The sequence below is a fragment of the Streptomyces sp. NPDC057697 genome (genome assembly GCF_042799335.1).
GTDB lineage: Bacteria > Actinomycetota > Actinomycetes > Streptomycetales > Streptomycetaceae > Streptomyces.
In genome coordinates, this window is record NZ_JBHVJA010000025.1 from 1 (window position 1) to 45,316 (window position 45,316).

Here is a 45,316-nt window from a genome sequence, read left to right on the forward strand (position 1 = left end):
GCCCCGGATTCTGAGGCACCGGGGCCGCCCGGCCGGTCGCCGGCCGCGGGAGCGGTCAGCCGGTGCGCGCCCAGGGCGCCCGGCGGGCCGCGCGCAGCGCCCTCCTGCGGCGCAGCCCGGTCAACCGGTCCGTGTAGACCGTGCCTTCGAGGTGGTCGCACTCGTGCTGGAGGCACCGCGCGAAGAAGCCCGTGCCGGTGACCCGGACCGGTTCGCCGTCGACGGTGAGGCCCTCGACGACGGCCCGGTCGAACCTCGGGGTGCCCGCTTCGAGGCCGGGCAGCGAGAGACAGCCCTCCGGACCGCGTACGGTGATGCCGTCGGCCTCGACGAGCCTCGGGTTGACGAGATGGCCGAGGTGGCGGACGTCCTCGTCGTCCGGGCAGTCGTAGACGAACACCCGCAGCGGAACGCCGATCTGGTTGGCCGCGAGGCCGACACCCTCGGCCGCGTACATGGTGGCGTACATGTCCTCGACGAGCCGGGCGAGCGAGGGCCCGAAGTCGGTGACGGGTTCGCAGCTGCCGTGCAGCACCGGATCGCCGAGCAGGCTCATGGCGCGAATCAGTCCGGAACTGCCGGGGATCGGGCGGTTTCGCATGGCCGCAATCGTACGTTCCACGCGACCTCCACCTTCCCGGCGGTGCCAGGGTGCGGCCGCCGCGCCGGACATCGATAGGCTGGGCGTGGACCGATGCAAGGAGGATCTAGGACGATGGCAGGCAACACGGAGCCGCTGTCGCCGCGGGCCAAGCTGGCCGTGACGGCGGGCAAGGCCGCGGCGGCGGTGTCACGCGCCGCAGGGCGCGGCAGCGGATCGGTGATCGGCGGCCGGGTGGCGCTCAAGCTCGACCCCGACCTGCTGGGGCGGCTGGCGCAGCACCTGGACGTGATCCTCGTGTCGGCGACGAACGGCAAGACGACGACGACCCGGCTGATCGCCGAGGCGCTGCGGGCCGCGGGCCCGGTGGTGTCGAACGCGCTCGGCGCCAACATGCCGGCGGGCATCACCTCGGCGCTGGCGGGCGGTTCGGACGCGCAGTACGGCGTGATCGAGGTCGACGAGAAGTACCTCGCCGGGGTCGCGCGCGACACGACGCCCAAGGTGATCGCGCTGCTCAACCTCTCCCGCGACCAGCTGGACCGCGCGGCGGAGACCCGGATGCTGGCGGAGAAGTGGCGTGAGGGGCTGTCCGGCTCGAAGGCCGTGATCGTCGCGAACGCCGACGACCCGCTGATCGTCTGGGCCGCTTCCTCCTCCCCCAATGTGGTGTGGGTCGCGGCCGGACAGGCGTGGAAGGACGACGCCTGGTCCTGCCCCGCCTGCGGCGGTGTGATGCAGCGCCCCGGCGACGACTGGTTCTGCGGCGAGTGCGGATTCCGCAGGCCCGCCCCCAGCTGGGTCCTGCACGGCGACTACGTCCTGGACCCGCACGGTTCGGCGTGGCCGATCCACCTCCAGCTGCCCGGCCGCGCCAACAAGGCCAACGCCACCAGCTCCGCCGCCGTGGCCGCCGTCTTCGGGGTGCCGCCGCAGGTCGCGCTGGAGCGGATGTACCAGGTGCAGGCCGTCGCGGGCCGCTACGACGTGGTCTCCTTCCTCGGCCGTGAGATGCGGCTGCTGCTGGCGAAGAACCCCGCGGGCTGGCTGGAGACGTTCTCCCTGATCGACCCGCCGCCCACGCCGGTGATCCTCTCCGTCAACGCCCGCGGCGCCGACGGCACGGACACCTCCTGGCTGTGGGACGTGGACTACACCCAGCTCGCCGGCCACCCGATCTTCGTGCTCGGCGACCGCAAGCTGGACCTGGCGGTCCGCCTCGAAGTGGCCGGACTCGACTTCCGGGTCTGCGAGAACCTCGACGAGGCCGTGCAGCAGTCCCCGCCCGGCCGCATCGAGGTCATCGCCAACTACACCGCCTTCCAGGATCTGCGCCGTCGTGTCGGCAACTGACCCCGGGCCCGGCCACCTCCGGAGAGGACGAAGCATGAGCAACAACGGTCTGCGTCTGGTCTGGGTCTACCCCGACCTCCTCAGCACCTACGGCGACCAGGGCAACGCGCTGGTGGTGGAGCGCCGGGCCCGGCAGCGCGGTCTCGACGTGCAGCGCGTCGACGTGCGCAGCGACCAGCCGATCCCGACGTCCGGCGACATCTATCTGATCGGCGGCGGCGAGGACCGGCCGCAGCGGCTGGCCGCGGAGCGGCTGCGCCGCGACGGCGGGCTCAGCCGGGCCGCGTCGAACGGCGCGATCATCTTCTCGGTCTGCGCCGGCTACCAGATCCTCGGCCATGAGTTCATCAACGACCTCGGCGAGCGCGAGCCCGGCCTCGGGCTGCTCGACGTGGTCTCCACCCGTGGCGAGGGGGCCCGGTGCGTCGGTGACGTCCTGGCCGACATCGACCCCCAGCTCGGCCTGCCGCCGCTGACCGGTTTCGAGAACCACCAGGGCGTCACCCATCTCGGACCGACGGCACGGCCGTTCGCCCGGGTGCAGTTCGGCCGGGGCAACGGCACGGGCGACGGCACCGAGGGCGCGTACAACGACACCGTCTTCGGTACGTACATGCACGGCCCGGTGATGGCGCGCAACCCGCACATCGCGGACCTGCTGCTGAAGCTGGCCCTCGATGTGAACGCGCTGCCGCCGACGGACGACCGCTGGTACGAGGCGCTGCGCGCCGAGCGCATCGCCGCGGCCACGCAGCCCGCCTGACGGGACGCCCGGCATCCGGCGATCAGATGCCCCCGCGTTCGCTCCTCTGAGCGGAGTCCAGCAGGCGGACGCCCGGTTCGGTCCCGCCACCCTGCGCCGGTAGGGTGGCGGGGATCCAACCGGACGACGTGGTCCGGTCGTCGGCCCACGTTGCAAAGGTTTCCCGGGCAATGCGAATTGGTGTGCTCACCTCCGGCGGCGACTGCCCCGGCCTCAACGCCGTCATCCGTTCCGTCGTGCACCGGGCGGTGGTCGACCACGGCGACGAGGTCATCGGCTTCCACGACGGGTGGAAGGGTCTCCTGGAGTGCGACTACCGCAAGCTCGACCTCGACGCGGTCGGCGGCATCCTCGCCCGGGGCGGTACGATCCTCGGCTCCTCCCGGGTCCAGCCCGCCCATCTGCGCGGCGGGGTGGAACAGGCCAGGGGCCATGTCGCGGATCTCGGTCTCGACGCGATCATCCCGATCGGCGGCGAGGGCACGCTGAAGGCGGCCAATCTGCTCTCCGAGGCGGGTCTGCCGATCGTCGGCGTACCGAAGACCATCGACAACGACATCGCCTCCACGGACGTGACCTTCGGTTTCGACACCGCCGTCGGTGTCGCGACGGAGGCGCTCGACCGGCTGAAGACGACCGCCGAGTCGCACCAGCGGGTGCTGATCGTCGAGGTCATGGGCCGTCACACCGGCTGGATCGCCCTGCACTCGGGCATGGCGGCCGGTGCGCACGCCATCGTCGTGCCGGAGCGCCCGTTCGACATCGACGAGCTGACCGAGGTGGTCGGGCAGCGCTTCTCGGCCGGCAAGAAGTTCGCCATCGTGGTGGTGGCCGAGGGCGCCAAGCCCCGCGAGGGCTCCTCCATGGAGATCGAGCAGGGCACCAAGGACATCTACGGGCACGAGCGGTTCGCCGGCCTGGCCACGCGGCTCTCCAGCGAGCTGGAGCGGCGCCTCGGCAAGGAGGCCCGCCCGGTGATCCTCGGCCATGTGCAGCGCGGCGGCACGCCGACCGCGTACGACCGGGTGCTCGCCACCCGTTTCGGCTGGCACGCGGTGGAGGCCGCGCATCGCGGTGAGTTCGGCATGATGACGGCGCTGCGCGGCACGGACATCGTGATGGTCCCGCTGGGGCGGGCCGTGGAGACCCTGAAGACCGTTCCGGCCGAGCGGTACGCCGAGGCCGAGTGCGTGCTCTGAGCGACACCCCGTCCGACGAACCGCCCCCGGTCGCAGCTGCGACCGGGGGCGGTTCTAGTCTGGTCGGGACAACCGGCACGAAACGGGGACGTCCCCAGCAGGAGTGAACAGATGGATCACAGCGGGCACGGCATGGACATGGACCTGCCGCCGTTCACGCTGGGACGTGGGCTCCAATTCTCCGCGGACCCGTTCTTCCTCATCGGCTGCGTCCTCGCCATCGGCCTGTACGCGTACGCCGTGCTGAGGCTGCGCAGACGCGGGGACGGCTGGCCGCCCGGCCGGATCGTGTTCTTCGTCGTCGGGGTGCTGAGCATCGCCCTGGTGATGTGCACCAAGCTCAACGACTACGGCATGGTCATGTTCAGCGTGCACATGGTGCAGCACATGGTGATCAGCATGCTGTCGCCGATCCTGCTGCTGCTGGGTGCTCCGGTGACCCTGGCGCTGCGTGCGCTGCCGGTCGCGGGCCGTGGCCGCACCGGTCCGCGTGAGCTGCTGCTCAAGCTGCTGCACAGCCGGTACATGAAGATCATCACCCATCCGGTCTTCACGATCCCGCTCTTCATCGCCAGCCTGTACGGGCTGTACTTCACCCCGCTCTTCGACTTCCTGATGGGCTCGAAGACCGGTCACATCGCGATGATGGTGCACTTCCTCGCGGTCGGCCTGGTGTTCTTCTGGCCGATCATGGGCGTCGACCCGGGGCCGCACCGGCCCGGCTATGTGATGCGGATGCTGGAGCTGTTCGCCGGGATGCCGTTCCACGCCTTCTTCGGTATCGCGCTGATGATGGCGACGACGCCGATAGTGGGGACGTACCAGCACCCGCCGGCCTCGCTGGGCATCGACGCGCTGAGCGACCAGGGCTGGGCGGGCGGCATCGCCTGGGCCTTCAGCGAGATTCCGTCGGTGCTGGTGCTGATCGCGCTGGTCTTCCAGTGGTACCGCTCCGAGCAGCGGACGGCGAAGCGCTCCGACCGCGCGGCCGACCGGGACGGTGACCAGGAGTTGCAGGCGTACAACGCCTATCTCGCCTCATTGCAGGCGCGCGGGCAGTAGCGGTGGAGCCGCCTCAGGGGTGACGATGGCACCCACGGCCGCACGGCCGGTGAGGAGGGTGCGGGCATGTCCGGATCCACGAAGACCATGGGAGTGCTCACGCTGGCGGCCCTGGTCGTGGTCACCGCGTACACGGTGGCACTGGGGAGCAGCGGCTGGCTCTGGTTCGGCTGGGTGGTGCTCGGCCTGATCACCCTGGGGATGGCGGCGACGCGCCAGTCCTGAGCACCGGCCCCCGCCGGACTTCCGGCCGGGAAAGCGAACGCGGCCGAAGCCCCCTCCGTCCGTCGACGGAGGGGGCTTCGGCCGTTCCACGCCGATTCAACTCTTGACAGGTGCGCGTCACTACGCCACCTTGGGAGCGCTCCCACAGTCAAGAGTCGCACACAGGGACGGTCGTGCGTCCGGCTGCCGGAGCGTTCCTGAAGGCCGGGTTCCGCCATGGCGGAGCCCGTTCCGCACCATGCGCACTCCGCTCATCGCCCGGTACTTCCCCCCACCACGCCGCACCGGTGGTCACCCCCCACGCAGGGGGCCCGGTGCGGGGCAGCGCACCCCGAGCCGCTGCCCCGGCACACCACATCCCGAGGCCCATGGACCGACCGCCCACGGGCACCCGAGAACACCTGGAGCCGCAATGAGAAGGACAGGCACCACTTCGCGCGGGACACGCCGAAGGCTCGCCGCGCTCTGCGCCCTCGCACTGGGCGCGGCACTGACCGTCGCCGTTCCCACACCGGCGTCGGCAGCCGCCCGGGTCGACAATCCCTACGCGGGCGCCACCCCCTACGTGAACCCCGACTGGTCCGCCAGGGCCGCCGCCGAACCGGGCGGCGGAACCATCGCCGACGAGCCCTCGTTCGTCTGGATGGACCGCATCGCGGCCATCGCGGGCACGGCGGACGCACGCGGGCTGCGCGCCCATCTCGACACGGCACTGGCGCAGGGGGCCGACCTGTTCCAGGTGGTCGTCTACGACCTGCCGGGACGCGACTGCGCCGCGCTGGCCTCCAACGGCGAGCTCGGAGCCACGGAGATCGACCGGTACAAGCACGAGTACATCGACCCCATCGCCGCCATCCTCGCCGACCCGGCCTACTCCGGGCTGCGCATCGTCACCCTCATCGAGCCGGACTCGCTGCCGAACCTGGTGACCAACGCCGGCGGCTCGGACGGCTCCACCGATGCCTGCGCGACCATGAAGGCGAACGGCAATTACGAGAAGGGCGTCGGCTACGCCCTGCACACCCTGGGCGCGATTCCCAACGTCTACAACTACGTCGATGCCGCACACCACGGCTGGCTCGGCTGGGACTCCAATTTCGTGCCGGCGGCGCAGGAGTTCAAGAAGGCCGCGACCACGGAGGGAGCGACGGTCTCCGACGTCCACGGTTTCATCGTCAACACGGCCAACTATTCGGCCCTGAAGGAGCCCTACGTAAGGATCACGGACACGGTGAACGGCACGACGGTGCGCCAGTCCAAGTGGGTGGACTGGAACTACTACGTCGACGAGCTGTCGTTCGCCCAGGCGCTGCGCACCGAACTGGTGAGCCAGGGCTTCGCCCCGGACCTCGGCATGCTGATCGACACCGCGCGCAACGGCTGGGGCGGCTCGGCCCGGCCCACCGGCGCGGGGCCGCTGACCGGGGTGGACGCCTATGTCGACGGCGGCCGGGTGGACCGGCGCATCCATGCCGGCAACTGGTGCAACCAGAGCGGCGCGGGGATCGGCGAACGGCCGACCGCCGCTCCCGAGCCCGGCATCGATGCGTACGTCTGGGCCAAGCCGCCGGGCGAGTCGGACGGCAACAGCCAGCCCGTCGACAACGACGAGGGCAAGGGCTTCGACCGGATGTGCGACCCGACGTACACCGGGAACGGCCGCAACGGCTACAACCCGTCCGGGGCCCTGCCGGGCGCCCCGCTCGCCGGTCACTGGTTCTCGGCGCAGTTCCAGGAGCTGGTGCGCAACGCCTACCCGCCACTGAACGGCGGGAGCGCCTGACCCCCGCGCACCGCTCTCCGGTCGGTGGTGACACGCCCGGACACGGATCGCCCCCTGTCGCTCCCGCGGCAGGGGGCGGCGCGCGTTTGCTCAGGCCCGCTGGAGCCCCGGGTGACCCGCCTCGGTCACATAGGAGGTCCGGGTCGAGACGGGCGCGCCGGGGTTGGTGACGTAGGGGAGGACCCGGAAGTCGGCTCGGCACCGCTCCCGGGTCAGTGAACAGCGTACGTAGCCGCGCTGGAAGTTGGTGAACTCGATGTGGTCGTTGGCGGCGAGCAGCTTGGCGCCGGAGGGGTCCAGGTCCATTCCGTCCTTGGTGGTGGAGATGGACGAGCCGACGAACTCGACGCCGAGCGTCGGCGATCCCGGGTCGTCGAAGTCCTGCTTGAGGTTGGCGGCGAGGTGGCGGTGCATGTCTCCGGTGAGGACGACGGGGTTGCTCACGCTGCGGTCGGTGAGCTCCTTGAACAGCCGTCGGCGGGCGTCCACGTAGCCGTCCCAGAAGTCCATCACGAAGGCCTGGCCGGGGCCCGGGTCGGTGTCGACCTGGGTCACGGGGATCTGCTGGGAGATCATGTTCCACGTCGTGTCGGAGCGCCCCAGGCCGCGGTACAGCCACTGCTCCTGCTCGGGCCCGAGGATGGTGCGACCGCGCGTCAGCCGTTCGTCGCAGCCGCTCCTGGTGCCGTCGCCGCAGGGCTGGTCGTCGCGGAAGAGGCGGGTGTCGAGGATGTGGAAGGTGGCCATCCGCCCATAGCGCAGCCGGCGGTACATCCGGGCCTGGAAACCGTGCGGCTTGTTCGGCAGCCGCAGCGGCAGGTGTTCGTAGTACGCCTGGAAGGCGGCCGCCGCGCGTGCGCGGAAGACGGCCGGGTCCTGGTCGGGTTCGTCGTCCGCCTTGGACTTGTCCCCCGCCCAGTTGTCCTCGACCTCGTGGTCGTCCCAGACCAGGGCGAACGGGTGGGCCTGGTGGGCGGCGATCAGGTCGGGGTCGAAGCGGTGGAGGGCGTGGCGGTTGCGGTACTGGACGAGGTTCATCGGCTCGGGCCGCAGTTCTGCCGCGACGGGAACGTTGCGTACGCCGCCCATGGCGTCGATGGCGTTCTCGTAGATGTAGTCGCCGAGGTGCAGGACCAGGTCGACGTCCTCCTCCGCGAGGTGCCGGTAGGCGGTGTAGAAGCCCTCGAACCACGCCTGGCAGGAGACGAAGGCGAAGTCGAGCTCCTTGGGCCGGCTGGTCGGCGGGGGTGCGGTGCGGGTCCGGCCGACGGGGCTCTGCACGCCGCCGGCCCGGAAGCGGTAGTAGTAGTGCCGGCCGGGCTGGAGCCCGGAGACCTCGACATGGACGGAGTGGGCGAGTTCGGGGACCGCGCGGGTGCGTCCCCGGCGTACGACGGAGCGGAAGCGGTCGTCGCGGGCCACCTCCCACTGCACGTCGACGGCGTACGGCGGCATGCCGCCGCCTCCGTCGGGCGCGAGGGGCTGCGGGGCCAGTCGGGTCCACAGCACGACCCCGTCCGGCCACGGGTCGCCGGACGCCACCCCCAGGGTGAACGGGTTCTCGCGGAAGGGCGCGTCACCCCAGGCCCTGCCCGCCGACAGTCCGGCCGCGGCCAGGGCCATCCCGGCCGTCCCGCCGAGCATCAACCGTCTTCCGAACACTCCAGTACCACCTGACCCACTGTTCATTTGCATGAAACTCGTCCCTTCGTCGAACGGAATTCCGTCCGGTACGAGGTGGGATCGGCGCGTGATTTCACGCCCGTCCATGTGGTAATCACAGCGTGAATATCACAGGGGAATCATGGGCCACAAGACTGCCCATGCATGACCATTTTGCCGTTCACAGGCGCTTAGTTGGGGATACACCGACCATTTTCACCATGGCCGACGACAGACCGGCACCACCCTTGACACCCCCTGGAGCTGCTCATAGTCTCCACGCCACAGAATTAACGTTAGATTTCACATCGGGAAATTCGGTACGACGGAAGGACGTGCTGTGTCCGGTTCCCCGGCAGCGGGTGTACCCGCCCGCCATCCCGCCGAGGGCCGGACGGCGGGCCGTCCTGGCGTCCGGACCCTGCGGCCGTACGCGCTGCGCTGCGAGCACCGCACCACCCCGCTGGGCATCGACGGACCCGCGCCCCGGCTGTCCTGGCGGCTGGCCTCCGGCCTCCGGGGGGACGACCCGGTGGCGTACCGGGTCCGGGTGGCCGAGCACGCCGGGGAGCTGGAGGACGGCGGCCGTCCTCTCTGGGACACCGGCCGGGTCGCCGATCCCGGCGCGACGGCCGTCGACTACGCGGGGCCGCCGCTCCCCGGCCGTACCCGCTTCCACTGGCGGGTCTCGGTGTGGCCGGCCGGACCGGACGCGCCCGCCGAGGCCGACTCCTGGTTCGAGACCGGTTTCACCCGGGCGGAGGAGTGGCGGGCGGTGTGGATCTCCCGGGGCCCGTGCCCGGTCGACGTCATGGACGCCCCCACCGAGGGCGAGTTCGCGCTCGACGACCACGGGCTCGCCCCGTGTCCGCTGCTGCGCCGCTCCTTCACGGCGCCCGCCGGTGCCCGGGGCCGCGTCCATGTCAGCGCACGCGGTCTGTACGAGCTGCGGCTCAACGGCGAGCGGGTCGGTGACGCCGAACTGGCCCCCGGCTGGACCGACTACCGCCGCCGCGTCCAGTACCAGACGTACGACGTCGGCGCCCTGCTGCGGGACGGCGAGAACGTCCTCGCGGCCACCGTCGCCGACGGCTGGTGGAGCGGCTTCGTGGGCTTCGAACCGCGCCGGGCCGGGGCGCACTACGGTTCGTCCCCGCAGTTCCTGGCCGAACTCCACCTGACCGGGCCGGACGGCCGGAGCTCCGTGGTCGCCACCGACGGGACCTGGCGGACCGGGACGGGCGCGATCCGACACGCCGATCTACTGAAGGGCGAATGCCACGATCTGCGGCATGCCGTCGACGGCTGGGAGCTGCCCGGTTTCGACGACTCCGGCTGGCCCGGGGCGCTGGTCGCAGAGACCGATCACCGCCTGCTGGTGGCATCGGCCGACGAACCCGTCCGGGCGATGACCGAGCTGCGGCCGTGCTCGGTCGAACGTGTGCTGCCCGGCACCCATGTCGTCGACTTCGGCCAGAACCTCGCCGGGCGCGTCCGGCTGCGTGTCCGTCGGCTCGCCGCCGGGGCCCGGGTGGTGATCCGGCACGCCGAGGTGCTGGACGGGTCGGGGCGGCTGTACACGGCCAATCTGCGCACCGCCGCCGCGACCGATGTGCTCGTCGGGGACGGCCGCGAGCACATCGTGTTCGAGCCGCGCTTCACGTACCACGGGTTCCGGTACGCGGAGATCACCGGTGTGCCCGAGCTGTCCGGGTCGGACGTCGTCGCCGTGGCGCTGCACAGCGACACCCCGTGGGCCGGGGAGTTCGACTGCTCGGACGCGGAGCTGAGACGGCTCCACGACTGTGTGGCGTGGGGGCAGCGCTCGAACTTCGTCAGCGTGCCCACCGACTGCCCGCAGCGCGACGAGCGGCTCGGCTGGCTGGCCGACGCGCAGGTCTTCCTCCCGACGGCCGCGCTCAACGCGGACGTCGCCGCGTTCTTCACCAAGTGGCTGCGCGACGTGGACGACGCCCGCACTCCGGAGGGCGGATTCACCAACGTCGCCCCGCGTCTCGTGGGCGTGGACGACGAGGGCGCGCCCGGCTGGGCCGACGCGGGAGTGATCATTCCGTGGCATCTGTACCGGGTCTACGACGATCCCCGGTTCCTCGCCCGGTCCCTGGAGGCCATGTGCGCCTGGGTCGATCTGATCCACCGCCACAATCCGGACCTGGTCTGGCGCCACCGGGTCGGCCCGCACTTCTCCGACTGGCTCGCTCCGGGCACCCCCACTCCCCGGGAGGTCGTCGCCACCGCGTACTTCGCGCACAGTGCCCGGCTCACCGCACGGGCCGCTGAGGTCCTGGGGCGAACGGATGCCGGGGAGCGCCACCACCGGCTGGCCGACGACATCCGCCGTACGTTCGCCGAGCGCTTCGTCACCGCCGAGGAGTCCGGGGACGGGCTCTCGGTGCGCATCGCGGGCGACACCCAGACGGGTTATCTCCTCGCGCTCGCCTTCGAACTGCTGCCCGCCGCCCTCGTCGACGCCGCCGCCCGCCGGCTCGCGGCGCTCATCGAGTCGGCCGGGCCCGCCCTGCTCACGGGTTTCCTCGGGGTGGCGCTCGCCGCGCCCGTCCTCGATGCCCATGGCCGTGCCGATCTCGCCCACGCGCTGCTGCTCCGCGACGAGGTGCCGTCGTGGCGGTTCCCGCTGCGGCACGGCGCCACGACCGTCTGGGAGCGCTGGGACGGGTGGACGCCGGGTGCCGGATTCCGGGCACCGTCGATGAACTCGTTCAACCACTACGCGCTCGGCTCGGTCGGCGAGTGGCTCTACCGCGGTGTCGCCGGCCTGGACCAGACGCCGGATTCCACGGGCTACCGGAAGCTGAGGATCCGGCCGCGCCCCGGCGGCCTGCGCCACGCGAGCGCCCGTTACGAGTCGGTCCGCGGCACCGTGACGGTGACCTGGGAGCGGCACGACGGGCGGATCGCGCTGCGGATCCTGGTGCCGCCCGGCGCCACCGCCGAGGTGTACCTGCCGACCACGGACCCCGGTTCGGTCCGTGAGTCGGGGGTGGTGCCGCGCCCGGACGACCCCCACGTCGGGTTCGTCTCGGCCGGCTCCGACCACGTGCTGTACCGGGTGTCCTCGGGCGCCTACCGCTTCACCGCGGCCCATCCCCCGGTGGACGGCCCGGGCCGACGCCCATCGGAACCGGCGGCGAAACCTTCGTTCGCCCGTTCGTACGAGGAGGACACACCATGACGACGGGTTCTCGCTCCCGGCCGGACCGAAGAACACTCGGCCGCCGGGGATTACTCCGGATCGGCGGCGGGGCCGCGGCGCTCGCCGCCCTCTCCCCCGTACTGGCGGCCTGCTCGGGCTCCGGCGGTTCCGGCAAGCTGCGACTCGTCGGCGTCGCCGACCAGCAGAAGCCGGTGGAGGAGCTGGTCGCCCTCTACCGCACATCGCACCCCGACGCGGAGTTCGCCACCTCCTTCGCGCCCACGGACCAGGTGCAGACGGTGCTGCGCACCCAGCTCGCCGGTGGCAACGCCCCGGATGTGCACGTGCTCTACCCCGGCAGCGGCAGCGCCATGTCCATGGTCGAGCTGGCGAAGACCGGGCTGCTCGCCGACCTCAGCGAGCAGCCGTGGACCAAGGAAGTGCCGTCGAACTTCCACCCGGCCTACCGGCACGAAGGAAAAACGTATCTCTACTCGGCCGGCAGCAGTGTCATCGGCGCCATCCACAACAAGAAGGTCTTCGCCGGGGCCGGAGTCGAGCCGCCCAGGACATGGCGGGAACTCCTCGACGTCTGTGCGAAGTTGAAGGCCAGGGGCACCATCCCGATCGCGCTCGGCACCCAGACGCCCTGGGTCACCCAGCTGATCACCTACGCCCTGGTCCCCAACGCCGTCTACGCGAAGAACCCCGGGTTCGACGCCGAGATGGCCTCCGGGAAGGCGCGCTTCCGGGACTCGGGGTGGGCCGACGCGATGGGCAAGTACCAGGAGCTGCAACGCCGGGGCTACTTCAACGAGAACCCCAACGGGACGACGTACGAGCAGCAGACCTCGATGGTCGCGAGCGGCAGGGCGGCGATGGCCGTCCAGGTCTCCGCGGTGCTCGCCAACTTCCGCCAGGCCGCGCGGAACCCGGACGACCTCGGCATGTTCCCGTTCCCCGGCGGCGACGACGCCGCGAACCTGTGGATCCCGGCGGGCATCGTCGTCGGACTCGGGATCTCGGCCCGGTCCAAGAAGCCGGCCGCGGCGAAGGAGTTCCTCGCATTCCTCGGGGAACAGCGGAACGTCGACCGCTGGGCGCGGTCCGTGGCCGCGATCCCGTTCAAGCGCGACGCCACCACGAGGACCGACCCGGCCCTCGACGGCTTCCTGCCCCTCATCGACGACGGCCGGGCCGTCCCCTTCATGGACCAGAGCTGGCCCAACGCCGAGGTGCAGCCCGCCCATTTCGCCGCCGTGCAGGACCTCCTCGCGGGCAAGACGGATGTCGACGGCGCCCTGGGACAGATGGACGAGGCCTACGGGAAGCAGTCGTGACCAGCACCTTCGAGAAGACCGTCCCCGGCCCGGCGGGCAGGGCCGCGGGCGAGCCGGGCACCGGCCGCGCCGGACGGGCCCGGCACCGCGACCACACCGTCCCGCCCCGGCTCTTCGTCGTGCCCGCGCTGATCGTCTACGGCATCGTCGTGCTCTACCCGAGCCTCGCCGGGGTGATGTACGCCTTCACCGACTGGTCCGGCATCGGCGGCTTCTCCTTCACCGGCACGGACAACTTCCGCGCCCTGCTCCACGACAGCCGGGCCCTGGAGTCCGTCGGCAACACCCTGCTCCTCACCCTCGCCGTGGTCGTCGTGCAGAACGGCATCGGCCTGCTGCTCGCGCTCGGCGTCCACACCGGCATCAGGTCGCGGGCGGTGCTGCGGCTGGTGTTCTTCGCACCGGCCGTGGTCAGCCCCGTCATGGTCGCCATCCTCTGGAAGTACGTCTACAACCCGGAGAACGGCGCCGGTCTCAACGGCCTCCTCGGCGCGGTCGGGCTCGGCGGACTGCGCCAGGACTGGCTCGGCAATCCGTCGCTCGCCCTGTGGTCCGTCGCGGCGATGGTCGTGTGGCAGTACGCGGGCTACTCGATGGTGGTCTTCCTGGCCGGGCTCCAGGGGGTGCCCGCCGAACTCCACGAGGCCGCCCGGATCGACGGGGCGGGCTCCTGGCAGCGGTTCCGCTACGTCACCTGGCCGCTCCTGGCCCCGGCGCTGACGATCAATCTGATGCTGTCGACGATCGGCGGCCTCAAGCTCTTCGACCAGGTCTACGCCGCCACCAACGGCGGACCGGGCACCTCCAGCGAGACGCTGTCGACCGTCCTGTACAAGGAGGCGTTCGTCTACGGGAAGTTCGGCTACAGCACCGCCGTGGCCCTGGTCCTCGCGCTGTTCGTGGCCGCGGTCTCGCTGGTACAGCTCCGCTATCTGCGTGCGAGGGAGGTCACCGCGTGACTGCCACAACGGCCCGCGGCCCGGCGGAGAAGAAGCCGGGCCGCACGGGGCGCGGACCGAAGCCGGGGCGCACGAGGCGCGGAACGGACTACGGGCGGTACGCCCTCGAACTGCTCATGCCCGCCGTCGCCGTCGTCTTCCTGTTCCCGGTGTACGCCCTGGTGACGCTGGCACTGAAGGACCCCCGGCAGATCTCCGAATCGCCCCTCTCGCTGCCCTCGCCGCCCACCTTCGCCAACTTCGGCGACGCCTGGTCCTCCGCGTCGCTGGGGCCCGCCCTGCTCAACAGCACGGTCATCACGGCCGTCAGCCTGCTGCTGCTCGTCGTCCTCGGCTCCACGGGGGCCTACTACCTCGCCCGCTGCGCCCGCGGCCTGGGCTACGGGCTGTACATCCTGTTCCTGCTGGGGATCGTGCTGCCGTTCCAGCTCGGCATGATCCCGCTCTACCGGCTCGTCGACGACCTCGGCTGGCTCGGCACGTACCAGGGCATGGTGCTCTTCTACACCGGGATCCAGCTGCCGTTCACGGTCTTCCTGTACACCGGGTTCATCCGCGCCCTGCCGCAGGACTACGCGCAGGCCGCGCTGATCGACGGCTGCGACCACCGGCAGGCGTTCACCCGGATCGTGTTCCCGCTGCTCCGCCCCATCACCGGCACCGTGATCATCCTGAACGCGGTGTTCGTCTGGAACGACTTCTTCACCCCCCTGCTGTATCTGGGCGGATCCGACAAGGAGACCGTGCCGGTCGGCATCTTCGCGTTCGTCGGCCAGTACGTCTCGGACTACGGACTCGTCTTCGCCGGGCTGGTGCTCGCCGCGCTGCCGGTCCTGATCGTCTTCGTGGTGCTCCAGCGCTATGTGATCAAGGGCTTCGCAGGCGGTCTCAAGGGCTGAGGAGCCTCCATGACGCACCCGGCACATCCACTCCTCCCGGCGAGCGTCGCGGCGGTCCTCGCCGCGCCGCCGCGCGCCTTCTCGCCCGTCGCCCTGTGGTGGTGGAGCGGGGAGCGGCTGGACCGGGCCCGGCTGCGGGCGCAGCTGGAGCGCTTCACGCAGGGCGGGGTGCACCAGCTGGTGATCATCGGCCTGGCGCCTTCGGGGCCGCTGTTCGGCTCCGACGCCGACGACCCGCCGTTCTTCTCCGAGGAGTGGTGGGCGCTGCTCGACGAGGTGTGCGACGACGCCCGCGCGCTGGGCGTCGGCCTCTGGTTCTACGATCAGCTCGGCTTCTCCGGCGCCGATCTGCAGGCGCGCCTGGTCGACGAGCGGCCCGCCCACGGGGGCCGCCGGCTCGACCGGACGCGGGCCGTGGTGGATTCCTCGACGAACCGGCCCGGCGAGCTGCGGTGTCCGCCGGACGGCCGGCCGCTCGCGGGCAGCGCCGAACCGCTCGACGGCGACGGCCAAAGCCTCGGCCCCGCGGTCCCGGTTCCGGTGGCCGAAAGGGTCGTCCAAGCGCCCGGTCCCGGCCGCTGGCGACTGACGCTCCATCATCACCGGGCGTCCGGCTTCGACCATCTCGGCGTCGGGGCCTGTGCGGCGCTGCTGGACCGGGTGCACGGGGAGTTCGAGCGCCGGCTCGGCGACCGGCTCGGGTCCGTCGTCGTCGGCTCCTTCCAGGACGAGCTGCCCGCCCTGCCCACCTGGTCCACCGGTTTCGCCGACGCCTTCCGTCGCCTTCGCGGGTACGACATCACCGGGCGGCTCGACGCCCTGTACGAGGACTGCGCCGATCCGGACGTCCACGAGGTGCGCCGCGACTACCACCTCACCCGTGCCGAGCTGGCCGAGGAGGCGTTCTTCCGGCCGCTGGCCGCCTGGCACGAACGACACGGGATGCTCGTCGGCTGCGATCAGCAGGACCCCGCGCGCGCCGGGCACCCGGTCGCGGGCGTGGAGCTGTATGCCGACTACCCGCGGACCCACCGCTGGTTCTCCGCGCCCGGCTCCGACCACCACGGGGACGCCCGCGTCCACTCCTCGCTGGCCCATCTCCACGGCCGCCCCCGGGTCTGGGTCGAGGCCTTCCACTCCACCGGCTGGGGCGGCACGCCGGAGGAGACCTTCGACTGGCTGCTCCCGTGGCTGCGGGCCGGTGCCACGCTCTACAACCCGCACGCCGTCTACTACACGACCAAGGGCGGCTGGTGGGAGTGGGCGCCGCCCGCGACCGACTGGCGCCAGCCGTACTGGCGCCACCACCGCGTCCTCGCCGACGCCGTGACCCGGCTGTGCGCGATTCTGAGCCTCGGCCACCATCTGTGCGACATCGCGGTCCTGCTGCCCACGACCACCGCTCAGGCGGGCGCCGCCCTGGACGGTGTCGGTGACGCGGCGGCCCGTGCCCAGTCGGTGTATCTGGAGCTCGTCGGGGACATGACCTGGTTCCGCACCCGGCCGGGTGTCCTGGACCGGCTCGGCCTGGACGCCGATGTGATCGACGACGCCTCCGTGGCCCGTTCCCGCGTCTCGCGGCTCGACGACGGTGTGCGGCTGCGGGTCGCGGACGAGGCGTACACCACCGTCGTGCTGCCCTCGTGCACCGTCCTGGAACGGGAGACGGCGCGGCGGCTGGTCGCGTTCGCCCGCGCCGGTGGGCGGCTGATCGCGCTGGGCGCGCTTCCCGAGCGGCTGGTCGGCCCCGGTACGGAGACCCCGGCCGGGCTGCGGGCGTGCTTCGCGGACGGCCGGGCCGTGCACCTCCCCTCGACGGACGATCCGGATGGTGTGCTCGCCGCCGCTCTCGCCGGTGCGCAGCCGGTCGTCCGCGCCCCGGTGCCCGCGCTCGCGCGGCGCGTGGACGGCGCCACGGTGGTGTTCCTGACCGCCGGATCCCCCCGGGCGACGCGTGCGGCCGTCGCCGCTCCCGACGAGCGGGGCGCCGCCCTGGGCTGGCTGGACGCCCGCTACGACTTCGACCCCGGCCGCCACGCCCGGCAGGCCCGGGTGCGGGTGCGGGACGTGCGGGGCCCGGCCGTTCTGGTGGACCCGTTCGGCGGCGCTCCCCGGACGCTGCCGGTGCGGCCCGCCGCCGACGACGCGCGGGCCTTCGAGGTCGACGTCCCCTTCGACACGGGACCGGCGGCCGTCCTGGTCTTCCCCGCCCGCGACCGGGGAGCGTCCGCTCCCGCTGCGCGGGGCCCCGCACCGGGCACCACCGTCGTGGAGGTCCCACCGGACGCGGAGTGGGACATGGAGCTGGTGCCGACGCTCGACGACACCTGGGGCGATTTCGCCCGCCCCGCGACCGGTCCGCCGGCCGGCCCGCCCGTCACCGAGTGCCGGACCTTCGGGCACCGGGTGGAGGCGCCCGGTGAGGACGGGGTCCGGGACGGCTGGGCCGCGCCCCGCGGTGCCGGGCCTCCGGCGCGGGCGACGGTGCACGCGACGTTCGGCCCGCGCGCGACCGTGCTCCGCGAGGGGCCCGGCGGGGGCGACGGCCCCTCGGTGCTCGTCTGGTCGCAGACGCTGGGCATCCACAAGGACCCGGTGCATCGCGCGGTGCTGGGGCCGAAGGGCCGTGTGCCGGAGGAGTTCGTGCTCCTCGGCCCCGCCGCCGCCGGAGAAACGGTGCGGCTGCGGGTGGCGACGCACCTCGACGCGCCCTTCGACGGACACCTCGCGATCGGGGCCGCGGCGGCCAAACGGGCCCGGCTCGACGGCGCGGCCGTGCCGCTCGACGACGGGGGCCACCTCGCGCTGGGTCCGGTACGGGCCACGGCCGGAGTCCATCTGCTCGAAGTGGAGCTGACGCCCGATCAGGACCTCGTACTGCGGGCACACCTGGCGCTCGTCCGCGACCCGGGGCGCTACCGGCGCCCGGAGTGGATCCAGGCACCCGCGACGATGGGCACGACGCTGCGGCTGTCCGCGCTCCCCGCCCGTGCCGTCGTCCAGGTGGCCTCCCGGGTGCCGTGCGTGCTGCGGGTGAACGGGAGGGCCGTGGGCAGACAGGGCGGTTTCGACCCGTACGCCGCGCACGCGGTGCCCCGGGTGCGGCGGCACGACGTGGTGGCGGCCCTGCGCGCGGGGGACAACGACATCACCGTCGAGACATCCGGTGACGGCGAGCACGCGGTCCTGGTCGACGGGGTCCTCGACGACGCGCACGGCGGGCGGATCGCGGTGCTGCACAGTGGTGCGCACTGGTGGGCCGAGGGGGCGCGGGGGCGAGGGCCGGTCGGGGTGCGCCGCGAGCCGGTGGGCGATCCCGCCGCGCTGTTCCTGCGCCGCCGCCCCCATCCGCTGCCGGGTGCCGCGTGGCTGGACCCCGGGGCCGACGACGGCGCGGTGGTGCCGGTGCGGTTCGCGGTTCCGGGGAGCAGCGGCGGTGTGGAGTGGCTGTGGTGCGAACTCCCGCCCGGGGCGCTCCGTTTGACGGTTCCGGTGCACGGCGGGGTGACCGTCCATGTGGACGGCTCCGAGTGCCCCGCCACCGTGGGCGCCGCCGACGCTCTGGGGGCGCGCACCGTGACCGCCGTTCTGCCGCCCGCCGTTCGCGGCGGGCCGCGGACCGTGGCGCTGCGGGTCCGCACGCGCCCCGGTCACGAGGGCGGTGCCGCGCTGGCGGGGCCGCTGCGGTGCACGGTGGGCCCGGGTCGGATCCGGCTCGGTGACTGGGAGCGCCGGGGTCTGGCCGAGTACAGCGGAGGGGTGCGGTACGGCCGTGTGGTGGACGTGCCCGCCGGTGCCGCGTCGGGTCCGCTGTGGCTGGACCTCGGACGGGTCCGGGGCACGGCCGAGGTGCGGGTCGGGGGCGCCGGGGCGGGGGTGCGGGTGTGTTCCCCGTACGTGTTCGATCTGACGGGTCTGGTGGTGCCCGGGGCCAATTCCGTGGAGGTCACCGTGTTCGGGACGCTGGCGCCCCGGCTGGACGCGACGAGCCCGACCCCTTTCGTCCTCGCCGGGCAGCGGGTCAGCGGCCTGCTGGGGCCGGTGCGGCTGCGCACCGGGCGGGTGTGACGGACGGGGCGGTGCGGGGACGCGTGCGGGGGCAGCCGCCCCGTCCGGGGCCGGGACGGCTGCCGCCCGGCTGCTATCTGCCGCCCGTCAGCATCGGCAGCAGCAGCGCCGCGGACCAGCTGAAGTTGGGCGAGTTGAGCGGCGCGCCGGTCGTCGGGTCGTAGTTCTCCATGATCGGTCCGTCGCCCGCGAGCCCCGACGCATGGGCGAGGAGCCGGTCCGTCAGGGCGTCCGCGTCCTTGCCGTAGCCGTAACGGCGCAGGCCGCCGAGGGCGTAGTAGGCCTGGTCGAACCAGACGGGGCCGCGCCAGTAGGCCGTCGGCGAGAAGTAGGGGGAGCTCTTCGACACGGTCGGGAAGGGAACGGCCGTGGCGAACTCGGCCGGGTCCGTCAGCTTCCCGCGCACGGCGCGGGCCTGTGCGGCGGACGCCGTGCCCGTCCACAGCGGGACCGCGCCCTCGATGCCGCGGCCGCGGTCCGTGAGCGGGGCTCCGGTGCCGAGCGCGGTGTCGTGGAACCAGCCGTCGGCGGGGTCGTACATCGTCGTGCGGACGGCGGTGGAGGTGGCGGTGGAGCGCCGCTTCCAGTGCTCGGCGTCGGCGCCTCGGCCGAGCGCGCCCGCGATGCGCGCCAGGTAGCCCTGGTCGGCGGCGAGATAGGAGTTCAGGTCCACGGACTCCTGGTCGAGGGAGTAGCCGAGAAGCGTTCCGTCGGCGGCCCTGTTGGCGACGGTGCCGGTGCCGAGGGTGGCGTCGAAGCGGGGCGCGTTGTCCATGCCGCTCTCCCAGGCGGCGGCGAGGCGTCGTTCCTCGGGTGAGTCGTTGGCCGGGTCGACGGTGGCGCCGTACTCGGCGAGGCCGTTGTGGTCGTGATCCCGGTTGCGGTACCACCAGGCCTGGTACGCGGCGAGCTTCGGGTACATCTCGCGCAGGAAGGACCGGTCCCCGGTCTTCGCGTACACCTCCCACACGGCCCAGGCGGCGAGCGGGGGCTTGGAGTTGCGCTCGTTCCAGTTGCCGCCGCCGCGTGCGGGGTCGTTGTAGAAGATGGCGTCGGGGATCATCCCGGCGTCCTGGGGGCGGGTCGTGGAGTCCGGCCGGATCTGCCAGTCGAACATGGCGCGGATCTGTGACTCCGCCAGCTCGGGGGCGAAGCAGGCGGTGCCGACGGCCTGTTTCCAGGTGTCCCAGGCCCAGATGCCCCCGGTGAACCACTTGTAGGAGATCGACGGGGTGATCCCGTCGTGCTTGATCCGCCCGGCCGCGCTGCGCCAGTTGGTGACGAGGGTCTCCAGGGACTTCACGGCCGTGCGCCGCCGGTCGGCGGGTACGCCCCGGGTCACCCCGGCCACGTAGCCGCGCCAGCGCGCGTCGGCGGCGGACACGACGGACGCGGGGCGGGCCAGTACGTCGCGGGCCCTCGCCTTCTCCTTCGCACGCTCGGCGGTGGTGAAGGTGTAGGACTCGGTCCAGTCGAAGCTGTGCGCGCGGCCGGGCGCGAGGGTCACCGGGTCCGTGGCCTCGGTCCGGTAGGTGTCACCGTCCACCGTCGTGCGGACGCGGTCCTTGTGGGTGATCTCGAAACGTTCGGTGCCGTCGGTGAGGTAGTCCCAGGTCTCGCGGACCTTCGCGAAGTCGACGCCGACGCCGGAGCCGGTCGCGGTCAGCGACGGGGCATCGCGCATCGGCCGGTCGACCGGTCGCAGCAGGCTGCCCGTCCAGTCGGCGCCCAGGGTGCGGGGCGACCGGCCGGTGTTGCGGACCTCGGCCCTGACCAGGGCGGTGCGGTCGGTGGCGAAGCGGAGTTCCAGGGTGAGGCGCAGACCGCGGCCGAGGTCGTAGGACTGGCGGAGCAGGCCCGGGAGCGAGGTGAGGCGGGGTGCGCCGCCGCCGGCCAGGTCCAGGGCGCGGCCGTGTTCGGTGAGGCGGATGCGGCTGAAGGACTTGCTGAGCCACCAGGGGTACTCCTGGGCGATGTACAGGGGCCCGGAGAAGCCGCCGTAGCCGTCCTTGTCACCGGCCTCGGGCAGGGCGTACGCGTGCCATGCCCCTTGGTCGGCGAAGACGTTGACGGGGTTGTTGTCCTCGTCGTCGCCGGGTTCCGCGGCGGCGGGGGTGCCGTGCAGGTCGAGGACGTCGGCGTACGCGGGCGGGGGCGCGGGGTGCCCGTGGGCGGTGGCCGTCTGCGGTGCGGCGAGGGCGCCGCCGACCAGGAGGAGCGCGGTCAGTGCGCCCAGCGGACGGTGCCCGGTCAGGTGTCGGTCTCTCCAGCGGGTCATTTCCCGGTCTCTCCAAGGGATTCGGTGGTGATGCGCAGGACTGCGGCGCCGAGCGGGCCGAGGGCGATCCGGTCGCGGACGGCGGTTCCGGTGAGCAGGTCGGTGCCGCCCGCGGCGAAGCGGCCGGTCAGTGGGGTGCTCGTGTCGTGGTCGCTGTGGTTGAGGACGAAGAGGTACGTGCCCCGCGCGCCGGAGCGCACGGTCGCCTCCACGCCCTCCGGGACGTCGAGCACGGGGCGTACGCCCGCCTCCCGCAGCGCCTTGTCGAGCACGGCGGCGATGCCGTCGCCGACGTGGGCGCTCGCGTACCACGCGGTCCCGGTGCCGTACGGGTGCCGGGTGACGGCGGGGCGGCCGGTCAGCTCACCGGCCGCGTACACGTCCACGACCTCGGTGTCCGGGGCCCCGGGCTCGATCCACTCGCTCCACAGGGTGGCCTCGGCCCCGGAGGCCAGGGGCACCGCCGCTCCGTCGGGGACCGGCCAGAACTCGTCGACGCAGACGCCGAGTACGTCGCGCAGCGGTCCCGGCGCGCCGCCGTCGTGGATGTGGTCGTGTTCGTCGACGACACCGCTGAAGGGGCCGCAGACGAGGTGGCCGCCGCCGCGTACATAGGCGGCGATGCGGGCGGCGTCCTCGGACCGCAGCAGGTGGAGACCGGGGGCCAGGACCGCCCGGTAGCCGGTCAGGTCGGCGTGCGGGGGTACGAAGTCGATGGTGACGGCGCGGGCGTGGAGCGCCGCGTACCAGGGGCGCAGGAGTTCGCGCCAGCGCATCCGCGCGGAGGGGTGGTCGTCGCCCTCCAGGGCCCACCAGGAGTCCCAGTCGTGGACGATCGCCACGTCCGCCGGGGTGGTGGCGCCGGTGAGCTCGCCGAGCCGGGCCAGTTCGGCGCCGAAGCGGACGGTCTCGCGCCAGCCCCGGGAGGCGGTGCCGCGGTGCGGGAGCAGTGCGCTGTGGTACTTCTCCGCCCCGGCGCGGGAGGCCCGCCACTGGAAGTACATGATGCCGTCGGCGCCGCGGGCCAGTGCCTGGAGGGACCAGAGGCGTTGCAGGCCGGGCTTCTTGGGGACGTTGACCGGTCGCCAGCTGACGGCGGAGGGCGCCTGTTCGAGCAGCAGCCAGGGACGGCCGCCCTTGAGGGAGCGCATCAGGTCGTAGTTGAGCGCGGCGTTGACATGGGCGCGCGGGTCGGCGGGGTCCGGGTAGGCGTCGTCGGAGACGAGGTCCTCGTGCTCGGCCCACTTCCAGTAGTCGAGCGCCCGGCACATGGACATGAAGTTGGTGGTGGCCGGGGTGCCGGGGCCGAGTTCCCGCAGTGCCTCGCGCTCGGCGCGGTGGCAGTCGAGGAGGGCGTCGGAGCAGAAGCGCCGCCAGTCCAGGAGCTGGGTCGGGTTGACGGGCCCGGGGGCGGTGCGCGGCGGTTCGATCTCCTCGTACGTGCTGTAGCGCTGGGACCAGAAGGCGGTGCCCCAGGCGTGGTTGAGGGCGTCGACCGTGCCGTAGCGGTCGGTGAGCCAGGTGCGGAAGTGGTCGGCGGAGCGGGCGCAGAAGCATTCGGTGACATGGTCGCCGTACTCGTTGTGGATGTGCCACAGCGCGAGGGCCGGGTGGTGTGCGTAGCGCTCGGCGAGGGCGCGGGTGAGCCGGAGCGCGGCGGCGCGGTACTCGGGCGAGGAGGGGCAGTAGTGCTGGCGCGAGCCGAATTCGAGGCGTACCCCGTCGGCGGTGACCGGCAGGATCTCCGGGTGGGCGCGCACCAGCCAGGCGGGGGGTGAGGCGGTCGCGGTGGCGAGGTCGACGGCGATCCCATGGGCGTGCAGCAGATCGAGGAGCCGGTCGAGCCAGTCGAAGTCCCAGGTGTCCGGGCCTGGTTGGAGCTTCACCCAGGAGAAGACGCCGACGGTCACCATGGTGACGCCCGCCTCGCGCATCAGCGCGGCGTCCTCGGCCCAGACGGACTCGGGCCACTGCTCGGGGTTGTAGTCGCCGCCGTAGAGGATGCCCGGGACGCGGGTCAGCCGGTTCATCCCTTCACCGCCCCGCCGAGGAGTCCGGCGACGAACTGCCGCTGGAAGAGCAGGAAGAGGAGCATCAGCGGGAGTGTGGCGAGGAGCGAGCCGAGCATCAGGCCCGAGTAGTCGACGTGGGAGAGCCCCGTGAGGGTGTTGAGCGCGACGGGCACGGTGTATTTGTCCTCGGAGTTCAGCATGAGCAGGGGCCAGATGAAGCTGTTCCACTGCGCCATGAACGTGAAGATGACCAGGGCGCCCAACTGCGGGCGCACACAGGGCAGTACGACCTGGTAGAAGGTGCGCAGCTCGCCGGAGCCGTCGATCCGGGCCGATTCGATCAGTTCGTCGGGGAAGTCGACGAAGCTCTGCCGCATCAGGAGGATGCCGAAGGAGTTCGCCAGGAACGGCAGGACCACCGCCTGGTACGAGTCGATCCAGCCGATGCTCGCCATCATCTGGAACAGCGGCACGAGCAGGACCTGGAACGGGATCATCATGGTGGCGAGCACGGCGCCGAGCAACAGCCCCCGGCCGCGGAAGCGGTACTTGGCGAGGCCGTAGCCGCACATGGCGGAGATCAGCGAGCTGAGCACGGTGTGGACGACGGCGATACCGGCGCTGTTGAGGAGGACCCGCCCGAAGCCGATGGTGTCCTGGAGCCGCACGAGATTGTCGAGCAGCCGGCCGCCGGGCAGGAACGGCGGCGGGGAGCGGAACAGCTCCGAGGTGGAGTGCGTCGCGGCGATCGCCATCCAGAGGAACGGCACCAGGCTGACGAGGGCACCGGCCGCGAGGAGGAGTCGGGTGAGGTACCGGCCGGCGCGCCGGGCCGGGTGGACGCGTACGGGGGCCTGCTGGAGAGCGGTCACCGGCGGCGCTCCCTTCCGAAGGCGACGTACTGGAGGGCGGAGATCGCGGCGATGAGGGCCACGACGACCCAGGCGATGGCGGCGGCGTAGCCGAAGTCGAGCTGCTGGAAGCCGACCTTGTAGAGGTAGACGACCGGGGTGAGGGTGGCGTCGTCGGGGCCGCCGCGAGTGAGGACGTAGTTCTCGTCGAAGAGCTGGAGGGTGCCGATGGTGGAGGTGATCACGCAGAACAGGACGACGGGGCGCAGCTGCGGAAGGATCACGCGCGTGTACGTGGACAGGGTGCCGGAGCCGTCGATCGCGGCCGCCTCGTACTGCTCCTTGCCGATGGACTGGAGTCCGGCGAGCAGGATGACGGCGTTGTACCCGGTCCAGCGCCAGGTCAGGGAGGCGATCAGGGAGACGCGGGCCCAGGTGGGGTTGTTGAGCCAGTCGACCCGGTCGATGCCGACGGCGCCGAGGATCTGGTTGACGAGGCCGCCGTCGGTCTTGAGGAGGACCTGGAAGACGACGGCGTACGCGACGAGCGTGGTGACGGCGGGCAGGAAGTAGACCGCGCGCCAGGTGCCGCGGAAGCGCAGCCAGGACTGGTTGAGCAGCACGGCGAGGACGAGCGCCAGGCCGATCATCACGGGGACCTGGACGACGAGGATGATCCCGGTGTTGAACAGGGACTCCAGGAACGCGGGGTCGCCGGCCATCCGCCGGTACTGGTCGAGTCCGGCCCAGTGGGTGGTTCCGGCGTCCTCGGTGGTGAAGCTCTGCAACAGGCTCGCGCCCAGCGGATAGGCGAAGAAGAGCGCGAAGAGGGCGGCCGCGGGTCCGGCGAAGATCCAGGCGGTGAGGCGCGGGCGTCCGCGGCGTGCCGGGGACGGGGCGCGGGCGGGGGCGACCGGCCGGTCGCGGGTGGTCTGGACGGCCATCGGGCTACTTCACCCTCTCGCGGCCGGTGGCCGCGGCGATCTGCCGCGCGGCCGAGTCCAGGGCGGCGCGCGGGTCCTTGCCGCGCAGCATCACGCCGGTGACGGCGGAGACCATGATGTCGGTGGCCTTCGCGTCGTCCTTGTTGTACTCGACCGGCGGGATGGCGCGGGCGAGCCGGGCGAACACGTCGAGGGCGGCCTGCCCGCCGAAGTACTCCTGCTTCGTGCTCAGATAGGGGTCGTCGAGCGCGGGCAGATAGGCGGGGAAGAGGCCCTCGCGCTTGAGCATGGAGACCTGGTTGGCCGTGCCGGTGAGCAGGAACTCGATGAACGCCCAGCCCAGCCGGGGGTTCTTGCTCTGTGCGGGGACGCAGAGGGTGGAGCCGCCGATGTTCGAGGTCCGGGCGCCGTCGGCGGTGAATCCGGGCAGCGGCACCACACGGAACCTGCCCTTCAGCTCCGGCATCTCGTCGGTGAGCGTGCCCGTCCACCAGGCGGCGGAGGGCGTGGTGGTGACCTTGCCCTCCTTGGTGCCGGTGACGAGCCCGTCCCAGCCCTTCTCGTAGTCGACCAGCCCCTTGTCCTGCAAGGACTTCATCAGGGTGAGGGCCCGCACGGCCTGAGGGGTGTCGACCGCGACGCGGCCGCCCTTGAAGTAGGACTGGCCCTGCTGCTGGAGCAGCATCGGCAGGATCCCGGTGTCGGTGGAGTCCATGATCAGCATCTTGCGGCCGGTGGCCTGTTTGATGCGGACGCCCGCCGCCACGTAGTCGTCCCAGGTCAGCAGGGACGCGGGGTCGACTCCGGCGGCACGGAAGTGGTCCGTGCGGCAGTAGAGGGCGCAGGGGCCGATGTCCCAGGGCAGGGCGAAGACGGCGTGGTCCTCGCCGGTGACGGTGCGCCACGCGGCGCGGTCGAAGTCGCCCCCGTAGCGGCCGCCGAGGCCGGTCAGGTCGTAGAAGCCGCCCGGGAAGTTGCCGAGGTAGCGCGGCATGTGGCTGCCCTCGACCGTGAGGACGTCGGCGAGGCCCGAGCCGCCCCGCAGGCCCACGGTGATCTTGTCGTAGGCGTTGTCGTAGCCGATGTCGACGATGTCGACGGTGGTGCCGGGGTGGTGCTCCTCGAAGGTGCGGGCGAGGCGCTTCATGGCCTTGGCGGCCACGTCCCACGACCAGACGGTGATCTTCCCGCCGACCTTGCCCCCTTCGTCGTCCTTCCCGCCGCCGAGGTCGCGGGCCTGGCCGCCGCCCGCACCGCCCATGGCGCATCCGCCGGCCAGGGACGATGCCGCGGTCGCGAGGCCGGTGGCCAGAACGGTCCGTCGGGTGGGTCCTGTTGACACTCTTGCCTCCTGGAGCCTGAATGCCTAATGCTGTATTCAGAACACTGAATGACGGAGGCTGCCGTCAAGAGGTGTACACCCAAAGACTTTTGCTGCTGTGGTCCACGGCCGGCCCCCGAGCCGGCGCACGCGAAAGGCGCGGCATGACGTCACCCCAGGACTCCGCCCACACCTACACCCATCCCTACATCCCCAACGCCGTCCCCGCCGTGCGGCAGGCGATGCTGGAGGAGATCGGCGCCGCGGGCGTCGAGGACTTCTACGCCGACATCCCGGACGGCATCCGGCTGCACCGCCCCCTCGACCTGCCGGCCCCCTTGCGTTCGGAGGCCGAACTCACCCGGCACATGGAGGGGTTGCTCGGCCGCAACACCTCGACGCGCCAGGTCCTCAGCTTCCTCGGCTCCGGCTGCTACCAGCACCACGTGCCGGCGGTCGTGGACGAGGTGGTCAACCGCAGCGAGTTCCTCACGGCCTACGCGGGCGAGCCCTACGAGGACCACGGCCGCTTCCAGGCGCTGTGGGAGTACCAATCGATGATGGCCGAGCTGCTCGACGTCGAGGTCGTCAACGTCCCGGTGTACGACGGCTTCCAGGCGGCCGGGACCGCCCTGCGGATGGCCGGCCGGATCACCGGCCGCCGCCGGGTGCTCGTCGCCACGGCGATCGACGGCGACAAGCTCTCCCGCATCCGTGACTACGTACGCCCCGACCACGACGTGACGGTGGTCCCGGTCGACCCGGACACCGGCTGCGCCGACCTCGACGCGGTGCGCGGGGCGCTCGCCGCCGGTGACACCGCCGCGGTGTACGCGGACATGCCCTCCGCCCTCGGCATCGTCGACGAGGCGCTCCCCCGCCTCGCCGGACTCGCGCACGAGGCCGGGGCGTTGTACGTGATGGGCTGCAATCCGCTCACGCTCGGGGTGCTCGCGCCGCCCTCCGCGCTCGGTGCCGACATCGCGTGCGGCGACATCCAGCCGCTCGGTCTCCACCAGAGTTTCGGCGGCGGCAACGCGGGCTTCATCGCGACCCGCGACGAGGAGCGGCTGGTCGCCGAGTACCCCTCACGCCTGTTCGGCCTGGTCCCGACGGCCGTCGAGGGCGAGTACGGCTTCGGCGACGTGGCGTACGAACGGACCTCGTTCGCGCTGCGCGAGGAGGGCAAGGAGTGGGTCGGGACGGCCGCCGCGCTGCACGGCATCGGCGCCGGGGTCTACCTCGCGCTGATGGGGCCGCAGGGCATGCGGGAGATCGGTACGACGATCCTCGCGCTCACCGCGTACGCCCGTGAGCGCCTCGCCGAGGTGCCCGGCATCGAGGTCCCGTACGGCGACGCCCTGCACTTCGCCGACTTCACCGTCCGCTGCACCGGCGGCAGGACCGCCGCCGAGATCCGTACCGGTCTCAAGGAACGGGGCATCTTCGGGGGCGTGCCGACCGGCGAGTACGAGGCCACGTACTGCGTCACCGAAGTCCACACCAAGGCCGACATCGACCGGCTCGCCGCGACCCTGGAGGAGATCGTCAAGTGACCGCCCACGCACCCGTGTCCGTCTCCCCCGAGGAGGCGCGCATCGCCGCCAAGCCGCGCCTGCGCCGTTTCCGGCAGGCGTCCTGGGACGAGCAGCTGATCTTCGAGCTCGGTTCGCCGGGCGAGCGCGGCGTCCTGGTCCCGGTGGCGGCCCCGTCCGTCGAAGCCCCCGCGATCCCCGCCGCGCTGCGCCGCGCCGAGCCGCCCGCACTGCCGGAGATGTCCCAGCAGCAGGTCCTGCGGCACTACTTGCGGCTGTCCCAGGAGAACCTCGGCGCCGATCTCAACATCGACGTCGGCCAGGGCACCTGCACCATGAAGTACAGCCCCAAGGTCAACGACCAGTTCGTCCGCGACCCGCGGATCGCGGCGCTGCACCCCCTCCAGGACGCCGACACCGTCCAGGGCGTCCTCGGGATCATCCACAGCCTGGAGCAGCTGCTGAAGGAGATCTCCGGCATGGACCGGGTCTCGCTCCAGCCCGGCGCGGGCTCCGCCGCGATCTACACCAACGTCGCGATGATCCGGGCCCACTTCGCCGCGCGCGGCGAGCTGGAGCAGCGCGACGAGGTCATCACGACGATCTTCTCCCACCCGTCCAACGCGGCCTGCGCGAAGACGGCCGGGTTCAAGGTCATCACCCTGCACCCGGACGCGGACGGCTATCCGGACATCGAGGCGCTCAGGGCGGCGGTCGGCCCGCGCACGGCGGCGCTGCTCATCACCAATCCCGAGGACACGGGCATCTACAACCCGCGCATCGAGGAGTTCGTCCGGATCGTGCACGAGGCGGGCGGCCTCTGCTCGTACGACCAGGCCAACGCGAACGGCATCCTCGGCATCACCCGGGCCCGGGACGCGGGCTTCGACCTGTGCCACTTCAACCTCCACAAGACGTTCTCCACACCGCATGCCTGCGGCGGCCCGGCGGCGGGTGCCTGCGCGGTCACCGAGGAGCTCGCCCCGTATCTGCCGCGCCCCACCGTCGAGCGCGACCCGGAGACGGGCGCGTATCGGCTGGACGACGACCGGCCCGAGTCGGTGGGCAAGATGCGGCCGTTCTACGGCGTGGTGCCGAACCTGGTCCGCGCCTACGCGTGGATCATGTCGCTCGGTGCCGAGGGCCTGCGGGCCGCCGCCGAGACGGCCGTCCTCAACAACAACTACCTGCTCCACAAGGTCCGTCGGATCCCGGGCGTCTCCGTCCCGTACGCGGCGGGGCGACCGCGCGTCGAGCAGGTCCGCTACAGCTGGGAGAAGCTGCACGAGGACACCGGCCTGCACTCCGAGGACATCGGTCTGCGCGCCGCGGACTTCGGCACCCACTACTGGACCAGCCACCATCCCTACGTGGTGCCGGAGCCCATGACGCTGGAGCCGACCGAGTCCTACACCCGCGCCGACCTCGACGAGTACGCCGCGATCCTCGCGGAGATCGCCCGCGAGGCGTACGAGGACCCGGAGACGGTACGCACCGCGCCGCACCGCTCCACCATCCACCGGGTCCGCCCGGAGGCCCTGGACTCCCCCGCGACCTGGGCGGTCTCCTGGCGCGCCTACCGCCGCAAGGTGCTGGGCGGGGCGGACGGCCGGTGACGAGCGTCGGCCTGGTGGTCAACCCGGTCGCCGGGCTCGGCGGCCGGGTGGGCCTGGGCGGCACCGACGGCCCGGACCGGGCCCGCACCGCCCTCGCGCTGGGCGCACGCCCGCTGGCGGGTGCGCGCGCGGCCGCGGCCCTGGGCGAGCTGGCGGCGCGCACGGGCGGCCCGGCCCGGCGCGGGCTCCGCGTCGTCACCGCCGCCGGTGCCCTGGGCGCCGGGGCGGTCGCCGCCGCGGGACTGACGGAACAGGTCGTGTACGCCGCCGCGGCCGGGCGGGACACCTCCGCCGCGGACACGGTCGCCGCGGCGCGCGCCGTGGTCGCCGAGGGCGTGGACCTCCTGCTCTTCGCGGGCGGCGACGGCACCGCGCGGGATCTGCTCGGTGCGCTCGGCGGCACGCCCTGCCCGGTCCTCGGCGTACCGACCGGCGTCAAGATGCACTCGGCCGTCTTCGCCGTGAGCCCGCGCGCGGCCGGCGAGGTCGCGGCGGCGTGGCTGGCCCGCACGGGCGGCGTCCGGCTGCGGGACGCGGAGGTGATGGACCGCGACGAGGACGCCCTCGTCGAAGGGCGCGTCACCTCCCGGCTCTTCGGGTGGCTGCCGGTCCCCGACGTACCGGTGCGGGTGCAGCAGCGCAAGACCGGCAGCGGCGCGGCCGCGCCGGACGCGGTCGCCGGGATCGCGGCCGAGGTGGCCGAGCGGGTCGGTGAGGGGCTGCTCGCGCTCGGTCCCGGGAGCACCACCCGGGCGGTGGCGGCCGTGCTCGGCGCGGACGTCTCGCTCACCGGGGTCGATGTGCTCGCCCTGCGGCCGGGCCGCCCGCCCCGGGTGGTGGCGCGCGACGCCGCGGAGGACGCGCTCCTCGCGCTCGGCCCGGACTGGGTCGCGCTCTCCCCGATCGGCGGCCAGGGCTTCCTCCTGGGCCGCGGCAACCAGCAGATCTCGCCCCGCGTCCTGCGCGCGGCGGGCGGACGCGAGCGTCTGCTCGTGCTCTGTACGGAAACGAAACTGGCCGCGCTCGGCGGCCGTCCCCTCCTCCTCGACACCGGCGACGACGCGCTCGACGCGGAGCTGTCCGGCCACCTTCCCGTCATCACCGGCAGGCGGCGCACCTCGCTGTACCGCCTGGCCGGATGACCCCACGTACCCCCGACACCGGACACAAGGAGCCCAGGATGATCTCCCTCGACGGCAAGCGCGCGATCGTGACCGGCGGCGGAGCCGGCATCGGCCGCGCCACCGCACAGGTCCTCGCCGAGCTCGGCGCCCGCGTGGTGGTCGCCGACATCGACGCGGACGGCGGCGAACGCACCGCGAAGGACACCAGCGGGATCTTCGTGCGCTGCGACGTGTCGCGGCGCGAGGACTGCGAGGCCGTGGTCCGCACGGCGCAGGAGCGGTTCGGCGGCGTCGACGTCCTCTTCAACAACGCCGGCATCATCCGGCGCTCCACGGTCTGCGAGATCACCGAGGACGACTGGGACCTGGTGATGGCGGTGAACATCCGCTCGGTGATGCTGATGAGCCGCCTGGTGATCCCGGGGATGGCGGCCCGGGGCGGCGGCTCGATCGTCAACACCGGCTCCGGATGGGGCATCAGGGGCGGCGGCCGGGCCGTCTCGTACTGCGCGTCGAAGGGGGCCGTCGTCAACATGACCCGTGCCATGGCCATCGACCACGGCCCCGACAACATCCGCGTCAACTGCGTCTGCCCCGGTGACACGGCCACCGGGATGCTCGCCGAGGAGGCCCGGCAGCTCGGCGAGAGTTCCGACGCGTTCTACGCCGACGCCGCCGACCGGCCGCTCGGCCGGATCGGGCAGCCCCGTGACATCGCGCAGACCGTGGCGTTCCTCGCCTCCGACGCGTCGGCGTTCCTGAGCGGGGCGGTCATCCCGGTCGACGGCGCCGGTACCGCGTGACTTTCCGGTAGCGGATAATCGACCGGACCGAAGGGGAGGGCAGCCTCACATGCCAATCGAAAACCGCCCGCTGCGCGAACAGGTCAAGGAGGAACTGATCAAGCGCCTCGGGCGCGGCACGATCGCGACCAACTCGCCGATCAACGAGGGGCAGCTCGCCACCGAGCTCGGTGTCAGCCGTACTCCGCTGCGCGAGGCCCTGATCACGCTGGAGCGCGAGGGCGTCATCACCAGCGAGCGCGGCAAGGGCTTCCGCTTCACACCGCTCAGTGCGCAGGAGTTCCGCGACCTGTCCGCGATCGTCGCGACGCTGGAGGCGCTCGCCCTGGAGTCCAGCGATCCGCAGCACCTGGCGGCGACGGCCCCCCGCCTCCTGGAGGAGGCACGCGCCTTCTCCGCGCCGCAGGCGCCGCACGACGTCATAGAGCGCTACGACGACGCGTGGCACGACCTCCTCCTCTCCGGCTGCACCAATGACCGCCTGATGAAGCTGATCACCTCCCTGAAGGTGACGATGCACCGCTACGAGCGCGTGGCCCTGGGGGACCAGGACATCCTGGAACGTTCCGCGGAGGAGCACGAGCGGATCGCGGAGTGCCTGCAACGCGGCGACCTGGACGCGGCCGTCGCGGCGCTCAAGGAGAACTGGAACAGCGGGATGCACCGGATCCTGGAGCATCTGAGGGACTGACCGCCGGGTGGTGCGGGGCGGCCCGGGGGCTTGACCCGCACCGCCTCCCCGGGGTCCGATCGGGGTCGACCCGCCGCGCGACCCAGGGACCGTGACCGCATGACTCTGCAGATCAGCGCCACCAACCCCGAACACCCCGCCCTCCTGCTCGAACTGCCCTGGCACATCCCCCTGGAGGAGTGGCCCGACGAGTACCTGGTGCCGCTGCCCCGCGGCATCTCCCGGCACGTGGTGCGGTACGCCCGTGCGGGCGAGGAGACCGTGGCCGTCAAGGAGCTCGCCGAGCGTCCCGCGCTGCGCGAGTACGACCTCCTGCGGACGCTCGACCGCCTCGGGATACCGGCCGTCGACCCGCTCGGTGTGGTCACCGGCCGCGCCGAGGCCGACGGATCGCCCCTGGAACCCGTCCTGATCACCCGTCACCTGGGCGGTTCGCTCCCCTATCGGTCGATGTTCGAGACGACCATGCGCCCGGGTACGGTGCACCGCCTCATGGACGCGCTCGCCGTCCTCCTGGTGCGGCTGCATCTGACGGGGTTCGCCTGGGGCGACTGCTCGCTGTCCAACACCCTGTTCCGGCGGGACGCGGGCGCGTTCGCCGCCTATCTGGTGGACGCCGAGACCGGGGAGCTGCACCCGCGGCTGAGCGACGGGCAGCGCGCGTACGACATCGATCTCGCGCGGGTCAACATCAGCGGCGAGATGCTCGACCTGGAGGCGGCCGGCGCGCTGCACCCGTCCATCGACCCGATCGCGTTCGGCCTGGAGATCGAGGAGCGCTACCAGGCGCTGTGGTCGGAGCTGACGCGCACCTCCGTCTACCCGGCGGGCAAGTACCACTACATGGAGCGCCGTATCCGCCGCCTCAACGACCTTGGCTTCGACGTCGCCGAGATGCAGCTGGCGCACGCGGACCACGGGGACACGGTCACATTCGTGCCGAAGGTGGTGGACGCCGGTCACCACCAGCGCCAGCTCCTGCGCCTCACCGGGCTGGACACCGAGGAGAACCAGGCGCGACGGCTCCTGGGCGACCTGGAGACCTGGATGGCCACCCAGGACGACTACGCCCCCGGCGACCGGCACGGCGCCCGCACCGAGGTGCTGGCCCACCGCTGGGTCCGCGAGATCTTCCGTCCCGCCGTGCGCGCGGCGCGCGACCACGTGCCCGCCCGGATGGACGCGGCCGAGCTCTACCACGAACTCCTCGAACACCGCTGGTCGCTGTGCGAGCGGGCCCAGCAGGACATCGGACTCGACGCCGCGGTCGCGGACTACGTGGCGAAGACGGCCGCGCCGGACGACGGCGCCACATAGGCTGCCTCTCCCGGAGCCGTGCTCCGGGGAGCAGGACCGGATCCGGACAAAAGGCCCCAGGAGCCGCCCCGTGTTCTACCAGGTGCTCAAGTACATCGTCATCGGGCCGCTGCTCCGATTGTTCTTCCGCCCCCGGATCGAGGGCCTGGAACATGTCCCGGAGGAGGGCGCGGCGATCGTCGCCGGCAACCATCTGTCGTTCTCCGACCACTTCCTGATGCCCGCGATCCTCAAACGGCGCATCACGTTCCTTGCCAAGGCCGAGTACTTCACGGGGCCGGGGGTGAAGGGACGGCTGACCGCCGCCTTCTTCCGCGGCATCGGACAGATCCCGGTGGACCGGTCGGGGAAGGAGGCGGGGCAGGCAGCGATCCGGGAGGGGCTCAACGTGCTGGCCAGGGGCGAACTGCTGGGCATCTATCCGGAGGGCACCCGCTCGCACGACGGCCGGCTCTACAAGGGCAAGGTGGGCGTGGCCGTCATGGCGATCAGGGCCCAGGTGCCGGTGGTGCCGTGCGCGATGGTGGGTACGTTCGAGATCCAGCCGCCTGGACAGGTCGTCCCGCGCATCAGGCGCGTCACCATCCGCTTCGGTGAGCCGCTGGACTTCTCCCGCTACGCCGGAATGGACAACCAGAAGGCCGCGGTCCGGGCGGTCACCGACGAGATCATGTACGCGATCCTGGGGCTCTCGGGTCAGGAGTACGTCGACGAGTACGCGGCCGCGGCGAAGGCCGCCCGGACCGGGCAGGACGACCGGCCGGGGAAGTTCCCGAAAACGCGACGCCGACGGCGGATCCGCGCTCGGTGAACGCCACCGGCGGGGGCGGCATCCCGGTCCTAGCGTGGCCTCATGAGCAAGGGACACGCATGGGTGCTGGGAGCCACGGGGCAGATCGGACGAGTGGCCGTGCGGTCGCTCGTCGAGGACGGCTGGGAGGTGACGGCCGCCTCGCGCGGCGGCGGCCGGGACGCGCGGTGGGACGAGGGAGTGCGCACCAGGGCCCTGGACCGGGACGCCGAGGGGGCGCTCGCGGCGGCGCTGGGCGACGGCTGCGACGTACTGGTCGACATGGTGGCGTACGGGGCGGAGCACGCCCGTCAGCTGACCGGTCTCGCGGACCGGATCGGTTCGGCGGTGGTCGTCTCCAGCGGCGCGGTGTACGAGGACGACCGGGGCCGCAGCTTCGACACACAGGGCGATCCGGACGGCGCGCCGCGCTATCCGGTGCCGATCCCCGAGTCGCAGCGCACACTGCCGGCCGGTGACGCCACGTACGGGACACGGAAGATCCGGCTGGAGCGGGATCTCCTGGCCGCCGGGGACGCGCTGCCGGTGACGCTGCTGCGGGCCGGTGCGATCCATGGGGAGTACTGCCGCTCGCCGCGCGAGCTGTACTTCGTGAAGCGGCTCCTGGACGGCCGCGACCGGCGGGTGCTCGCGTTCGGCGGGAAGTCCCGCTTCCACCCGGTCCATGCCTCCAACCTGGCCGAGCTGATCCGGCTCGCCGCGCGGCGGCCCGGTTCGCGGGTGCTCAACGCCGGGGATCCGCAGGCGCCCACGGTCGCGGAGATCGGTGCGGCCGTCGACGCCGTGCTCGGCCGCACGACCACGACCGTGCTGCTGTCGGGCGCGCCCGGGGAGGACGGGGTCGGTGGGACGCCCTGGAGCAGCGCCCACCCCATCGTCTACGACATGACGGCCGCCGAGCGCGAGCTCGGGTACCACCCGGTCACGGGCTATGCCGAGTCGCTGCCCGCGACGGTCGAGTGGATCGCGGCGCGGCTGTCCGGACGCCACTGGGCGGAGGCCTTTCCCGCCATGGTGCGGGCGTACGGGAGGAAGCTCTTCGACTACGCGGCGGAGGACGCCTGGCTGGCGGAGTACGACCGCCGGGCGTGAGCCGCGGCCCGGCGGTGCCGGTACCGCCGCGCCCTCGGCCGGTCCGCCCGGCGCCCGTTCGAGGACGCGGCGCGGCGCGCGTGCGCCGGGGGCGACGGCGGTGACCGGCACGGCCGGGTCCGGCGAGGCGAGCGGCAGCCGCTCCGCATGTGCCCGTTGCGCGAACGCCGGTGTCACGCCCGGGATTTGACCGGCAGCGCACCGGCCACCCGGGACCGCGGCACCGCCCCGGCCGCCGGGCGCTCCGGGTGTGGACGCCGATGCGGTCCGCCCCGCACCCGGACGTACCGGGCGCGCCCTTTTCACCGCGGGCCGGGGTGTCCGGCCCTCCCTCCGGGGGACGTCGGTGCGCGGCGCTCAGCTGCCCGGCTCGTGGTGCTCCGGGTGCTGTGCCGCGATCCCGAAGCGCCGTCGTTCGCCGGGAGCGGACACCGAGGAGCCGATCGAGGAGACGGAGCTGATCACCTGCTCCTCGGCGGCCTCCTCGCCCTTCTCCAATCGCTCCAGGTCAGCGGCCGAGACAAGCGCCACCAGCGGCTTGCCATGGCGCGTCACGACCACGCGCTCACCGCCGTAGACGACGCGGTTGATCAGTTCGGCGAGCTCAGCTCGGGCTTGCGTCACCGGAATCTCGTAGGCCATGCTCCCCATCATAACCTTCTGTACGTCCTGTACATTTTTTACAGACGTCGGCACAGAGACCCGTGCAAGAAGTGCGGAGACCCGTGCAGACCCCGCAGGGAGAGGCATCGCCATGCTGTTCCGTCCCGCAGCCCGTCACGTACTGCCCGAGTTCACCGAACGCACGAGCAACGGCACCCGCACCCTCGACCCGTACTCCAAACTGCTCTCCGAACGGATCGTCTTCCTCGGCACCCCGGTCGACGACGCCGCGGCCTCCGATCTGATCGCCCAGTTCATGCACCTGGAGCACGCCGCCCCGGACCGGCCCGTCTCGCTCTACATCAACTCTCCCGGCGGCTCGTTCGGAGCCATGTCCGCGATCTACGACACGATGCAGTACCTCACCTGCGAGGTGGAGACCTTCTGCCTCGGCCAGGCCGGCCCCTGTGCCTCCGCCCTGCTCGCCGCCGGTGCGCCCGGCCGCCGGCACACGCTGCCCGGCGCGAGGGTCGTCGTGCGGCAGCCGGAACTGACGGAACCGCTGCGGGGCCGGCCCTCGGACCTGGAGATCCAGGCACGGGAACTGGAGCGGGTCCGCGCGGTGCTCACCGCCCTGTTGGCCCGTCACACCGGTCGCGACGCGCAGCAGATCGGCGACGACATCGAGCGCGATCTCATTCTCGACGCGGCGGGCGCCAAGGAATACGGCCTGGTGGACCACGTCCTGGAGGGCCGGAACGCCACGATTCCTCCACGTGGCGCGAGGTGAACACCCGATGCAGCCACCACCGGAGTACCCGCCGCTCCCCGCACTGACGCGCGCCGAGGGGGAGTTCATCGACCGCTACCTCGAAGTCCTCGACCAGGTGGGCCGGATCAACCCGGCCCGGGGCAGCGACACCTACGGGGCACTGCGTGCCGCACAGGCACTGGCCTCGCACGCCAGGGCGCTGCGCGACGCCCTCGCCCTGATGCACGAGCGCGGCGAGGCGCACATCCACTCCGCGACGCTCACCCGGGCACTGCGTGTCCTGGACGGGGAGCGGCGGGCCGGACGCGTCACCGTACCCCCCGCGCCGACGAGTTGACCGAGTCACGCCATCCATGGGTACGACACCGCCCGGCCAACTCCCCCCGCCCCGGGGCACGACGGCCGTCACCCAACTCCCGTATCCGACACGCCCGACGGGCCGACCGGAATTCCTCGCTCGTTCGGCGTAGGAAGTCCCTCTCGTGAGGGACCGCTCAACTTGCGCTTTCCGCGTGGACAGTGGACGGAATCCATCCTTCCGCCGCTGGTACGGCGTGGGTCCGCAGCGCCGGAAGAGCGTCGAAAATCATCATGTCCACCCGAACGGATCAGTCGTGAGGAGCCTCACATATCCCTGTTTCAGCTCGGAAATCCGGCAGTCCGTGAGTCAAGATCCCTGGGACGACAAGCCCCCGCCACCGCGGCGGGGCGGTCCGGGCGGACGCCGAGTCCTGCCGCCGCCCGGATGCCTGGTCGACAGAAGTGGATCGGCAGGAGTGGAGGACCCGAGCACAACGGGTCGGCCTGAACACCGGTCGACCCTCGGGGTGAAGCCGCAGAACGCGGCCGGGCGACTTCGCCAGCCCGAACCCGACAGGTCATCCTTCACAGGCGGCTGACGAAGGGTTGCGCATGACTGCGCAGGTTCATGTCCCGTCTCTGTTCGTCCGGGCCGGTACGGCCTCGGTTCTGACTCTCGCCGCCGTCGGCGGCACCATGTTCGCGCCGGGCGCCGCGACGGACGCCCAGGCGGCGACCCTGTCGATGAAGGCGCTCAACATCGCGGCGTCGAAGAAGGGCTCGCCGTACAGGTGGGGGGCCACCGGCCCCAGCCGCTTCGACTGCTCGGGCCTGACGCTCTACGCGTTCAAGAAGGCGGGCAAGAAGCTCCCCCGCACCGCCCAGCAGCAGTACAACCGGGCCCGCCACATCTCGGCCTCCCACCGGCAACGCGGCGACCTGGTCTTCTTCCACTCCGGCCGCAGCGTCTACCACGTGGGGATCTACGCCGGTCAGGGCAAGATCTGGCACTCGCCGAGGACCGGCGCGGTGGTCCGGCTGGAGAAGATCTGGACGAGAAGCGTCTACTACGGCCGGATCAACTGAGGCGGGGCCCGTCCGGCGGGCCGGGGCCGCGCCCCGCCGGACGGCCCCTGTGCCCGATCACGCCCGGTGCGACGGCGGACCGGTCAGCGGCACCACGCCCCGCTCCGGCTCGACGAGCCGGAGCGCGAGGCGGGCGCCGCGCTCCGCGCGACGCGTCGGTCAGCTCTGCACGGGGACGCTCCAGGGGAGCGCGATCCACACCGTCTTGCCGCCGTCGGCGGTGGGGGTGACGGTGAGCCGGCCGCCGCACTGCTTGGCCAGACAGCGGATGATGGCGAGGCCGCGCCCGTTGTCCTGCTGAACGGCGGCGGGCAGCCGCCTGGGCCAACGGGGGTGACTGTCCGTCACTCCCAGATACAGCTGTTCGTCCCGTTCCAGCCGGAGGTCCACGGTGAAGGTGGGCGACTGCCCGAAGGTGTGCTGGACGGCGTTGGTCGCGAGCTCGGAGACGATGAGCCGGATGTCGTCGGCGAAGTCGGTGTCGGCGGCCAGGCCCCATTCGCCGAGCACCCGGGACACGTACCTGCGGGCCACCGGGACCGAGACCGGCTCGCTCGCCAGAGTGACATGTGCTTCCTGCTGGTCTGCCATGGCGGGCCGTCCTTTCCCACCCGTACCGACCGCGATCGGCCCGGGTTGCGCTTCGAGCCACATTGCCACCGATGCTCCCCGCAGTTACGGCGATCCACCAAGATATGCATATATCTGTCGCTCGATGCGGTGAACCCTGCGACGCAGGACCGGATACGGGCGACACACCGCCGGGTCACCCGGTGCCCGCTCGACGGGCTTCTCCTGCCTGACGGACGGGCCATGGAGGTACGGCCCGTCCGTCAGGGGCGCCCGGACCGGTCGCCCGCCGCGCTCCTCCCGGCGGCGCGGACCTCGTACGTGGCCGGTCCGCGCCGGGCCCCGTCAGCCGGCGGGAGCGGTCCGCAGCAGGACCGCCACGGCGGCCTCGATCTGTTCGCCGGTCAGATCGGCCCGCGCCGTCAGCCGCAGCCGGGACACCCCATCCGGCACGGACGGCGGCCGGAAGCAGCCGACCACGGTCCCGGCGGCGCGGCAGTCGGCCGCCCAGCGCACCGCCGCGTCCGCCGAGGGGGCACGCACCGAGACCACGGCCGCGTCCGGCCGCACGGCGGTCAGACCGGCCGCGGTCAGCCGCTCGTAGAGCGCGGTGGCGACCGTACGGGCCCGCTCCGCCCGTTCCGGCTCGCGGCGCAGCAGGCGCAGGCCCGCCAGCGCGCCGCCCACCGCGGCGGGTGCGAGGCCGGTGTCGAAGATGAACGTACGGGCCGCGTTGACGAGGTGTTCGATGACCCGGGCCGGTCCGAGGACGGCTCCGCCCTGGCTGCCCAGGGACTTGGAGAGGGTGAGCGTGGTGACGATTCCCTCGCCCCCCGCGAGTCCGGCGGCGGCGAGCGCGCCCCGGCCGCCCTCGCCCAGCACGCCGAGGCCATGGGCGTCGTCGACGAGCAGTGCGGCGCCCTCCGCACGGCAGACCTCGGCCAGCCGGGGCAGCGGTGCCGCGTCGCCGTCGACCGAGAAGACCGAGTCGCTGACGGCCAGCGCCCGCCCCCCGTGCGCCCGCAGCGCCTTGCGCACCGCCTCGGGATCGGCGTGCGGAACGACGGCGGTCGCGGCCCGGGAGAGCCGGCAACCGTCCACGATCGAGGCGTGGTTGCCCGCGTCGGAGACGATCAGCGAACCGTGGCCGGTGAGCGCGGTGAGGGCGGCGAGATTGGCCGCGTAGCCCGACGACAGCACCAGCGCCGCCTCGAAGCCGCAGAACTCGGCCAGCTCCGCCTCCAGTTCGGCGTGCAGCGCGGTGGAGCCGGTGACCAGCCGCGAGCCGGTCGCGCCCGCCCCCCATTCCCGCGCGGCGGCGGCCGCGGCGGCGGTGACGTCGGGGTGGCGTGCCAGACCCAGGTAGTCGTTGCTCGCCAGGTCCAGGAGTCCGGACGCGGCGGGCCTGGGGCGCAGGGTACGGACGAGTCCGGCGTCGGCGCGGCGGCGCGCCTCCGCGTCGATCCAGTCGAACGGGTCGAAGGGCATGAGCGGTCCCTTTTGTAGGCAGCTCACAGACCCTAACCGTGGGCGCAGCAGGTCATGGTGTGGCAATACACACACCCTCGACAGGCTCTGTTGTCCGGTTCCTCCTTGGCTGCGGGCCGTCCGGTAGGCCAGGATCTTCGCCATGGACCTCCTGAACACGCTGGTGGACAAGGGGCTGCGGCGCGAGCTGCCGACCCGCGAAGAAGCCCTCGCCGTACTGGCGACCTCGGACGACGACCTGCTCGACGTGGTGGCCGCGGCCGGAAAGGTGCGCCGTCAGTGGTTCGGGCGGCGCGTGAAACTCAACTATCTGGTCAACCTCAAGTCCGGTCTGTGCCCCGAGGACTGCTCGTACTGCTCGCAGCGGCTGGGCTCCAAGGCCGAGATCCTCAAGTACACCTGGCTGAAACCGGATGAGGCGTCGCAGGCGGCCGCCGCCGGTGTGGCGGGCGGGGCCAAACGGGTGTGTCTGGTGGCGAGCGGCCGCGGCCCGACGGACCGCGATGTCGACCGGGTGTCGAAGACCATCGAGGCGATCAAGGAACAGAACGAGGGCGTCGAGGTGTGCGCCTGCCTCGGGCTGCTCTCCGACGGCCAGGCCGAACGGCTCCGGTCGGCGGGCGCCGACGCGTACAACCACAACCTCAACACGTCCGAGGGGACGTACGGGGACATCACCACCACCCACACCTACGCGGACCGCGTGGAGACCGTGCACCAGGCGCAGGCCGCCGGGCTCTCGGCGTGTTCCGGGCTGATCGCCGGGATGGGCGAAAGCGACGCCGACCTCATCGACGTCGTCTTCTCGCTGCGCGAACTGGACCCGGACTCGGTGCCGGTGAATTTCCTGATCCCGTTCGAGGGGACTCCGCTGGCCAAGGAGTGGAACCTCACCCCGCAGCGCTGTCTGCGCATTCTGGCCATGGTCCGGTTCGTCTGCCCCGACGTGGAGGTGCGGCTCGCGGGCGGGCGCGAGGTGCATCTGCGCTCGATGCAGCCGCTGGCCCTGCACCTGGTCAACTCGATCTTCCTGGGCGACTACCTGACCAGTGAGGGGCAGGCGGGGCAGGCGGATCTGGACATGATCGCCGACGCCGGTTTCGAGGTGGAGGGGGCGGAGACGACGACGCTGCCCACGCACCGGGCCCGGCAGGGCGGCGGATGCGGTTCGCACGAGGGCGGATGCGCCCCCTGCGGCGACACTCCCGGGGAGACCGCCGCCGCGTCCCCGGAGGCGCCGGCCGCCCGCACGGATCTGGTGGCGGTCCGCCGCCGCGGCGCGGGAACGGATCTCGCCCCCAATGCCTGAACCTCTCTCCCCGGCCGAGCTGCGGTCCCTGGACCGGGCCCACGTCTGGCATCCGTACGGCCCGATGCCGGGCCGTCAGGACCCGCTGGTCGTCAAGTCCGCGTCCGGGGTGCGGCTCAGGCTGGCGGAACCCGCCCACGGGCAGTCCGAGCTGGTCGACGGGATGTCGTCCTGGTGGTCGGCGGTGCACGGCTACAACCATCCGGTGCTCAACGAGGCGGCCCGCGGCCAGCTGGACCGGATGAGCCATGTGATGTTCGGCGGGCTCACCCATGAGCCCGCCGTACGGCTGGCCACCCGGCTGGTCGAGATCACCCCGGAGCCGTTGCGCCATGTCTTCCTCGCCGACTCCGGGTCGGTCTCCGTCGAGGTCGCGGTCAAGATGTGCCTGCAGTACTGGCGCTCGGCCGGGCGGCCCGCCAAGCAACGGCTGCTGACCTGGCGGGGCGGCTACCACGGGGACACCTGGCAGCCGATGTCGGTGTGCGACCCCGAGGGCGGCATGCATGAGCTGTGGTCGGGCGTCCTGCCCCGCCAGGTCTTCGCCGACGCGCCCCCGGCCGGTTTCGACGCGGCACCGGACGCCGCCTACGAACACCACCTCCGGGCGCTGATCGCCGAGCACGCCGACCGGCTGGCCGCGGTGGTCGTGGAGCCGGTGGCGCAGGGCGCGGGCGGGATGCGGTTCCACTCCCCCGCGTATCTGCGGGTGCTGCGCGAGGCGTGCGACGAGCACGACGTCCTGCTGGTGTTCGACGAGATCGCCACGGGTTTCGGCCGGACCGGACAGCTGTTCGCCGCCGGGCACGCGGGCGTCTCGCCGGATGTCATGTGCGTGGGCAAGGCGTTGACCGGCGGCTATCTGACGATGGCGGCGACGCTCTGCACCGCCCGGGTGGCGGAGGGCATCTCGCGCGGCGAGGTTCCGGTGCTCGCGCACGGGCCGACGTTCATGGGCAATCCGCTCGCCGCCGCGGTGGCGTGCGCCTCCATCGACCTGCTGCTCGGCCAGGACTGGGAGCGGGAGGTGGGGCGCGTCGGCACGGGGCTGCGGGAGGGTCTCGCACCGGCGTCGGACCTGCCCGGGGTACGGGACGTACGGGTGCTGGGTGCGATCGGCGTCGTCCAGCTCGATCACGAGGTGGACATGGCGGCCGCGACCCGGGCCGCGGTGCGGGAAGGGGTGTGGCTGCGGCCGTTCCGCGACCTCGTCTACACGATGCCGCCGTATGTGACCGACGACGAGGACGTGGCACGGATCTGCCGGGCCGTGTGCGCTGCGGCGCGAGAGGGATGAGATGACGTTTCTGGTAGTGACGGGGACGGGCACGGAGATCGGCAAGACGGTCGTGACGGCGGCCGTTGCGGCGGCGCGCGCGGACCTCGGCGTCGCGGTGCTCAAGCCGGCCCAGACGGGGCTGGCCCCCGGCGAGCCGGGGGACGCCGCCGAGGTGGCGCGGCTGGCGGGCAGCCATGTCACCGCGGTCGAACTGGCCCGGTTCCCCGATCCGTTGGCGCCCGCCACGGCGGCCCGCAGGGCTGGTCTCCCGCCGGTGCGGCCGTACGAGATCGCCGATGCGGCGCGGAAGCTGGCGACCGAGCACGACCTGGTGCTGATCGAGGGCGCGGGCGGGCTGCTCGTACGGTTCGACGACGAGGGCTCGACCCTCGCCGACGCCGCCCGGCTGCTGGCCGCCCCGGTACTGGTGGTGACGCCCGCCGGTCTGGGCACGCTCAACACCACCGCCCTGACCTCGGAGGCGCTGCGGGCCCGCGGGCTGGAGTGCCTGGGCGTGGTGGTGGGCAGCATGCCCGCGGAGCCGGACCTCGCGGCGCGCTGCAATCTGGTGGACCTTCCCGTGGCGGCGGGGGCCCCGCTGCTGGGCGCGGTTCCGGCCGGTGCCGGAAGCATGGCTCCGGCCGACTTCCGGACCCGGGCCAGGAGTTGGCTCGCTGCGGAACTGGGCGGTAACCGGCCCGCCCACTGAGCGGCTGAGCCGGGCGGGACGGGGGAGAATCGAAGTAGCCGCACTCTCAGCCGAGCGCCCGGTCGAGGAGGTCGTCATGCGTCTGCGCAGCACGAGAATCCCACAGGACGCGGTGCACCACCCCGTCTTCGCCCGGTTCTACGCCCGGATGAGCGTGGTGGCGGAGACGAGGGCCGGACTGGCGGCGCTGCGTTCGGAACTGCTGGCGGACCTGTCCGGCCGGGTCATCGAGATAGGGGCGGGCAACGGCCTGAATTTCGCGCACTACCCGCCCACGGTGTCGGAGGTGGTGGCGATCGAACCCGAGCGCAGCCTCCGGCGGCTGGCGGTACGGGCGGCCGTGCGGGCGGGGATCCCGGTGGATGTGGTGCCGGGCGCGGCGGAGGCGCTGCCGGTGAAGAGCGAGGCGTTCGACGGGGCCGTGGCCTCGCTGGTGCTGTGCACCGTGCGGGATGTGGAGCGTGCGCTCGCGGAGCTCGTACGGGTGCTGCGGCCCGGCGGCGAGCTGCGCTTCTTCGAGCACGTACGGGCCGACGACCGGGCCATGGCGGCCACCCAGTGGGCGCTGGACCGCACGGTCTGGCCGCTGGTGACGGGCGGCTGCCACACGGGGCGCGACACCCTGGCCGCCATCGAGCGGGCGGGTTTCGCGGTGGAGGTCTACCACAGGGTCAGGATGCCGGAGTGGGGCGTACGGCTGCCCACGTCGGCGTGCGTGCTGGGGACGGCCCGGCGCCCGTCCGCGGTGGACTGACGCGGCCGCCGGACCGCCGTCGCGCACCGGGGCCGGCCGTCACAGGCTCCACTGGCGGAGTTCGTCGGCGATGGCCCGGACGTCGGCCTTGCCCTCCTTCACCAGCCGGGCCAGGTCGCGCACCTGCTCGGGCGAGGTGATGACCTTGAGTCCGGAGGCGACGAGATAGCCGTATGCGACGGCCGAGGCGAACATCGCGTTGGAGTGTTCCAGCGCGGGCACGTGCAGCAGCAGCTGAAGCAGTGCGGCGGCCCGGGAGTGGGGGTCGCTGTAGACGGGGCTGCCGAAGATCTCGGCCTCGTGCCGGGCGACCGCGGCCACCAGCGCCCCCCAGTCGACGACCTGCGGATCACCGGGGGTCTTGTGCTCGGCCACCATGAGCAGCCAGGAAAGGTCGATCCGGAGGTTCAACGCGTACCTTTGCGCTCCGGGCCGAACTCCTCGGCGAACACGGACTCGTACTGCTTCATGAAGTCGGCCGCGGCCTCGACGAAGGTGTGTCCGACCTCGCCCGCGTCCTGCTTCACGAGCTCCTCGATGTAGCGGTTCACGCTCATCCCCCTCTGCAGCGCGCGTTGCCGCGCGGCCTCGGCGGTGGCCTCGTCCACTCTCACGTTCAGCTGGGTCTTGGGCACACCAATAAGCTAGCGCGCCCGTGCTAGCACCGGCAAGGGGAGCCCCCGGATGCCCCGTACACGGGTTCCGCCCCCGCGCCGATCCATGGACCGGCGCCCGCGCGAAGGCTCGCGGGGGCCTCGAATCGGGCCCGTGGGTGTGATGCCACCCATAGGGGCCAGGTCACATCCTAGGGAGGTTCGTAGGACCGGGGCCGCCCGAACACCATGGAAACGGTGCAGAGTGCCTTAATTCGGACATTGCTCCGTAACGGGGTAGTACGTCACATCGTTGACCCCCGCCCCGGCCCCCGCTAACCATGGCTGTCATCACGGGGAACCACGACC

The 45,316-nt window shown here is 72.3% G+C and carries 37 protein-coding genes, 1 pseudogene and 1 riboswitch; of the genes and pseudogenes, 26 read left to right on the top strand and 12 right to left on the bottom strand.

Translation table 11 applies throughout. The features are described 5' to 3' along the window. Positions 1-55: 55 nt before the first annotated feature. Positions 56-601 (bottom strand): peptide deformylase, encoded by a 546-nt coding sequence (def, locus tag ACFVFH_RS35135; protein ID WP_383776854.1) that lies wholly within the window; start codon positions 599-601, stop codon positions 56-58. Positions 602-715: 114 nt separating this feature from the next. Between def and ACFVFH_RS35140 the strand changes: the two genes are divergently transcribed. The 6 genes and pseudogenes from ACFVFH_RS35140 to ACFVFH_RS35165 form a co-directional block, all read left to right on the top strand. Next, positions 716-1,954 carry a MurT ligase domain-containing protein gene (locus ACFVFH_RS35140; RefSeq protein ID WP_383776856.1) on the top strand — a complete coding sequence of 413 codons (1,239 nt, stop codon included), beginning with the start codon at positions 716-718 and terminating at the stop codon, positions 1,952-1,954. A gap of 34 nt (positions 1,955-1,988) precedes the next feature. Beyond that, positions 1,989-2,717 carry a type 1 glutamine amidotransferase gene (locus ACFVFH_RS35145; RefSeq protein WP_383213016.1) on the top strand — a complete coding sequence of 243 codons (729 nt, stop codon included), beginning with the start codon at positions 1,989-1,991 and terminating at the stop codon, positions 2,715-2,717. A gap of 170 nt (positions 2,718-2,887) precedes the next feature. Next, on the top strand, positions 2,888-3,916 hold the full coding sequence (locus ACFVFH_RS35150; protein WP_383776859.1) for a 6-phosphofructokinase: 1,029 nt from the start codon (positions 2,888-2,890) through the stop codon (positions 3,914-3,916). Between the two features lie 111 nt (positions 3,917-4,027). Continuing rightward, positions 4,028-4,978, top strand: a complete 951-nt coding sequence (locus tag ACFVFH_RS35155; protein ID WP_383776862.1) for a cytochrome c oxidase assembly protein — start codon at positions 4,028-4,030, stop codon at positions 4,976-4,978. Between the two features lie 66 nt (positions 4,979-5,044). Beyond that, a complete protein-coding gene (locus ACFVFH_RS35160; RefSeq protein ID WP_383776864.1) occupies positions 5,045-5,203 on the top strand; it encodes a hypothetical protein in 159 nt (52 codons plus the stop codon). Positions 5,204-5,615: 412 nt separating this feature from the next. Further along, positions 5,616-6,977, top strand: a pseudogene (locus tag ACFVFH_RS35165) (glycoside hydrolase family 6 protein); the annotation flags it as partial. 99 nt (positions 6,978-7,076) lie between these two features. On the opposite strand, the gene ACFVFH_RS35170 reads toward ACFVFH_RS35165, so the two are convergent. Next, complete coding sequence (locus ACFVFH_RS35170; protein WP_383776866.1) at positions 7,077-8,675, bottom strand: alkaline phosphatase D family protein; 1,599 nt, start codon at positions 8,673-8,675, stop codon at positions 7,077-7,079. 313 nt (positions 8,676-8,988) lie between these two features. Here ACFVFH_RS35170 and ACFVFH_RS35175 point away from each other — a divergent pair, with 313 nt between their 5' ends. The 5 genes from ACFVFH_RS35175 to ACFVFH_RS35195 are packed head-to-tail and all read left to right on the top strand — an operon-like array spanning position 8,989 to position 19,089. Then, entirely contained in the window at positions 8,989-11,862 is a 2,874-nt protein-coding gene (locus ACFVFH_RS35175) for a family 78 glycoside hydrolase catalytic domain (RefSeq protein WP_383776869.1), read from the top strand. Next, entirely contained in the window at positions 11,859-13,163 is a 1,305-nt protein-coding gene (locus ACFVFH_RS35180) for an extracellular solute-binding protein (protein WP_383776871.1), read from the top strand. Before ACFVFH_RS35175 ends, ACFVFH_RS35180 begins: the two co-directional genes overlap by 4 nt. Next, positions 13,160-14,122, top strand: coding sequence for a carbohydrate ABC transporter permease (locus tag ACFVFH_RS35185; RefSeq protein WP_383776874.1), 963 nt, complete (start codon positions 13,160-13,162; stop codon positions 14,120-14,122). The genes ACFVFH_RS35180 and ACFVFH_RS35185 overlap by 4 nt, the downstream gene beginning before the upstream one ends. Continuing rightward, positions 14,119-15,021, top strand: coding sequence for a carbohydrate ABC transporter permease (locus ACFVFH_RS35190; RefSeq protein WP_383776877.1), 903 nt, complete (start codon positions 14,119-14,121; stop codon positions 15,019-15,021). Before ACFVFH_RS35185 ends, ACFVFH_RS35190 begins: the two co-directional genes overlap by 4 nt. 9 nt (positions 15,022-15,030) lie before the next feature. Continuing rightward, entirely contained in the window at positions 15,031-19,089 is a 4,059-nt protein-coding gene (locus ACFVFH_RS35195) for a hypothetical protein (protein ID WP_383776879.1), read from the top strand. A gap of 73 nt (positions 19,090-19,162) precedes the next feature. Here the strand turns inward: ACFVFH_RS35195 and ACFVFH_RS35200 are convergent, their stop codons facing one another. The 5 genes from ACFVFH_RS35200 to ACFVFH_RS35220 are packed head-to-tail and all read right to left on the bottom strand — an operon-like array spanning position 19,163 to position 26,516. Continuing rightward, the gene (locus ACFVFH_RS35200; RefSeq protein WP_383776881.1) at positions 19,163-21,367 is read right to left on the bottom strand and encodes a trehalase family glycosidase; all 2,205 of its coding nucleotides are present in this window, start codon (positions 21,365-21,367) and stop codon (positions 19,163-19,165) included. After that, the gene (locus ACFVFH_RS35205; protein ID WP_383776883.1) at positions 21,364-23,397 is read right to left on the bottom strand and encodes a beta-galactosidase; all 2,034 of its coding nucleotides are present in this window, start codon (positions 23,395-23,397) and stop codon (positions 21,364-21,366) included. Before ACFVFH_RS35205 ends, ACFVFH_RS35200 begins: the two co-directional genes overlap by 4 nt. Further along, the gene (locus tag ACFVFH_RS35210) at positions 23,394-24,251 is read right to left on the bottom strand and encodes a carbohydrate ABC transporter permease (protein ID WP_383776886.1); all 858 of its coding nucleotides are present in this window, start codon (positions 24,249-24,251) and stop codon (positions 23,394-23,396) included. Before ACFVFH_RS35210 ends, ACFVFH_RS35205 begins: the two co-directional genes overlap by 4 nt. Next, the gene (locus tag ACFVFH_RS35215; RefSeq protein ID WP_383776889.1) at positions 24,248-25,174 is read right to left on the bottom strand and encodes a carbohydrate ABC transporter permease; all 927 of its coding nucleotides are present in this window, start codon (positions 25,172-25,174) and stop codon (positions 24,248-24,250) included. Before ACFVFH_RS35215 ends, ACFVFH_RS35210 begins: the two co-directional genes overlap by 4 nt. Before the next feature lie 4 nt (positions 25,175-25,178). Then, positions 25,179-26,516: an ABC transporter substrate-binding protein gene (locus tag ACFVFH_RS35220; RefSeq protein ID WP_383776891.1), complete on the bottom strand. Its 1,338-nt coding sequence runs from the start codon at positions 26,514-26,516 to the stop codon at positions 25,179-25,181. A gap of 143 nt (positions 26,517-26,659) precedes the next feature. Between ACFVFH_RS35220 and gcvPA the strand changes: the two genes are divergently transcribed. From gcvPA to ACFVFH_RS35260, 8 genes are all read left to right on the top strand, one after another. Then, complete coding sequence (gene gcvPA / locus ACFVFH_RS35225) at positions 26,660-28,051, top strand: aminomethyl-transferring glycine dehydrogenase subunit GcvPA (RefSeq protein ID WP_383776894.1); 1,392 nt, start codon at positions 26,660-26,662, stop codon at positions 28,049-28,051. Beyond that, the gene (gcvPB, locus tag ACFVFH_RS35230; RefSeq protein ID WP_383776896.1) at positions 28,048-29,646 is read left to right on the top strand and encodes an aminomethyl-transferring glycine dehydrogenase subunit GcvPB; all 1,599 of its coding nucleotides are present in this window, start codon (positions 28,048-28,050) and stop codon (positions 29,644-29,646) included. The genes gcvPA and gcvPB overlap by 4 nt, the downstream gene beginning before the upstream one ends. Continuing rightward, positions 29,643-30,788, top strand: a complete 1,146-nt coding sequence (locus ACFVFH_RS35235) for an ATP-NAD kinase family protein (protein WP_383776898.1) — start codon at positions 29,643-29,645, stop codon at positions 30,786-30,788. Before gcvPB ends, ACFVFH_RS35235 begins: the two co-directional genes overlap by 4 nt. Before the next feature lie 38 nt (positions 30,789-30,826). After that, positions 30,827-31,573, top strand: coding sequence for an SDR family NAD(P)-dependent oxidoreductase (locus tag ACFVFH_RS35240; RefSeq protein ID WP_383776901.1), 747 nt, complete (start codon positions 30,827-30,829; stop codon positions 31,571-31,573). Positions 31,574-31,622: 49 nt separating this feature from the next. Continuing rightward, positions 31,623-32,264: a GntR family transcriptional regulator gene (locus ACFVFH_RS35245; protein ID WP_383776903.1), complete on the top strand. Its 642-nt coding sequence runs from the start codon at positions 31,623-31,625 to the stop codon at positions 32,262-32,264. Between the two features lie 99 nt (positions 32,265-32,363). Next, complete coding sequence (locus ACFVFH_RS35250) at positions 32,364-33,581, top strand: DUF4032 domain-containing protein (RefSeq protein ID WP_383776906.1); 1,218 nt, start codon at positions 32,364-32,366, stop codon at positions 33,579-33,581. 70 nt (positions 33,582-33,651) lie between these two features. Continuing rightward, positions 33,652-34,392 (top strand): lysophospholipid acyltransferase family protein, encoded by a 741-nt coding sequence (locus ACFVFH_RS35255; protein ID WP_383776908.1) that lies wholly within the window; start codon positions 33,652-33,654, stop codon positions 34,390-34,392. A 42-nt stretch (positions 34,393-34,434) separates the two neighbouring features. Beyond that, positions 34,435-35,484: an NAD-dependent epimerase/dehydratase family protein gene (locus ACFVFH_RS35260; protein ID WP_383776911.1), complete on the top strand. Its 1,050-nt coding sequence runs from the start codon at positions 34,435-34,437 to the stop codon at positions 35,482-35,484. A 357-nt stretch (positions 35,485-35,841) separates the two neighbouring features. Here ACFVFH_RS35260 and ACFVFH_RS35265 read toward each other — a convergent pair whose 3' ends face one another. Further along, positions 35,842-36,126 carry a type II toxin-antitoxin system Phd/YefM family antitoxin gene (locus ACFVFH_RS35265; protein WP_383776914.1) on the bottom strand — a complete coding sequence of 95 codons (285 nt, stop codon included), beginning with the start codon at positions 36,124-36,126 and terminating at the stop codon, positions 35,842-35,844. Positions 36,127-36,241: 115 nt separating this feature from the next. On the opposite strand from ACFVFH_RS35265, the gene ACFVFH_RS35270 reads away from it, so the two are divergent. The 3 genes from ACFVFH_RS35270 to ACFVFH_RS35280 all read left to right on the top strand — a co-directional run bounded on the left by ACFVFH_RS35270 (position 36,242) and on the right by ACFVFH_RS35280 (position 38,245). Next, positions 36,242-36,877: an ATP-dependent Clp protease proteolytic subunit gene (locus ACFVFH_RS35270; RefSeq protein ID WP_383776938.1), complete on the top strand. Its 636-nt coding sequence runs from the start codon at positions 36,242-36,244 to the stop codon at positions 36,875-36,877. 7 nt (positions 36,878-36,884) lie between these two features. After that, the gene (locus tag ACFVFH_RS35275) at positions 36,885-37,196 is read left to right on the top strand and encodes a hypothetical protein (protein ID WP_383776916.1); all 312 of its coding nucleotides are present in this window, start codon (positions 36,885-36,887) and stop codon (positions 37,194-37,196) included. A 391-nt stretch (positions 37,197-37,587) separates the two neighbouring features. After that, positions 37,588-37,768: riboswitch (cyclic di-AMP (ydaO/yuaA leader) on the top strand. A gap of 3 nt (positions 37,769-37,771) precedes the next feature. Continuing rightward, the gene (locus ACFVFH_RS35280) at positions 37,772-38,245 is read left to right on the top strand and encodes a C40 family peptidase (protein WP_383776919.1); all 474 of its coding nucleotides are present in this window, start codon (positions 37,772-37,774) and stop codon (positions 38,243-38,245) included. 159 nt (positions 38,246-38,404) lie between these two features. Here the strand turns inward: ACFVFH_RS35280 and ACFVFH_RS35285 are convergent, their stop codons facing one another. Next, complete coding sequence (locus tag ACFVFH_RS35285; RefSeq protein ID WP_383776921.1) at positions 38,405-38,836, bottom strand: ATP-binding protein; 432 nt, start codon at positions 38,834-38,836, stop codon at positions 38,405-38,407. Positions 38,837-39,160: 324 nt separating this feature from the next. Continuing rightward, the gene (locus ACFVFH_RS35290; RefSeq protein WP_383776923.1) at positions 39,161-40,303 is read right to left on the bottom strand and encodes an 8-amino-7-oxononanoate synthase; all 1,143 of its coding nucleotides are present in this window, start codon (positions 40,301-40,303) and stop codon (positions 39,161-39,163) included. A gap of 142 nt (positions 40,304-40,445) precedes the next feature. On the opposite strand from ACFVFH_RS35290, the gene bioB reads away from it, so the two are divergent. The 4 genes from bioB (at position 40,446) to ACFVFH_RS35310 (ending at position 44,354) form a co-directional block, all read left to right on the top strand. After that, the gene (bioB, locus tag ACFVFH_RS35295; RefSeq protein WP_383776925.1) at positions 40,446-41,612 is read left to right on the top strand and encodes a biotin synthase BioB; all 1,167 of its coding nucleotides are present in this window, start codon (positions 40,446-40,448) and stop codon (positions 41,610-41,612) included. Then, entirely contained in the window at positions 41,605-42,909 is a 1,305-nt protein-coding gene (locus ACFVFH_RS35300) for an adenosylmethionine--8-amino-7-oxononanoate transaminase (RefSeq protein ID WP_383776927.1), read from the top strand. The genes bioB and ACFVFH_RS35300 overlap by 8 nt, the downstream gene beginning before the upstream one ends. A 1-nt stretch (position 42,910) precedes the next feature. Then, the gene (bioD, locus tag ACFVFH_RS35305; protein WP_383776930.1) at positions 42,911-43,600 is read left to right on the top strand and encodes a dethiobiotin synthase; all 690 of its coding nucleotides are present in this window, start codon (positions 42,911-42,913) and stop codon (positions 43,598-43,600) included. A gap of 76 nt (positions 43,601-43,676) precedes the next feature. Further along, complete coding sequence (locus ACFVFH_RS35310; RefSeq protein WP_383776933.1) at positions 43,677-44,354, top strand: class I SAM-dependent methyltransferase; 678 nt, start codon at positions 43,677-43,679, stop codon at positions 44,352-44,354. Positions 44,355-44,393: 39 nt separating this feature from the next. On the opposite strand, the gene ACFVFH_RS35315 is transcribed toward ACFVFH_RS35310, so the two are convergent. Further along, positions 44,394-44,765 (bottom strand): fic family toxin-antitoxin system, toxin component, encoded by a 372-nt coding sequence (locus ACFVFH_RS35315; RefSeq protein ID WP_383776936.1) that lies wholly within the window; start codon positions 44,763-44,765, stop codon positions 44,394-44,396. Beyond that, on the bottom strand, positions 44,762-44,989 hold the full coding sequence (locus ACFVFH_RS35320; protein ID WP_030921856.1) for a hypothetical protein: 228 nt from the start codon (positions 44,987-44,989) through the stop codon (positions 44,762-44,764). The genes ACFVFH_RS35315 and ACFVFH_RS35320 overlap by 4 nt, the downstream gene beginning before the upstream one ends. Between the last annotated feature and the right edge of the window lie 327 nt (positions 44,990-45,316).

Coding starts and splice junctions, on each gene's coding strand:
- ACFVFH_RS35240 (WP_383776901.1), top strand. CDS start 30,827: ATGATCTCCCTCGACGGCAAGCGCGCGATCGTGACCGGCGGCGGAGCC.
- ACFVFH_RS35145 (WP_383213016.1), top strand. CDS start 1,989: ATGAGCAACAACGGTCTGCGTCTGGTCTGGGTCTACCCCGACCTCCTC.
- gcvPA (WP_383776894.1), top strand. CDS start 26,660: ATGACGTCACCCCAGGACTCCGCCCACACCTACACCCATCCCTACATC.
- ACFVFH_RS35280 (WP_383776919.1), top strand. CDS start 37,772: ATGACTGCGCAGGTTCATGTCCCGTCTCTGTTCGTCCGGGCCGGTACG.
- ACFVFH_RS35215 (WP_383776889.1), bottom strand. CDS start 25,174: ATGGCCGTCCAGACCACCCGCGACCGGCCGGTCGCCCCCGCCCGCGCC.
- ACFVFH_RS35205 (WP_383776883.1), bottom strand. CDS start 23,397: ATGAACCGGCTGACCCGCGTCCCGGGCATCCTCTACGGCGGCGACTAC.
- ACFVFH_RS35250 (WP_383776906.1), top strand. CDS start 32,364: ATGACTCTGCAGATCAGCGCCACCAACCCCGAACACCCCGCCCTCCTG.
- ACFVFH_RS35195 (WP_383776879.1), top strand. CDS start 15,031: ATGACGCACCCGGCACATCCACTCCTCCCGGCGAGCGTCGCGGCGGTC.
- ACFVFH_RS35260 (WP_383776911.1), top strand. CDS start 34,435: ATGAGCAAGGGACACGCATGGGTGCTGGGAGCCACGGGGCAGATCGGA.
- ACFVFH_RS35170 (WP_383776866.1), bottom strand. CDS start 8,675: ATGAACAGTGGGTCAGGTGGTACTGGAGTGTTCGGAAGACGGTTGATG.
- ACFVFH_RS35275 (WP_383776916.1), top strand. CDS start 36,885: ATGCAGCCACCACCGGAGTACCCGCCGCTCCCCGCACTGACGCGCGCC.
- ACFVFH_RS35140 (WP_383776856.1), top strand. CDS start 716: ATGGCAGGCAACACGGAGCCGCTGTCGCCGCGGGCCAAGCTGGCCGTG.
- ACFVFH_RS35265 (WP_383776914.1), bottom strand. CDS start 36,126: ATGGCCTACGAGATTCCGGTGACGCAAGCCCGAGCTGAGCTCGCCGAA.
- ACFVFH_RS35180 (WP_383776871.1), top strand. CDS start 11,859: ATGACGACGGGTTCTCGCTCCCGGCCGGACCGAAGAACACTCGGCCGC.
- bioB (WP_383776925.1), top strand. CDS start 40,446: ATGGACCTCCTGAACACGCTGGTGGACAAGGGGCTGCGGCGCGAGCTG.
- def (WP_383776854.1), bottom strand. CDS start 601: ATGCGAAACCGCCCGATCCCCGGCAGTTCCGGACTGATTCGCGCCATG.
- ACFVFH_RS35150 (WP_383776859.1), top strand. CDS start 2,888: ATGCGAATTGGTGTGCTCACCTCCGGCGGCGACTGCCCCGGCCTCAAC.
- ACFVFH_RS35160 (WP_383776864.1), top strand. CDS start 5,045: ATGTCCGGATCCACGAAGACCATGGGAGTGCTCACGCTGGCGGCCCTG.
- ACFVFH_RS35200 (WP_383776881.1), bottom strand. CDS start 21,367: ATGACCCGCTGGAGAGACCGACACCTGACCGGGCACCGTCCGCTGGGC.
- ACFVFH_RS35310 (WP_383776933.1), top strand. CDS start 43,677: ATGCGTCTGCGCAGCACGAGAATCCCACAGGACGCGGTGCACCACCCC.
- ACFVFH_RS35155 (WP_383776862.1), top strand. CDS start 4,028: ATGGATCACAGCGGGCACGGCATGGACATGGACCTGCCGCCGTTCACG.
- ACFVFH_RS35245 (WP_383776903.1), top strand. CDS start 31,623: ATGCCAATCGAAAACCGCCCGCTGCGCGAACAGGTCAAGGAGGAACTG.
- bioD (WP_383776930.1), top strand. CDS start 42,911: ATGACGTTTCTGGTAGTGACGGGGACGGGCACGGAGATCGGCAAGACG.
- ACFVFH_RS35300 (WP_383776927.1), top strand. CDS start 41,605: ATGCCTGAACCTCTCTCCCCGGCCGAGCTGCGGTCCCTGGACCGGGCC.
- ACFVFH_RS35285 (WP_383776921.1), bottom strand. CDS start 38,836: ATGGCAGACCAGCAGGAAGCACATGTCACTCTGGCGAGCGAGCCGGTC.
- ACFVFH_RS35290 (WP_383776923.1), bottom strand. CDS start 40,303: ATGCCCTTCGACCCGTTCGACTGGATCGACGCGGAGGCGCGCCGCCGC.